The organism is Yonghaparkia sp. Root332, assembly GCF_001425665.1.
Taxonomy (GTDB): domain Bacteria; phylum Actinomycetota; class Actinomycetes; order Actinomycetales; family Microbacteriaceae; genus Microcella.
Map to the genome: position 1 here is coordinate 1 of NZ_LMCX01000001.1, position 57,551 is coordinate 57,551.

The 57,551-nt window shown below is 71.4% G+C and carries 49 protein-coding genes (1 of these 49 running past the window's edge); 11 read left to right on the plus strand and 38 right to left on the minus strand.

Going from position 1 to position 57,551, the window contains the following annotated elements:
• Positions 1-473 precede the first annotated feature (473 nt).
• Positions 474-1,976 carry an adenosylhomocysteinase gene (gene ahcY, locus ASC54_RS00005; RefSeq protein WP_055895838.1) on the minus strand — a complete coding sequence of 501 codons (1,503 nt, stop codon included), beginning with the start codon at positions 1,974-1,976 and terminating at the stop codon, positions 474-476.
• A 61-nt stretch (positions 1,977-2,037) separates the two neighbouring features.
• Positions 2,038-2,715: a TetR/AcrR family transcriptional regulator gene (locus ASC54_RS00010; RefSeq protein ID WP_055895843.1), complete on the minus strand. Its 678-nt coding sequence runs from the start codon at positions 2,713-2,715 to the stop codon at positions 2,038-2,040.
• 148 nt (positions 2,716-2,863) lie between these two features.
• On the opposite strand from ASC54_RS00010, the gene ASC54_RS00015 reads away from it, so the two are divergent.
• On the plus strand, positions 2,864-3,310 hold the full coding sequence (locus tag ASC54_RS00015) for a DUF6326 family protein (protein ID WP_055895845.1): 447 nt from the start codon (positions 2,864-2,866) through the stop codon (positions 3,308-3,310).
• Positions 3,311-3,370: 60 nt separating this feature from the next.
• On the opposite strand, the gene ASC54_RS00020 is transcribed toward ASC54_RS00015, so the two are convergent.
• Together ASC54_RS00020 and ASC54_RS00025 are read right to left on the minus strand one after the other, a co-directional pair.
• The gene (locus ASC54_RS00020; RefSeq protein WP_055895848.1) at positions 3,371-4,786 is read right to left on the minus strand and encodes a phosphomannomutase/phosphoglucomutase; all 1,416 of its coding nucleotides are present in this window, start codon (positions 4,784-4,786) and stop codon (positions 3,371-3,373) included.
• Between the two features lie 61 nt (positions 4,787-4,847).
• On the minus strand, positions 4,848-5,060 hold the full coding sequence (locus ASC54_RS00025) for a DUF3499 family protein (protein ID WP_055858883.1): 213 nt from the start codon (positions 5,058-5,060) through the stop codon (positions 4,848-4,850).
• Between the two features lie 34 nt (positions 5,061-5,094).
• On the opposite strand from ASC54_RS00025, the gene ASC54_RS00030 reads away from it, so the two are divergent.
• Positions 5,095-5,553, plus strand: a complete 459-nt coding sequence (locus tag ASC54_RS00030) for a metallopeptidase family protein (RefSeq protein ID WP_055858880.1) — start codon at positions 5,095-5,097, stop codon at positions 5,551-5,553.
• A 21-nt stretch (positions 5,554-5,574) separates the two neighbouring features.
• Here the strand turns inward: ASC54_RS00030 and ASC54_RS00035 are convergent, their stop codons facing one another.
• The 9 genes from ASC54_RS00035 to ASC54_RS00075 form a co-directional block, all read right to left on the minus strand.
• Positions 5,575-6,963 (minus strand): DUF5719 family protein, encoded by a 1,389-nt coding sequence (locus tag ASC54_RS00035; RefSeq protein WP_055895851.1) that lies wholly within the window; start codon positions 6,961-6,963, stop codon positions 5,575-5,577.
• Complete coding sequence (locus ASC54_RS00040) at positions 6,956-9,817, minus strand: glycosyltransferase (RefSeq protein ID WP_082514746.1); 2,862 nt, start codon at positions 9,815-9,817, stop codon at positions 6,956-6,958. Before ASC54_RS00040 ends, ASC54_RS00035 begins: the two co-directional genes overlap by 8 nt.
• A gap of 66 nt (positions 9,818-9,883) precedes the next feature.
• Positions 9,884-10,201, minus strand: a complete 318-nt coding sequence (locus ASC54_RS00045) for a WhiB family transcriptional regulator (RefSeq protein WP_082514747.1) — start codon at positions 10,199-10,201, stop codon at positions 9,884-9,886.
• A 251-nt stretch (positions 10,202-10,452) separates the two neighbouring features.
• Positions 10,453-11,418, minus strand: a complete 966-nt coding sequence (galE, locus tag ASC54_RS00050) for a UDP-glucose 4-epimerase GalE (RefSeq protein ID WP_055895857.1) — start codon at positions 11,416-11,418, stop codon at positions 10,453-10,455.
• Positions 11,419-11,452: 34 nt separating this feature from the next.
• Positions 11,453-13,654 carry a cell wall-binding repeat-containing protein gene (locus ASC54_RS00055; protein WP_055895860.1) on the minus strand — a complete coding sequence of 734 codons (2,202 nt, stop codon included), beginning with the start codon at positions 13,652-13,654 and terminating at the stop codon, positions 11,453-11,455.
• A gap of 52 nt (positions 13,655-13,706) precedes the next feature.
• Complete coding sequence (gene manA, locus ASC54_RS00060; RefSeq protein WP_235451341.1) at positions 13,707-14,852, minus strand: mannose-6-phosphate isomerase, class I; 1,146 nt, start codon at positions 14,850-14,852, stop codon at positions 13,707-13,709.
• A 70-nt stretch (positions 14,853-14,922) separates the two neighbouring features.
• Positions 14,923-15,906: a hypothetical protein gene (locus ASC54_RS12705; RefSeq protein WP_156376676.1), complete on the minus strand. Its 984-nt coding sequence runs from the start codon at positions 15,904-15,906 to the stop codon at positions 14,923-14,925.
• A 155-nt stretch (positions 15,907-16,061) separates the two neighbouring features.
• The gene (locus tag ASC54_RS00070) at positions 16,062-17,243 is read right to left on the minus strand and encodes a hypothetical protein (protein WP_055858870.1); all 1,182 of its coding nucleotides are present in this window, start codon (positions 17,241-17,243) and stop codon (positions 16,062-16,064) included.
• On the minus strand, positions 17,236-18,261 hold the full coding sequence (locus tag ASC54_RS00075) for a hypothetical protein (RefSeq protein ID WP_055895866.1): 1,026 nt from the start codon (positions 18,259-18,261) through the stop codon (positions 17,236-17,238). Before ASC54_RS00075 ends, ASC54_RS00070 begins: the two co-directional genes overlap by 8 nt.
• Positions 18,262-18,492: 231 nt before the next feature.
• On the opposite strand from ASC54_RS00075, the gene ASC54_RS00080 reads away from it, so the two are divergent.
• The 4 genes from ASC54_RS00080 to ASC54_RS00095 all read left to right on the plus strand — a co-directional run bounded on the left by ASC54_RS00080 (position 18,493) and on the right by ASC54_RS00095 (position 22,805).
• Positions 18,493-19,671: an acyl-CoA dehydrogenase family protein gene (locus tag ASC54_RS00080; protein WP_055895870.1), complete on the plus strand. Its 1,179-nt coding sequence runs from the start codon at positions 18,493-18,495 to the stop codon at positions 19,669-19,671.
• Between the two features lie 65 nt (positions 19,672-19,736).
• Positions 19,737-21,029 (plus strand): O-antigen ligase, encoded by a 1,293-nt coding sequence (locus ASC54_RS00085; RefSeq protein WP_055895875.1) that lies wholly within the window; start codon positions 19,737-19,739, stop codon positions 21,027-21,029.
• The gene (locus tag ASC54_RS00090; protein ID WP_055895878.1) at positions 21,026-22,297 is read left to right on the plus strand and encodes an O-antigen ligase family protein; all 1,272 of its coding nucleotides are present in this window, start codon (positions 21,026-21,028) and stop codon (positions 22,295-22,297) included. The genes ASC54_RS00085 and ASC54_RS00090 overlap by 4 nt, the downstream gene beginning before the upstream one ends.
• A 148-nt stretch (positions 22,298-22,445) precedes the next feature.
• Complete coding sequence (locus ASC54_RS00095) at positions 22,446-22,805, plus strand: hypothetical protein (protein WP_055895880.1); 360 nt, start codon at positions 22,446-22,448, stop codon at positions 22,803-22,805.
• Between the two features lie 38 nt (positions 22,806-22,843).
• On the opposite strand, the gene ASC54_RS00100 is transcribed toward ASC54_RS00095, so the two are convergent.
• Genes ASC54_RS00100 through ASC54_RS00110 form a run of 3 tightly spaced genes read right to left on the minus strand, consistent with a single transcriptional unit; the run spans position 22,844 to position 25,979 of the window.
• Positions 22,844-23,644 carry a glycosyltransferase family 2 protein gene (locus ASC54_RS00100; RefSeq protein ID WP_162242475.1) on the minus strand — a complete coding sequence of 267 codons (801 nt, stop codon included), beginning with the start codon at positions 23,642-23,644 and terminating at the stop codon, positions 22,844-22,846.
• A 41-nt stretch (positions 23,645-23,685) separates the two neighbouring features.
• Complete coding sequence (locus ASC54_RS00105) at positions 23,686-24,762, minus strand: polysaccharide pyruvyl transferase family protein (protein ID WP_055895887.1); 1,077 nt, start codon at positions 24,760-24,762, stop codon at positions 23,686-23,688.
• Positions 24,759-25,979 (minus strand): lipopolysaccharide biosynthesis protein, encoded by a 1,221-nt coding sequence (locus tag ASC54_RS00110; RefSeq protein ID WP_156376677.1) that lies wholly within the window; start codon positions 25,977-25,979, stop codon positions 24,759-24,761. Before ASC54_RS00110 ends, ASC54_RS00105 begins: the two co-directional genes overlap by 4 nt.
• 144 nt (positions 25,980-26,123) lie before the next feature.
• Here ASC54_RS00110 and ASC54_RS00115 point away from each other — a divergent pair, with 144 nt between their 5' ends.
• A complete protein-coding gene (locus tag ASC54_RS00115) occupies positions 26,124-27,551 on the plus strand; it encodes an O-antigen ligase (protein ID WP_055895892.1) in 1,428 nt (475 codons plus the stop codon).
• Here the strand turns inward: ASC54_RS00115 and ASC54_RS00120 are convergent.
• From ASC54_RS00120 to galE (ASC54_RS00165), 10 genes are all read right to left on the minus strand, one after another.
• Positions 27,540-28,667, minus strand: coding sequence for a glycosyltransferase family 4 protein (locus ASC54_RS00120; RefSeq protein ID WP_055895895.1), 1,128 nt, complete (start codon positions 28,665-28,667; stop codon positions 27,540-27,542). The genes ASC54_RS00115 and ASC54_RS00120 overlap by 12 nt on opposite strands.
• Before the next feature lie 46 nt (positions 28,668-28,713).
• Positions 28,714-29,367 carry an acetyltransferase gene (locus ASC54_RS00125; protein ID WP_055895898.1) on the minus strand — a complete coding sequence of 218 codons (654 nt, stop codon included), beginning with the start codon at positions 29,365-29,367 and terminating at the stop codon, positions 28,714-28,716.
• Positions 29,364-29,990 carry a sugar transferase gene (locus ASC54_RS00130; protein WP_055895901.1) on the minus strand — a complete coding sequence of 209 codons (627 nt, stop codon included), beginning with the start codon at positions 29,988-29,990 and terminating at the stop codon, positions 29,364-29,366. The genes ASC54_RS00125 and ASC54_RS00130 overlap by 4 nt, the downstream gene beginning before the upstream one ends.
• Positions 29,987-31,123, minus strand: a complete 1,137-nt coding sequence (locus ASC54_RS00135) for a DegT/DnrJ/EryC1/StrS aminotransferase family protein (RefSeq protein ID WP_055895903.1) — start codon at positions 31,121-31,123, stop codon at positions 29,987-29,989. Before ASC54_RS00135 ends, ASC54_RS00130 begins: the two co-directional genes overlap by 4 nt.
• Positions 31,120-32,955: a nucleoside-diphosphate sugar epimerase/dehydratase gene (locus ASC54_RS00140; protein ID WP_235451342.1), complete on the minus strand. Its 1,836-nt coding sequence runs from the start codon at positions 32,953-32,955 to the stop codon at positions 31,120-31,122. The genes ASC54_RS00135 and ASC54_RS00140 overlap by 4 nt, the downstream gene beginning before the upstream one ends.
• A complete protein-coding gene (locus tag ASC54_RS00145; RefSeq protein WP_156376678.1) occupies positions 32,946-33,878 on the minus strand; it encodes a hypothetical protein in 933 nt (310 codons plus the stop codon). Before ASC54_RS00145 ends, ASC54_RS00140 begins: the two co-directional genes overlap by 10 nt.
• 53 nt (positions 33,879-33,931) lie before the next feature.
• Positions 33,932-34,540: a low molecular weight phosphatase family protein gene (locus ASC54_RS00150; protein WP_055895909.1), complete on the minus strand. Its 609-nt coding sequence runs from the start codon at positions 34,538-34,540 to the stop codon at positions 33,932-33,934.
• The gene (locus ASC54_RS00155) at positions 34,537-35,967 is read right to left on the minus strand and encodes a polysaccharide biosynthesis tyrosine autokinase (protein WP_055895913.1); all 1,431 of its coding nucleotides are present in this window, start codon (positions 35,965-35,967) and stop codon (positions 34,537-34,539) included. Before ASC54_RS00155 ends, ASC54_RS00150 begins: the two co-directional genes overlap by 4 nt.
• A gap of 102 nt (positions 35,968-36,069) precedes the next feature.
• On the minus strand, positions 36,070-37,107 hold the full coding sequence (locus ASC54_RS00160; RefSeq protein WP_055895917.1) for an LCP family protein: 1,038 nt from the start codon (positions 37,105-37,107) through the stop codon (positions 36,070-36,072).
• On the minus strand, positions 37,104-38,114 hold the full coding sequence (galE, locus tag ASC54_RS00165; RefSeq protein ID WP_055895920.1) for a UDP-glucose 4-epimerase GalE: 1,011 nt from the start codon (positions 38,112-38,114) through the stop codon (positions 37,104-37,106). The genes ASC54_RS00160 and galE (ASC54_RS00165) overlap by 4 nt, the downstream gene beginning before the upstream one ends.
• Positions 38,115-38,235: 121 nt before the next feature.
• On the opposite strand from galE (ASC54_RS00165), the gene ASC54_RS00170 reads away from it, so the two are divergent.
• Positions 38,236-40,089 (plus strand): hypothetical protein, encoded by a 1,854-nt coding sequence (locus tag ASC54_RS00170; RefSeq protein ID WP_156376679.1) that lies wholly within the window; start codon positions 38,236-38,238, stop codon positions 40,087-40,089.
• On the opposite strand, the gene ASC54_RS00175 is transcribed toward ASC54_RS00170, so the two are convergent.
• Complete coding sequence (locus tag ASC54_RS00175) at positions 40,058-41,092, minus strand: glycosyltransferase (protein ID WP_055895928.1); 1,035 nt, start codon at positions 41,090-41,092, stop codon at positions 40,058-40,060. The two genes, ASC54_RS00170 and ASC54_RS00175, sit on opposite strands and share 32 nt — an antisense overlap.
• 54 nt (positions 41,093-41,146) lie before the next feature.
• Here ASC54_RS00175 and ASC54_RS00180 point away from each other — a divergent pair, with 54 nt between their 5' ends.
• Positions 41,147-41,578, plus strand: coding sequence for a GtrA family protein (locus ASC54_RS00180; RefSeq protein WP_235451343.1), 432 nt, complete (start codon positions 41,147-41,149; stop codon positions 41,576-41,578).
• Positions 41,579-41,587: 9 nt separating this feature from the next.
• Here ASC54_RS00180 and ASC54_RS00185 read toward each other — a convergent pair whose 3' ends face one another.
• Positions 41,588-43,318 carry a cell wall-binding repeat-containing protein gene (locus ASC54_RS00185; RefSeq protein ID WP_055895931.1) on the minus strand — a complete coding sequence of 577 codons (1,731 nt, stop codon included), beginning with the start codon at positions 43,316-43,318 and terminating at the stop codon, positions 41,588-41,590.
• Positions 43,319-43,414: 96 nt separating this feature from the next.
• Positions 43,415-44,524 carry a glycosyltransferase family A protein gene (locus ASC54_RS00190; RefSeq protein WP_055895933.1) on the minus strand — a complete coding sequence of 370 codons (1,110 nt, stop codon included), beginning with the start codon at positions 44,522-44,524 and terminating at the stop codon, positions 43,415-43,417.
• Between the two features lie 27 nt (positions 44,525-44,551).
• Between ASC54_RS00190 and wecB the strand changes: the two genes are divergently transcribed.
• Positions 44,552-45,628: a non-hydrolyzing UDP-N-acetylglucosamine 2-epimerase gene (gene wecB / locus ASC54_RS00195; RefSeq protein WP_055895935.1), complete on the plus strand. Its 1,077-nt coding sequence runs from the start codon at positions 44,552-44,554 to the stop codon at positions 45,626-45,628.
• Here the strand turns inward: wecB and ASC54_RS00200 are convergent.
• Genes ASC54_RS00200 through ASC54_RS00225 form a run of 6 tightly spaced genes read right to left on the minus strand, consistent with a single transcriptional unit; the run spans position 45,612 to position 53,388 of the window.
• Entirely contained in the window at positions 45,612-46,748 is a 1,137-nt protein-coding gene (locus ASC54_RS00200; RefSeq protein WP_055895937.1) for a hypothetical protein, read from the minus strand. The genes wecB and ASC54_RS00200 overlap by 17 nt on opposite strands.
• Entirely contained in the window at positions 46,745-47,881 is a 1,137-nt protein-coding gene (locus tag ASC54_RS00205; RefSeq protein WP_055895939.1) for a hypothetical protein, read from the minus strand. The genes ASC54_RS00200 and ASC54_RS00205 overlap by 4 nt, the downstream gene beginning before the upstream one ends.
• Before the next feature lie 23 nt (positions 47,882-47,904).
• Positions 47,905-49,083 (minus strand): hypothetical protein, encoded by a 1,179-nt coding sequence (locus ASC54_RS00210; RefSeq protein WP_055895941.1) that lies wholly within the window; start codon positions 49,081-49,083, stop codon positions 47,905-47,907.
• The gene (locus ASC54_RS00215) at positions 49,080-50,186 is read right to left on the minus strand and encodes a glycosyltransferase (protein ID WP_055895944.1); all 1,107 of its coding nucleotides are present in this window, start codon (positions 50,184-50,186) and stop codon (positions 49,080-49,082) included. Before ASC54_RS00215 ends, ASC54_RS00210 begins: the two co-directional genes overlap by 4 nt.
• Positions 50,183-51,967 (minus strand): ABC transporter ATP-binding protein, encoded by a 1,785-nt coding sequence (locus ASC54_RS00220; RefSeq protein WP_055895946.1) that lies wholly within the window; start codon positions 51,965-51,967, stop codon positions 50,183-50,185. The genes ASC54_RS00215 and ASC54_RS00220 overlap by 4 nt, the downstream gene beginning before the upstream one ends.
• Positions 51,964-53,388 (minus strand): glycosyltransferase, encoded by a 1,425-nt coding sequence (locus ASC54_RS00225; protein ID WP_162242476.1) that lies wholly within the window; start codon positions 53,386-53,388, stop codon positions 51,964-51,966. Before ASC54_RS00225 ends, ASC54_RS00220 begins: the two co-directional genes overlap by 4 nt.
• A 115-nt stretch (positions 53,389-53,503) precedes the next feature.
• On the opposite strand from ASC54_RS00225, the gene ASC54_RS00230 reads away from it, so the two are divergent.
• Positions 53,504-54,667: an acyltransferase gene (locus tag ASC54_RS00230; protein ID WP_055897823.1), complete on the plus strand. Its 1,164-nt coding sequence runs from the start codon at positions 53,504-53,506 to the stop codon at positions 54,665-54,667.
• A 26-nt stretch (positions 54,668-54,693) separates the two neighbouring features.
• Here the strand turns inward: ASC54_RS00230 and ASC54_RS00235 are convergent, their stop codons facing one another.
• The 3 genes in view from ASC54_RS00235 to ASC54_RS00245 are tightly spaced (at most 2 nt apart) and all read right to left on the minus strand, a layout consistent with a single transcriptional unit that may run on beyond the window.
• Positions 54,694-55,833 carry a glycosyltransferase family 4 protein gene (locus tag ASC54_RS00235; RefSeq protein WP_055895950.1) on the minus strand — a complete coding sequence of 380 codons (1,140 nt, stop codon included), beginning with the start codon at positions 55,831-55,833 and terminating at the stop codon, positions 54,694-54,696.
• A gap of 2 nt (positions 55,834-55,835) precedes the next feature.
• Positions 55,836-56,822 (minus strand): Gfo/Idh/MocA family protein, encoded by a 987-nt coding sequence (locus ASC54_RS00240; RefSeq protein ID WP_055858778.1) that lies wholly within the window; start codon positions 56,820-56,822, stop codon positions 55,836-55,838.
• Positions 56,822-57,551 carry the 3' portion of a DegT/DnrJ/EryC1/StrS aminotransferase family protein gene (locus ASC54_RS00245; protein ID WP_055895951.1) on the minus strand. 371 nt of this gene lie beyond the right edge of the window, so the window shows 730 of its 1,101 coding nt (coding positions 372-1,101); the start codon falls outside the window, past its right edge — the gene reads right to left on this strand; the stop codon is at positions 56,822-56,824. Before ASC54_RS00245 ends, ASC54_RS00240 begins: the two co-directional genes overlap by 1 nt.

Sequence of the window (57,551 nt, forward strand, 5' to 3'; positions counted from 1 at the left end):
AAAGGAATCTCAACCGGCCGACGATGTCGACCGACGAGGATAATTTGGCATTGACTTAGTGCACGCTGTTGAGTTCTCAAGGATCGGGCGCACCTGACCTCGCGCTTCGCAGCGCTCGCAACAGGGCTCTTCCTTCCGAACCCCCGCGACTGCTCGGCTCTCGGAAGAGCCGCTGTCATCGGAGGGGATCCGCTTCCCGCTCCTCCCCGCATCGGAACGGCGAGCCGTTCTGGCTGAGAAGGAGGGGGTTCGTTTCCGCTTGGGGTCCGGGAGGCTTTTCGCTCTCCCGCCCGCTTGGGGCAACAGGTAGATACATTACGGCTGCGCGGGGCATCGGGCAAATCGCGGCAGGCTCGGGCGTGTCGCGCTCGCGCGGCGCCCGTGCGAGGGGCCGGCTCCCCCGCCCGCGAGGCCGTCGCCGGGGTACGGGAACGGGCCCGGTGCATCGCACCGGGCCCGCATCCGTCGCCTGATCAGTACCGGTAGTGGTCGACTTTGTAGGGCCCATCAACGCCGACGCCGATGTACGCCGCCTGGCGCGGGGTGAGCTCGGTGAGCCTCACGCCGAGCGCCGCGAGGTGCAGGCGCGCGACCTTCTCGTCGAGGGCCTTCGGCAGCACGTGGACTCCGAGCGGGTAGGCGTCGCGGTTCGTGTGCAGCTCGAGCTGCGCGAGCACCTGGTTCGTGAACGACGCGCTCATCACGAAGCTCGGGTGCCCGGTGGCGTTGCCGAGGTTCATGAGGCGCCCCTCGCTCAGCACGAGGATCGACCGGCCGTTCGGCAGGCGCCACTCGTGCACCTGCGGCTTGATCTCGATGCGCTCGGCGCCCGGGAGGCTCTCGAGCCCCGCCATGTCGATCTCGTTGTCGAAGTGGCCGACGTTCGCGACGATCGCGAGGTGCTTGAGGCCCTGCAGGTGCTCGAGCGTCACGACCGACTCGTTGCCCGTCGCGGTGACGAGGATGTCGATGTCGCCGATCACGTCATCGAGGCGCGCGACCTGGTAGCCGTCCATGGCCGCCTGAAGCGCGTTGATGGGGTCGATCTCGGAGACGATCACGCGCGCGCCCTGGCCGCGGAGGGCATCCGCGCTGCCCTTGCCCACGTCGCCGTAGCCGCACACGAACACGGTCTTGCCGCCCATGAGCACGTCGGTCGCGCGGTTGAGGCCGTCGGGCAGGGAGTGGCGGATGCCGTACTTGTTGTCGAACTTGCTCTTCGTCACGGAGTCGTTGACGTTGATCGCCGGGAAGAGCAGCTGGGCGTCGCGGTGCAGCTCGTACAGGCGGTGGACGCCCGTCGTGGTCTCCTCCGTGACGCCGAGGATGCCCTGGCCGACGCGCGTCCAGCGCTGCGGGTCGCTCGCGAGGGAGTCGCGGAGCACCTGCAGCACGACCCGCCACTCGGTGCTGTCGCCCTCGGCCGCATCGGGGACCGCTCCCGCCGCCTCGAACGCGGTGCCCTTGTGCACGAGCATCGTGGCGTCCCCGCCGTCGTCGAGGATGAGCGTCGGGCCGTGGGCGCCGCCGTGCTCGTCGGAGCCGAAGTCGAAGATCTGCTGGGTCGCCCACCAGTACTCCTCGAGCGTCTCGCCCTTCCAGGCGAAGACGGGAGCGCCCTCGGGCCGCTCGGGGGTTCCGGTCGCGCCGACGACGACGGCGGCGGCCGCCTCGTCCTGCGTGGAGAAGATGTTGCAGCTCGCCCAGCGCACCTCGGCGCCGAGCGCGACGAGCGTCTCGATGAGCACGGCCGTCTGCACGGTCATGTGCAGCGAGCCGGCGATGCGCGCGCCGGCGAGCGGCTGGTGGGGCCCGAACTCCTCGCGCAGGGCCATGAGGCCCGGCATCTCGTGCTCGGCGAGGCGGATCTGGTGCCGGCCCGCCTCGGCGAGGCTCAGGTCGGCGACCCGGAAGGAGAGGCCGTTGCGGGTCTCGACGGCGAGTGCCGCGGAGCGGGCGGGAATGACGATGCTCATGGAGACATCCTCGCAGGACGGGCGCTGAACTTCTGCCGGGCGATCACCTCGCGCTCAGCGATCAGTCGGCGGCGGCCCTGAGCGGTTCGAGCGCGGCGAGGATGACGTCCAGACCGAACGCGAACTCGGTGCCCGGGTCGTACTGGTCGGCGGCGAGCACCGCCGCGGACTCGGCCAGGTACGGGTACTGCTCGGGCGGAAGCTGGGGCAGGTACACGGCCTCGGTCATCTCGGCGAACTCCTCGGCGGAGTCGAACGGGAGGGTCGCCTCTTGCAGCGCGTGGCCGTAGACGTAGCTGTTGATCAGCCAGTTGGCGTGCGTCGCCATGCTCACCGAGAAGCCCGCCCGGCGCAGGCATGCCGTGAAGGCCTCGCGGTGACGCATGCTCGCCGGCCCCGGGGTCACGCGCGATTCCATGAGCGAGATCGCCCACGGGTGGCGGGCGAGCGCCTGGCGGGTCGACAGCGCCTGCTCACGGAGCGCTGTTCGCCACTCGACCCCCTCGGGCAGCAGTTCGATCTCGTCGAACACGACATCCACCATGGCGTCGAGCAGCTCGTCGCGACTGGCCACGTAGTGATAGAGCGACATCGCCCCCGCGCCGAGCTCGCTCGCCAGGCGCCGCATGCTGAGCCCGTGCACGCCCTCGCGATCGGCGATCCGAATGGCCTCGTGGACGAGGCGCTGCCTGCTCAGGCCGGCGACGGACTCGCTCTGGCGCCGCCTTCTCTCCGCCATGGGCCTCCTCGCGCCGGTGAACGTCTTGACAACCGTACAGCGTACGGTTCATAGTACAGCGTACGACGTACGGTGTACGAAACCGCACGGCCGCCTCCGCATCCGCGCACGAGCGATCCGCATCCGCGCACGACAGAAAGTAGAACCGATGAGCACCCGAACGAACCCCGCCGCGCCGCGCGCCGCCTCGCTCGCCACGCCGGCGATGCCCGTGCAGGCCCGACTCGCCGCGGCCTGGACGAGCCTCATCTTCCTCGTCCTCTACATCGACTACTTCCACCTCTACCAGCCGGGCGAGATCGACTCGATCCGCGGCGGCGTCATCTTCGAGTTCGAGATCAGCGGGATGCTGATGTCGATCTTCTTCGTGATCATCGCCATCCCCGGCCTCATGGTCCTGCTCTCCGCGACTCTGCCCGCGCGGGCGAACCGCATCACGAACATCGTCGTGACGGCGCTCTACATCCCGATCATGATCGTCAACGCGGCGGGCGCGACGCCCGACTACGCCGTCTACTACGCGATCACGATCGGCGTCGAGCTCGCGATCATGGCCTACATCCTGCGCGCCGCCGCCACCTGGCCCCGCGCGTAACTGCCGGCGCCGCGCCCGGCCCCGCGCGCGACCGCGGGCGCCGAGCGCGGCGCCACCGGATCAGGCCCGGATGAGCCCCAGGACCTCGTCGCGGATCGCCGCCATGACCTCGGGCGTCTGCGCCTCGGCGTTGAGCCGCAGCAGCGGCTCCGTGTTCGAGGGCCGGACGTTGAACCAGTACCAGCCGGCGTCCGCGCTGCCGGTGAAGGTGAGCCCGTCGAGCTCGTCGATCTCGGCGCGGCCCGCGAAGGCCTCGACGATGCGCGTGTAGGCCGCCGGCACGTCGGTCACGGTCGAGTTGATCTCGCCGCTCGCCGAGTACGGCGTGTACTGCGCCGACAGCTGCGAGAGCGGCCCCTCGAACGCGCCGAACTGCGACAGCAGGTGCATGGCGGCGAGCATGCCGTTGTCGGCGCCCCAGAAGTCGCGGAAGTAGTAGTGCGCCGAGTGCTCGCCGCCGAAGATCGCGCCGGTCTCGCGCATCCTGTCCTTGATGAGCGAGTGGCCGACGTGGGTCCGCACGGGGATGGCGCCCGCCTCCTCGATCGTCTCGGCGACGATGCGCGAGGTGATGAGGTTGTGGATGACGTGGATGTCGCCGGTCTCGCCGGCGGCGCGTACGCGCTCGATCTCGCGCTGCGCCACGATCGCGGCCACGGCGCTCGGCGTGACCGGCTGCCCGAGCTCGTCGACGACGAAGCAGCGGTCGGCGTCGCCGTCGAAGGCGAGGCCGAGGTCGGCGCCGTGCTCGAGAACGGCCTTCTGCAGGTCGACGAGGTTCGCCGGCTCGAGCGGGTTGGCTTCGTGGTTGGGGAAGGTGCCGTCGAGCTCGAAGTAGAGCGGGATGATCTCGAGCGGCAGCGGCGCGAGGCCCGCGGCCGTTCCCAGGACGGCGGGCACGGTCATCCCCCCCATGCCGTTGCCCGCGTCGACGACGATGCGAAGGGGGCGGATGCCCGCCAGATCGACCAGGGAGCGCAAGTACGCGGCGTAGTCGGCCAGCACGTCCCGCTCGGAGTAGCCCCCGGGCTCGGCGACGGCCGGCACGGCCCCCGCCTCCAGAGAGGCCTGGGCCCGATCGCGGATGCCGGCGAGGCCGGTCGCGAGGCTGATGCCCTGCGCTCCCGCCCGCGAGAACTTGATGCCGTTGTACGTCGCCGGGTTGTGGCTCGCGGTGAACATCGCCGCCGGGGCGTCGTAGCGGCCGGAGGCGAAGTACGACTCGTCGGTCGAGCACAGCCCCAGGTTGACGACGTGGGCCCCGCGAGCGCGAGCTCCGCGCGCGAACGCGGCGACGAAGCCCGGCGAGGAGTCGCGCATGTCGTGCCCGACCATGATCTCGAGCCCGGCCGCGCCGATCTCGTCGACGAAGGCCGCGCCGAGGGCCTCGACGACCTCGTCGGTCAGCTGGGAGCCGACGAGCCCTCGGACGTCGTAGGCCTTGATGAACTGGCTGAGGTCGGGTGCGGTGCTCACCGCTCCACCGTAGCGGGGCGCAGGCGGCAGGCAGGGCGGGCGACCCCGCCGGCGGACCCGCTCAGCCGACCTCGCCGAGCGCCGAGTAGCGCACGACCTGCCAGCCCTGCGGGGCGGAGAGCGACTGCGAGTGGCGCGAGCACAGGTCGTAGCTGTGCGGCTCGGGACGGGCGCTCAGGGGCCCGAGGACGGCCATCGAGTCGGCGTACACGTAGGTGAGCGTGCTCACCGCCGTCTCGCCGCACGCGACCTTGCTGCACCCTCGCCCGCTCATCCCCCTCAGCATACGGCGGCGATACGCTGGAGCCATGCCGTTCGCCTCGCGTCGCCCGCGCTCGTACGCGAGCCCGCGCGCGCTGCCGAGCGCCCGTGCTCGCGCCCGCCACGGCCGCAACGGCCGCTCGCCCGTGACCGGCCCCGACCTGCCGCTCGCCCACACCCGCCTCGACACCTTCGAGGCGACCGTGCAGGCGACGGCGGACTACCTGCAGGATCTCTGGCCCGACGAGCTCGTCGACCTCCGCATCGAGGTGCTGCCGATGCCCGACCAGCCTCCCGGCATCGCGGGCGTCGCCCGGTGGCGGGTGATCCCCCAGCATCAGCTGGTCGTGCTCTACCGGATCCCGATCGAGCGCATGAGCCGCCTGCACAGGGAGGACGACTGGCATCGTCGCCTCATGGTCGAGTCGTGCGTGTTCCGCGCCGTGGGCGAGCTCATCGGCAAGGACCCCTGGGATCTCGCGCCCGACCGCTTCCGGCACTGGTAGCGGCGCCCGCCGCACCCCGCGCTACGGGAAGACGGTGATCGGTCGCGGGGCGGCGACCGGGGCGAGGATGCGCGCGGACGCGAGCCCCGCATCCGTCAGATACGAGACGGAGGCCCGCACCTCTCCGCTCACGATCATCACGGGCGCCGTGTTCCCGGCGAGCTCGAGGCTCGTGCGCGAGCGCGGGCCGAGCTCGACGAGCTCGCCGTCGACGGTGACGGTCGCCGCGCCGTCGGGGGCCACGAGATGCAGTCGCGCCCCGGAGCCGGGGGCGATGGCGAGGAGGATGTCGCCGTCGTCGTCGTCGAGCGCGGGCGCCGCCGTGAACCAGGCCGAGTCGAGGCCGGCGTCGCTCGCCGCCGAGGCGCGCGCGGCGGCCACGATCGGCTCGGTCGCGTCGATGAGGACGCTGTAGTCGCCGTCGGCGAGCTCGCCGAGCGCGAGATCGATGACGGCCCCGGCCTCCACGCGCGCGGTGAGCGCCGTGCCCTCCCCTCCCGCGTCGGGCAGGAGGCTGACCGTGACGTCGGCGGGCTCGTCGCCGGGCACGAGCACGCGCAGGACGGTCGAGACGTCGACGGCGCCGAGCGCGGTCGCCGCGACCGCGAGCCCCTCGCTGTCGACGACGGGCAGGGCGGGGATGACGACCCGCTCGGCGGGCGCCGCGACCGGGGTGACCACGTCGACCCCCGCCGGCTCGAGACCGATGATCGTCGACTGCTGGAGGGTCGCGGCGACGGCTCCGCCGCGGCTCGAGACGCCGACGACGGGCGAGGCCTCGTCGGGGGCGATGCCGGAGAGCGGGATCACCCGCTGAGCGCCGGGCGGCACGATGAGCCCCGAGGTGCCCGTCGTGTCGAGCGGCCCGTCGGCGCCCCAGACGGCGAGGTCGACGGTCGCCGCGACCTCGCCGGGGTTGCTGAGCACGATCGTGCTCGAGCGGCCGGTCGTGGTGCTGCCGCCGACGAGCCACGAGGTGGGCGAGGGGGGAAGGCACTCGGCGACGGCGAGACCGCGCAGCTCGGGCTCGTCGAGCTCCTGCCGCTCGGTCGCCGAGACGTCGTCGGCGGGCGCCTCGGCGGGGAGCTCGACGATCGCGGCGCCGCCGTCGACCGCGTCGCTCGTGGTGATCGCGCGCTCGACGAGGCCCTCGCCTGCGCTGCGCCGCGCGGGCTCCCCGACGGCGATGACCTGCGGGTCGGGCCCGCGCGAGAGCCCGAGGATCGGTCCGCCGCACACGAGCGACTGCGTGGCGCGCACGGGCGTGACCTCGACCGATCGGGGCTCGGCGCGAAGGGTCGGCCCGGGCACGACGAGCACGCCGACGACGAGCGTCGCGGCGGCACCCGCGCCGAGCAGAGCGACGCCGACGCGACGCCCGCGGAGGAGGAGCTGCGCGCGGTCAGTCATCGTCGTCCTCCGGGGCGAACGTCGTCGCGGGGTCGTCGATCGTGCCGTCCTCCGCGCGCACCCGGCGCGGGCGCGGCCCGGTGGGCACGGCGAGCAGCAGCGTCAGGGCGAGGATGCCGAGCTGGCCGGCGAGGATCGGCGTCGCGGTCGCGGGGCGCGCCGCGATCGCGGCCGGGGCCTCGTCGTCGGCGACGACGCGCCACAGTCGCCCGGCATCCGTGTCGCCGACGGCGACGAGGAGGACGTCGGCGTCGAGCGCGGCGGAGATCGATGCGGGTGCGAGCGACGCGGAGGAGTCGCGCGGGGCGTCGGCGCCGGTCGTCCGCGAGCGCTCCGCGAGCAGGGCGAAGCGCACGTCCTCCGCCTCGAGAAGGGGCGCGAGCTCGCGGCCGCTGCGCACGGCGAGATTCGCCGCGAGCTCGGCGAGACGCTGCGAGCGCTCGGCGGCGGCGCCCTCCGGTCCCGCCGTCGCCGAGAAGGTCCGGTAGCCGATGAGCGGGTCGCCGGCGCCTCGCTCGAGGCGCGCGGCGAGCCCGCCGTCGACGGGGGTGAGCACGAGCGTCGCGATGCTCTCGTCGGCGACGGCATCGGCCGCGACGATCGCCGGCAGGGTGCGGTCGACGCCGGGGCCGACGACCGAGGTGCCGAGCACCAGCGTCGCGAGCGCGGGGCTCGCGGCGAGCGCGGAGGCGAGGACGAGAACGAGCGCGGGCACGGCGCCGGCGCGGCGGAGGCCGTCGAGAGCGACCCCGGCGGCGAGCGCGAGACCGAGCCAGTAGAGCCCGAGCGCGGGGGCGGCGTCGAGGCGCACGGCCGCGCCCTCCGCGGTCACGACGGCGACGCCCGAGACGAGCACCGCGAGCACGAGACCGGCGGCCGCGGCGACGAGCGGGATGATCGCCCGATGGCCCGAGCGCTGCGCGAGCGCGAGGAGCGCCAGGACCGCGAGCGGGGCGGCGAGGGCCGCGAGCACGACCGCGACGACGAGCGGCGGCGCGTCGTCGGGGAGGAGCTCGGCGATCGGCCCGAGCGCGATCGAGAGATCCGGCCAGCCGAGCAGCAGCCCGGTGGGGGCGACCTCGGCGGGCTGCGCCGGGAGCCCGGGGTCGGCGAGCAGCCCGAGCGGCGTGCCGCGCAGCACGTGCGCGACCGCGAGCGGCGCGAACAGCGCGGCGGTCGGCACGACGAGGGTCAGCAGCCGGACGATGCGGCGCGGATTTCCAGCCATCCAGGCGACCCAGACGACGACGAGCGCGAGGCCGAGCGAGGGGGCGGATGCGATGGTCACCGCCGCGAGGAGCCCCGCGACCGCGGTCGCGCTCCACGATCGCGGCGCGCGCGCGGCCGCGACGACGAGCCACGGCAGGGCGAGCAGCGCGACGAGCGCGGGGAGCCGCCCGTCGACGAGCGACACGACCACGGCCGGCGCGAGCGCGTAGACGGAGGCGACCGCGGCGGCGGGGCCGCGCCGCTCGACGAGGTTCGCCGCCGCCCACCAGGCGCCGAGCGCCGCGAGCGCGGGAGCCGCGACCCACAGGGCGACGAGCGCGAGCGAGGGCTGCCAGAAGGTGAGCGACCCGAGGGCGGCCAGGACGAAGGCGAAGGGGTCGGAGGGGGCGCCCGCGGTCGCGAGGGTCCCCGCCCACAGCGTCGGGGCATCCGGTGCCAGCGGGCCGAGGGCGCCGCCCGCGAGGGCCGGCGCCGTCAGGAGCGACGACATGAGCAGACCGCCGGCCAGGGCGAAGCCCGCGACGACGAGGCCGCCGCCGGGGAAGAAGTCGGGGCGCGGGCGCGCGTGCGCCTCGCCCGCTCCCAGTGCGGCGTCGCGCGTGATGGCCCGGCGGCGGCGCACCTCGTCCGGCGGCATGCGCAGCGCGTCGATCGCGGCCCAGCCGACCGTGCGCGAGCGCGCGATACGCCGCCGAGCGGCGGGGACGGCGGTGCCGGAGAAGGCGACCGCGAACGCCGCGCCGAACTCGCCGAGCACGCGCGTCGGGCGCTTCCCGAGGAGGTGCCCGAGCGAGCGGAGCACGGCGAGCGGCACGAGCCCCAGCCAGTGGAGGGGGACGAGGGGCGCGGGCGCGTAGGCGAGGCGCCGGTGCAGCTGGGCGGCGCGGCGCCACCGGGCGACCGTGCGCGCGGGGACCCCGGGGCGCTGGAACTCGGCGGCGGAGCCGTGCACGAACACGCGGGCGAGCGGCACCCCGACGACGCGGTGCCCGGCGAGGCGCGCCCGCACGCACAGGTCGAGCGCGGCGTCGACGGTCGGCAGGGCCGGATCCATGCCGCCGAGCGCCTCCCAGACGGAGCGGCGGACCAGCAGGCCCGCCTCGCCCATCGCGAGGACGTCCTGCAGGCGGTCGTGCTGGGCCTGGTCGAGCTCGCGCTCGGCGATCGCGATCGATGCTCCGGTGCGGGTCAGGGTCTCGCCGTACTCGGCGATGACGGTCGGATGCGCGGCGTCCATCTGCTTCGCGCCCGCGATCGCGACCGAGGGCGCGATCTCGACCGCGCCGAGGAGCCGCTCGAGGGCGCGAGCGTCGGGGGTGGTGTCGTTGCGGAAGAGCCAGAGCCACTCCTCGACGCCGCCGTAGGGCGAGCTCGTCTCCTCCGGGTCCGGGAGGGCGGCGACCGCGCGGGCGACTCCGTCGCCGAAGGTCGTCGACCGCGGGGCGGTGACGGCGTGCGTCGGAGCGAGGTCCATGAGTGCGGCGGTGGTCGCGGCATCCCCCGCGGCGTCGACGACGACGAAGCGGTCGGGCCGACGCGACTGCTCGGCGAGCGCCTCCAGCGTCTGATGCAGCGCCTCGCCGCCACGACGGGCGACGAGCACCGCGGTCACTCGGGCTTGCATCGGGCCGAGCCTACGTGTCGGTCGAGCGGTCTCGCGCAGACACGCGCGGCGGAAGCCAGGGCCGGATCAGGCGCGGCGGCGGAGCTTGCGGCGCTCGCGCTCGGAGAGCCCGCCCCAGATGCCGAAGCGCTCGTCGTTCTGCAGCGCGTAGTCGAGGCACTCGCCGCGGACCTCGCACGTCGTGCAGATCTTCTTGGCGTCGCGCGTCGATCCGCCCTTCTCGGGGAAGAACGCCTCGGGGTCGGTCTGCGCGCACAGCGCGTCGGCCTGCCAGGCGAGCGTGTCATCGTCATCGGTCGCGCGCACGCGGCGGACGCCGGGGACTCCGAGTCGGACGGGGTCGACGAACCAGTTCTCCGGGACCGTGTTGCGGTACTCGCTCATTCGTGACTCTCCTTCCCCCGGGTGGCTGCTCCCCTGCACCCGCCGGGATGCCCCTAATTACACTCGTGTGATTCCCTCGCGTCAAGTCGCGAATGGTAAAAGGGTCGACCCGTGGTTCAGGGTTGCGACGCGCCGCCGAAACCGTTACACAGCGAGCTCCGGAATCGGCTCGGATGCCAGCCCCCCTTCGGGGGTAAGCGGTTGCAGGGCCGTCTGCGCGCCGGTGGCCTCCGTCCGCGCATCGCGAGCGCTCAGAGGGCGGATGCCCGGCGCGCCTCCCACGCCGAGCGCACCATCTCGGCGAGCGAGTGACGCATGCGCCACTCGAGGTCGCGCGCCGCGAGCTCGCCGCTCGCCACGATGCGCGGCGGGTCGCCGGGGCGGCGGGGCCCGATCTCGGGGTCGAAGGCGATGCCGGTCTCGGCGGCCATCGCATCCATGATCTGACGCACCGAGACGCCGTCGCCCGAGCCCAGGTTGTACGCGCGCTCGAGGGGCTCGCCCGCGTCGAGGCGGCGCGCTGCGGCGACGTGAGCGAGAGCGAGGTCGGCGACGTGGATGTAGTCGCGCACGCACGTGCCGTCGGGCGTCGGGTAGTCGGTGCCGTTGATGCGCGGGGCGCGGCCCTCGATGAGGGCCTCGAACACGAGCGGGAAGAGGTTGTGCGGGCTCGTGTCGAACACGGCCGGGTCGCCGGAGCCGACGACGTTGAAGTAGCGCAGGCTCGTGTGCCGCAGCCCCGCGGCGACCTCCTGGTCGGCGAGCAGCCACTCGCCGATGAGCTTCGACTCGCCGTAGGGGCTCGCGGGTGCCTTGGGAGTGCCCTCCGTGACGACGTCGACGTCGACCGTGCCGTAGACCGCCGCCGAGCTCGAGAACACGCAGCGATCGACCCCGTGGCGCTCCATCGCCTCCAGCAGCGTGATCATTCCCGTGACGTTCTGCTCGTACGTGTGCAGGGGCCGCTGCACGCTCACGCCCGCGTACTTGAATCCCGCGACGTGGATGACGCCCGTGACGCCGTGGTCGACGATCGCGCGATCGACCGCGTCGGCGTCGAGGATGCTCGCGCGCACGAACGGGACCCCCTCGGGCACGAATCGCTCGTGCCCGCTCGAGAGGTCGTCGAGGACGACGGCCGTCATGTCCGCCTCGAGGAGGGCGCGCACCACGTGCGCGCCGATGTATCCGGCGCCGCCGGTCACCAGCCAGGTCATGCGTTCAGGCTAGCGGCCGACGACGGCCGGGCCGTCAGTACTGCGTTCTGACGGCCGAGTGATGCACCCAGAACCAGTTGCCGTTGATGCCGACGCGGTACCAGATGCGATTGCTGACGTCCGCCGCGAGGCGGGTGCCCGCCGGGATGGTTCCGAGTCGCTCACTGCCCGGCTTCCGGTAGGTGGCGGTCGAGGTGGTCGTCACGAGGTTCACGTCGCCCCATGACGCCGGCTGGATGGGCCGGTCGCCGAGGTGCTCGAAGACGGTGCGCGACAGGCGCGCGATCGCCCAGTTTGCCGCGTTGCGGTCGCCGAGCACGGCGATCGTGTAGGTGCCGCTCGGTGCGCGGACGACGCCCGCGTCGCCCTCGACGAGGCCGGTCGAGATCCAGAGCTGGCCGGTCTTGTTGCCGAAGCGCGTCCCCGCCGGCACGCCCGAGGGGATCTTCGAGCGCCACAGCTGGTCGGTCATGAGGGAGGTGAGCAGGGCGGAGGAGGAGGGCGAGAGCAGGATCCCCTTCTCGAGCTTCTCGAGCAGCACGGCGAGGTCGTCGGTCGAGGCCTTCTTCGCCGACTGGTACCGGCCCGCCCCGTCGTAGCCGACGTAGAACGTGTTGTAGAACCCCGACATCCAGAGCTGCTTGTTGATCTCCGTGTTGCCGATGAGCGCGAGCAGGTCGGCGTGGCAGTAGTTGTCGGAGATGTGGATCATCGTGCGCAGGCACGAGCGCACGCTCACTCCCGATCGCGTGAGGGTGTCGAGACTGAGTCGCCCCTGGTCGACGCGCATGAGCACGACGTAGGCGGCGAAGAGCTTGATGACGCTCGCGGGCTCCTTCTGCACGGCGCCGCCGATGCTGATCGTGCGCTTCAGGCCGCCGATCTCGCGCACGGTGATCGAGTAGCGCCCCGGAAGGCCCGCCATCTGGTCGGTGAGCTTCTTCGTCAGCTGGGCGGCCGTCGGGATGCTGCAGCCGCGCAGCTTCTCGACGGAGGGCGCCACGCTGCTGTCGCCGCCGAAGATCGTGACGCGGTCGACGGCGAGCCGGTCGAGCGCCTCGGTGACGGTGCCCGCGGTCGGGCACCCGGGCGGGACGAGGAAGAGCGGGGCTCCGAGCCGACCGGCGTAGGCGGCGCCGGCGAGCGCGTCGGGGAAGTTCATCCCCGCGGCGAAGAAGGCATGATCGGCGGTCGTGACGAATCGCTTGCTGATGGCCTCGGCGACAGCGAAACGGTCAGGACCACCGAGCCGCTCGACGCGGGGCACGAACTCGCGCAGGTCGGCCTCGATGCCCGCGCTGACCGTCGACGGCCCGCCGAGCACCGAGACGTCAGTGATGCCGAGGCGGGTGAGCAGCGCGCGAGTGTCGGCGTCGAGGTCGGCGAGGCCGCCGTTGACGAGGATGACGGGGGCGCCGAGGCTGCCCGCGACGCCCGCGCCGGACAGCGCGTCCGGGTAGTTCTGACCCGTCGCGATGAAGGCGCGCTTCGCGGTGGGGAAATAGGCGGAGGCGACGGCGCGCGACACGACGTAGCGGTCGGCCCCGCCGAGCCGCTCGACGGCGATGCCGAGATCGCGGATGCGCTGCTCGACGGCTGCGGAGACGGATGCCGTGCTGCCGAGGATGACGACCTTCGCCGGCGCGAGCCGACGGATCTCGGCATCGACGCGCGGCGGCATCGACGCGGTCGTGGTGAGGAGCAGCGGGCCGCCGTGCGCGACCGCGGCGGGCGCGGCCGAGAGCGCGTCGGGGAACTTGAGCCCGTCGGAGAGGAAGACGATGGGCGCCCCGGTGGGGAACGCGCCCTCGGAGATCCGGACGGCGACCTCGAACCGGTCGGAGCCGGTGATGCGGTCGACGGTCACGCCGTCGACCACGGTCGACCCGGGCTGCGGCGCCGCCGCGGTGGCGCCGGCCACGAATCGCGGCGACTCCGGCGAAGGTTCGTCGGCGACCGGAGCGTCGACCTCCGGCGCAGGCTCGACCGTGGGCACGGGCGACTCCGTCGGCGCGGGCTCGGGCGACTCCGTCGGCGTGGGCTCGGGCTCGGTGCCCGGGGTGGGCTGGGGCGACGCCGTAGGGGCGGGCTCGGGCCCCGTGCTCGGGGCGGGCTCGGGCGAGGCCGACGGCGGGGGCGCGACGACGGCGGCGTTCGCCGGCGATGGCAGCAGCATCCCGATCGCGGCGATGGCGGCGATGATGGCGAGCCGTCGGCTCGCAGAAGAGTTCCCCATGACGTGTTCCCCCCGGTGTGCGTCACGCGAAGGCTACCTCAGCTTCGGCCCGTCAGGAGGAGGCGATCGCGATTCGACCCGTTCCGACAATCCGAAGCGTCTGCTCCTCGGCGACGAGCGCCGCCTCGCCGCGACGCAGCTCGCCGTGCTCGCCGTGCTCGCCGAGCGTCACGGCGCCGTCCAGGCACAGGATGATCGCGGGACCGTCGAGCCGGGCATCCACCCCCTCGATCAGGGCGGCCGCCTCCATGACGGTCAGCGACAGCGGGACGCCCTCGGGCCGGTAGACGGCGATTCCGGGGCGCGGATGCTCGGGCTCGAGCAGGGGCGGGGGCAGCGGCCGCGCATCGAGCACGCGCATGAGCTCGGGCACGTCGACGTGCTTCGGGGTGAGCCCGCCGCGGAGGACGTTGTCGCTCGCCTCCATGAGCTCGAGGCCGAGCCCGTCGAGGTAGGCGTGGATGTTGCCGGCGGGCAGGTAGAGCGCCTCCCCCGGCCGCAGGATGACGGTGCGCATGAGGACGGAGACCGCGATCCCGGGGTCGCCGGGATGGTGCGCGCTCAGCCGAGCGACGGTGTCGAGCCAGTCGGGGCGGTGGGGCAGCTCGCCCTGCGCGGCGGCCTTCTCGGTGAGCGCCGCGATGATCGCGTCGACCCCCGGCGAGCGCGCGATGAGCCACGCGACGACCTGGGGAAGGACGTCGTCGGTCAGGCGCTCGAGCAGCGGAGCGAGCCGCGCGTCATCGAGCGCGGCGAGGTCGGCGCGCGCCTCGGCGACCGGCCGGAACCCGCAGAGGGCGCGGAACGGGTCGCTCAGCGCGACGAGCAGCTCGGGCTTCGCGTACGGGTCCCTGTAGTTGCGCGCGGGGTCGTCGAGGGGGACGCCCGCAGCGTTCTCCCGCTCGAAGCCGGCCCGCGCCTGCTCGGTCGTCGGGTGCGCCTGCAGAGAGAGCGGTGCGGATGCCGCGAGCACCTTGAGCAGGAACGGCAGCCGGCCGCCGGGCGCGTGCGCCGCGGCCCACTGCGCGAGATCGTCCTCGGCCGCACCCTCGACGATCCGCGCGGGCGAGCCGGGGTGCGCGCCGAGCCAGAGCTCGGCCTCCGGGCCGCCGGAGGGGTCGGTGCCGAGCAGATCGGCGATCGCCGTCGTCGAGCCCCACGCGTAGGGGCGCGGGGTGTTGGTGATGCGGATGAGCACAGCGCTGCCTTCCCGTCCTGCGACAGGTATCACGCTACCGAAATGGCGGGCACCGGGCGGCCACGTGGCGTCAGGAGGATCCGTCCCCGGATGCGACGAGGTCGGCCAGGAACGCGATCGCGGCGGACTCACGGTCTCCGGGGCCTGGTGCGGCGTCGCTCTCGAACACGTGGGCGAGCACGAGGTCGGGACCGACCGCGCCCGCCACGACGGCATGCCGCAGACGCGGGTGCTCCAGGATGCGCGCCTGGTCGACGCCGGGAACGGTCACCGCTCGCCCATCCGGTATCGCGGCAGGATCCCCGAGGGCCCAGCTGCCGCCTTGGAGGATCTCGACGCGGAGCTCGGAGAGCTCCGAACCCGTTACCGGTGACCAATCGCACGCGAGGACGATGCGATCCGGTTGCGCATTGAGCAGGCCGATGCGGAGATCCTCCGGCGCGATGAACGCCGGGTAGGCAGGCTCGGAGAGCGAGGAGAACGTGGCGGCCGACGAGGTCGAGGAGAGGTCGAGGCCTCCGCAGTCGGCGGGCCACTCGCGCTCGCTCGGAACGGCCGTGGCTGCCGCCAGAGGATCCCCCAGTGAGGCGGCCGCGTCGATGACACCGGCGACGACGACGTCATGGCGTGCGATGAGCGAGGCATCACCCCCTCCCGTTCCGTCGTACATGAAGGTCTCCAGGAAGTACGGGCCGGTGACCATCCGAGCGGTGCAGTAGTACGGGACTCCCGGCTCGAGTTCGGGGCACGCCGTGGAGAACTGGATACCGTCGACCTGCTGGACCTCCGAGCCCTGGAGCTCTTCGAGGAAGTCCGGGTCCGAGTAGAGGGACGCCGTCACCGCGAGCTGGTCCCCCGCCGCGCTCTCGAAGTAGCAGAGGGCCAGGCCCGCCTGCAGACGGGACACCCACCAGGCGCCCCAGTAGCGCTCCTCCTCCGCTCGTTGCGGGGCGAGACCCAGCTCGTCCCCGGCCGCCCCGACGAGCTCGTCGCACTCGGCGGGGATACGCGGCTGACCGGCCGCAGCCTGGGCCGGCTCGGGCGCTGCGCTCATGCTCGCTGACGGTGCCGGATCAGGCTGCGGCGAGGACTCGGGTGCCGAAGGACCGGTGGTGCACCCTGCGAGCAGCGAGGCCATCAGCCCCAGTCCGACGAGAGCGCGGGGCGCGGTCACGACCGCCGTCAGGACGGCGAGGGTGCGGGCGCGCATCACGGCTGGGTCGCGATGATCGCCGCCGCCACGAGAGGCAGCTTCTCGTCGAAGGACTGCTCGAGCATCTGATCGACCACGGCTCGGACGATGATCGCGCTGCCCCGCGCGCTCGCCACGATGGCGATCTCGGGCATGAGCCACTGCTGCGTGCTCCGGTACTCGAGGACCGATCGCTCGGTGCGGACGGCTGCGACCGCGCCGTCGACCTCCACGGCGGCGCCGTCGAGCTCGTCGGCGATCCATCCCGCACCCGGCACGACCTCGATCGTGATGCCCTGCCAGCCGAGCCACCACACGCAGCTCAGCGTGCCGACCCGGCTGTGAAGGGTGGAATCGACGTAGGTGGTGCCGGGCGCTCCGCCGTAGATGTCGGTCTCCCCGTCGGGGAAGAGCCCGAACACGGCCGACTGCGCCTCGGGCGACGGGTCGCAGTACTTCTGCTCCGCTCCCATCGAATCCGGGTGCGCAGTCGGTACCGGGCCGAGGGCCGGGCGGGTGTCGAGGTGGTCGGTCGCGGCATCGAGGATGGCCTGAGCGCTCGAGATGCCCCATCGCACATCGGAGCCGGCGGGCATCTCGTACTCGATGGCGGCGGTGCCATGCAGCGACGTCCCGGAGCCCGCGCAGCTCACCGTGTCGGACTTCCACCCGTTCGTCGCGCACGCGACCGGTGTCGTCGTCGGGGAGGCGACCTCCGCCGCGAGCAACAGGAGGGCGGTCGCGGGGCCGCCGGGGGTGCTGATCGCGAACCCGCAGGCCGTCCCGCCGCCCTGCCGAACCCCGATGGTCTGGGCGGTCGTCGGGATCGGCACCGAGGAGGCGTCCGTCGCGCCGCTGGCGGCGAGCAGCTCGTCGCACGTGATTGAGAGCCTCGGTTCCGGCGCGGCGGGCACGGCCACATCGGGCCACGGGATGCGCGGGAGGGGACTGGGCGAGTCATCGGCGGCGCCCGTCATGCCGGTGAGCTCGTCCTCGAGCTCCGCTGACGGCTCCTCCGCGACGAGGTCGCTCGGCATCGGCGTCGGCGCGCCCGCGTCGTCGCGGACGTCGGAGGCTTCCGGTGCGCTGCCCGACGCCGCGGGTTCGACCGGCGTCGCGCACGAGCTCAGGAGCATCGCGATCGCGACGACGGCGAGCGCCGCGTGCGACGAGCGCCGGTTCGGGCGCCGGCTAACCACGAGCGTCGATCGCGGTCGCGATGGCCTCGGCGATGGCTGCGGCCGCCTCGTCGATCGGAGCAGCATCGGGCGGCGTCCCCCGGTCGTTGACCGAGAGGAAGACCAGCGCGCCGTCGGCCTCGAACACCACTCGCGCGAACTCCGTGACGGCGCCGTCGCCCTCGGCCGGCCAAGTCCCGGTGAGGATGCGCGCCCCGCGGCCATCCGCGAGGTCGAGAGGCGTCGAGGCCCCTGCGATGCGCTCGTCGTCGAGCAGCTCCGCTCCTCCTCCGAGTGTGGCCATCGAGACGCCGAAGCCGGACGTCGTCGCCGTCAGGCACCCGACCATCCCCGCCATGGAGATCAGCGCGACGGCCGTGAGCTCACTGGAAGGGGAGCCGGAGTCGGTGCCGCCGAATTCGCCTACGAAGGATCCCACGCTCTCCGGCATCGAGATCGCGCTGAGGGTGACGCGCTGGCAGTCGAAGCGGCTCGCGGACGATTCATCCGCCGGAAGAGGTCGCGCGCCCTCCGCAAGTCGCTCACGGATGGCGGACGCGATCGCCTCGAGAGCGCTCGAGGTCTCGGCGGCGGCGGTGTCCCCCACGATCCGGGTCTCGACGGCAAGGCCGTCGATGAGCTCGCGCGAGGAGCATCCCAGGCTCAAGTCGTACAGCTCGCCGCACGAGGGTTCGATCGACGTCGTCTCGAGCAACTCGGCGGGAAGGATATTCACCCCGATGCTGCTGACGGCGCCGCCTTCGGCGGCAGGCTGCCAATTGCAGGAGGACCCTCCCGCCGCGAATGCCGCGAGAACAGGTGCCGAGCCGAAGGGGTCTACTTCCTCGAACCCCGCGGGCATCGCGTCGTCCAGGTCGGCGCACCCGAACTCCGCGGGCGGCTCCGGCTCAGCGCTCGGGGTCGTCGCAGAGGTCGCCGGCGCCTCGGGAGCGGCGGCGGGGGCGGGCGCGGCGCAGCCGCTGAGGAGGGCGGCGAGCGCCGCAGCGACGAGCAGAGAGGGCCCGAGAGGAGTCGACATGTGCTCACCATAGGGCTCGCGGAGTCGCCGGGATACGGCGACGCATCACGGATTCATATCGACCAGAACGGTCGGTCTGTGCCCTCTCCTCACGTATCGGCGCTGAGGGGCGCCCCAGCCCGTCGCCCGCCCACAAAATGCGCGCGGGAAACGCCCCCGCGGGCCTAGCGTGAAGCCATTGCCGCCTTTCGCAGCGCCCTCCCACCCGGCCGCCCGACGCACGGAGCTCTCATGACCTTCCCCACTCTCGCCAGCGACTTCCTCGGCTTCGAGGCCGATCTCGCCGACCACGAGCGCGAGGCGCTGGTGGCTCTCCGGCAGCACGCGGAGCAGAGCATCCGCCCCCTCGTGAACGACGCGTGGGAGAACGCGTCGTTCCCGCACGAGATCCTGCCGGGCCTGCACGCGCACCCGATCTTCGGGCAGCTGTGGGAGGAGACGCGCACGGGCGACTACTCGGCCGTCTACGGCGGCTGGACGGCGCTCGAGCTCGCCCGCATCGACGCGAGCGTCGCGACCTACGTCGGCGTGCAGAACGGCCTCGCGATGGGCTCGATCGGCGTCAACGGCTCGACCGAGCAGAAGGCCGAATGGCTGCCGAAGCTCGCGAGCGGCGAGGTCACGGGCGCCTTCGGCCTCACCGAGCCGCTCTCCGGCAGCGACGCCGCGCAGGGCCTGCGCACGACTGCGACGCCCGACGGCGACGGCTGGGTGCTCAACGGCTCCAAGCGCTGGATCGGCAACGCGACCTTCAGCGACATCACCATCATCTGGGCGAAGTCGACCGAGGACGGCCAGGTGAAGGGCTTCGTCGTGCCGAACGCGACCCCCGGGTTCACGGCGACGAAGATCGAGCGCAAGCAGTCGCTGCGGATCGTCCAGAACGCCGACATCACGCTCGAGAACGTGCGGGTGGATGCTGCGCTCAAGCTCGAGAAGGCGAACTCGTTCCGCGACACCGCGGCGGTTCTGCGGCTCACGCGCGCCGACGTCGCCTGGGCGGCCATCGGCACCGCGATCGGCGCGTACGAGGCGGCCGTCGCGTACACGACGGAGCGCGTGCAGTTCGGCAAGACCATCGCGCACCACCAGCTCGTGCAGGACCTCCTGAGCCGCAGCCTCATGAACATCACCGCGTCGATCGCGATGTGCACGCGCGTCTCGCGCATGCAGGACGCCGGCACGCAGCGCGACGAGCACGCCTCGATGGCCAAGGCGTTCTGCACGACGGCGATGCGCGAGACCGTCGCGCTGTGCCGCGAGGCGCTCGGCGGCAACGGCATCGTGCTCGACTACGACGTCGCGCGGTTCCACGCCGACGCCGAGGCGCTCTACAGCTACGAGGGCACGCGCGAGATGAACAGCCTCATCGTGGGCCGCGCGATCACGGGGGTCGGCGCGTTCGTGTGATCGGCGCTCGTGCGGCCGCCAGCGCCCTGACCGGGCGCGGCGGCCCCGCCGGTAGGCTGAGGGTCATGTCCTGGCTCCGCGAGCGCCGCGTCGCGCTCGCCGCCGTGACCCTCTTCGTCCTCCTCGCCGGCGACGGGGTGCGTTACCCGCTCACCTGGTACGGGTGGGGCGCGGTCATCGCCGTTCTCGGCGTCTGCTGGGTCGCCCTCGCCGTGCGCTCGCGCCTGCCGTGGCGCGGCGTGCCGATCGCGCTCGCGCTCTTCGTCGGCCTCGCGGTGCTGAGCATCGCCTGGTCGGCGTACCGGCTCGAGTCGGCGATCGGGGCGGGATTGCTCGTGCTCACGTCTCTCGCCGCCGTGGTCATGGCCCGCACGCTCACCCTCGAGCAGGTCGTGCGCGCGCTCGGCGTCGCCCTGCGCTGGATCATCGGCCTCTCGCTCGTCTTCGAGCTCGTCGTCGCGGCGATCATCCGTCGGCCCGTCCTGCCGTGGTGGACCGACTACGAGGGCGAGATTCCCCGCGCGTTCTACTGGTCGCGCAACGAGCTGTTCGAGGTGCTCGACGGCGGGAGGATCCAGGGCATCGTCGGCAACGCGAACCTCCTGGGCTTCGCCGCTCTCCTCGCGATCATCGTCTTCACGATCCAGCTGGTCGACCACCGGGTCGGCCAGGCCGCGGGCTACGGCTGGCTCGCCGCCGCCGCGCTGGCGTTCATCTGTGCGGGGTCGGCGAGCATGATCGTCGCTGCAGCCGTGGCCGCGATCGTGCTCGGGCTGATCGTCGTCGCACGGCGCCTCGGGGCTCGCGCGCGCATCCGTCTGCTGGCCGTCAGCGCCGTGACGGCCGTCGCCGCGCTCGCGCTCATCGTCGTCTTCCGCGATACCGTGCTTGGCCTGCTGGGCCGCTCGGGCGACCTGACGAACCGCGTCGACATCTGGGCGGCGGTGACCGAGCTCGCGCTCGAGCGCCCCTGGTTCGGCTGGGGGTGGGTGAGCTACTGGGCCCCGTGGGTCGAGCCGTTCGACGGGCTCGCCGTCATCAAGGGCGTCGAGTACCTGCAGGCCCACAACGCGTGGCTCGACGTGTGGCTGCAGCTCGGGGTCGCAGGTCTCGTCGTCTTCGCCGTCCTCGTCGTCACGATGCTGCTCCGCACCGTCTCGTGGGCGGTGGATGCTCCGCTCGGCGACGTCGCGGACTCCCCCGCCCTGCGCCTGCTGCCGGCGCTCATCGCCACGGTGCTGCTCGTGCAGAGCTTCGCCGAGTCGCGCATCCTCATCGAGGGCGGGCTGCTGCTGCTCGTCTGGCTCGCCGTCGCGAGCCGCACCCACGGCCGCGCGCTCGCCGGGATCGGGCGATGAACGACCGCGCCCGCTCGATCCTCGACGCCGGGCGCTCGGCTCTCGCGTCGCCGCGCTTCACGCAGGCCCTGACCGAGGTCGCGATCGCCGTCGCGCTGTGCATGCACGCCGTTCGCGCGTTCCTCGGCTGGCCGGGGGCGCTCGCGGTGCTCGCGGGCCTGGTCGTGCTCGCGGCCCTGTCGCTCGCGGGCCAGCCGGAGCGCGTGGAGTGGCAGGGGATCCTGCCCATCTCGCTGCTCGCTCTCGTCGGCTTCATGGTGGCGAGCATCCTCTGGAGCCAGTACCCCGCCGCGACGGCGGGCGGCATCGCCTACATGATCGCGTTCGCCTTCCTCGGCCTATACATCGCGCTCGTGCGCGACACGATCCAGATCGTGCGCGGGGTGGGCAACGCCCTGCGGTTCGTGCTCGTGGCGTCGTTCGCGCTCGAGATCCTCTCGGGCGTCATCATCGACACCCCGTTGAGCTTCCTCAGCATCGAGGGCAACCTCGCCGTCGGCGGCCCCATCGAGGGGCTCGCGGGCACGCGCAACTACTTCGCGTTCCTCGGCGGACTGGCCGCTCTGAGCTTCTGGATCGAGTTCCGCACTCGATCGGTGCCGCGCGGCCTCACGATCCTCTCGCTCGTGCTCGCCGCCGCGACCATCGTGTTCGCGCGCTCGCCCGTGACGGGGGTCGTGCTCGCGGCCGTGCTCGCCGCCGGTCTCGTGCTCGTGCTCCTGCGCCGCCTCCCCGCCGAGCGCCGGCCGGCCGTGCAGAGCGTCCTCCTTATCTCGGCGGTGGTCGCCGCGACGCTCGGCTGGTTCTTCCGGCAGCAGCTGCTCGCTCTCGCGGGCGCCACGGCCGATGTGACGATCCGCACCAGCGTGTGGGCCGACCTGGAGAAGTTCATCGGCCAGTACCCCGCGCAGGGCTGGGGATGGCTCGGCGCCTGGCGCGAGGACCGCTACCCGTTCCTCGTGGTGCGCGACGCCGTCGGCCGCCAGCCCGACTCGGCCCTCAACGCGTACGTGGATGCGACGCTGCAGCTCGGATTCATCGGTCTCGGCCTCCTGCTGGTCGCCCTGGGCCTCGCCTTCGTGCGGGCGTGGCTCGTGGCGACGGAGCGCCGCTCGACCGTGCACGTGTGGCCGTCGCTCGTGCTCGTGCTGCTCGCGACGACGAGCATGACCGAGAGCTACCTGCTCGTCGAGGGCGGCTTCATGCTGTTCGTGATCGCGGCGCTCGTCGCGGCGCGCGAGCGTTCGTGGCGCGGGCGACTGCGGTAATCAGCCGGCTCTCGGCAGGAAGTCGGCGCCGAATCCCAGGGCAGGGATGCCGCAGGCCCGGACCGATCGAATGGCAGCAGCGATGAGCGGGAGGCTCCCGGGCCCCGCGGGCCACCTCCAAGCTGAGCCGAACCCGACCATTTCCGTAATGGGCTGGTGGCGACTCCCTTTCAGCGAGCAGTTGGATGGTCTCACCTGTCCGCTCTACCTCCTGCACGCGCACATCGGGTACATGATCTTCGCCAACTTCGCCAACGAGACGAACAAGTGGCTCGTCTACGTCGTGGCCTTCTTGGCGGTCATCCTGTGCTCCTACCTCCTGGGGGAGCTGGTCGAAGTCCGTGCGAAGACCTTCTGGTACCGAGCTTTCACATGGGCCGTCGGTCGACCGATCACCGCCATGAGCGCCCGAATCAGCGCGCTGCGGCTTCGCCTCCTCGGCCATCGCTCCAGGAAACCGCGAGCGCGGGGAGGAGACCCGGATCTCGCGCACTCGACTGTCAGCTGAAGCAGCGCCAGGCGAGCAAACCTTCGTGATCCTCTCAGTCAGCGAGCATTCCGCGGTGAACGCTGCGCTCGCCCTCTGACGCGAGCAAGGGCGATTCGGCGGACGTATCTGATCCGGCCGAAGAGGACCGCCAGCCGATAGGTCGACTCGGTCACGTCCCCTCGTTCTCGACAACGACGAAGTGCGACTCGTTGACCCTCTTCCATGGCCTCCAGGTCGGCGCTCAGTCCTGCCGCCCCAAAAGCCGCCTTGTGGAGGTACCCGAGCGTCTGAGGGAGGAGCAGAATCCCGTCGTAGGAGGCCGCCAGCCGCAGCCAGAGGTCGAGATCCTCGCAGTACCGCATGTCCTCGGGAAACCTCTCGACGACCTTCGAAGTCACGATCACACTCGGCGTTGAGAATCTGCTCTTGAAGAGGAGATCCCGGGTTCGGACTCGAGTGATCGGACGCTCGGGGGCCAGATCACGCTTCCCGCCCCGTGAACCGATCACCTCGCATCGGTGCGCGGAGACCTCCGCGGATCCATCTCGCATCGCGGCGATCTGGACTTCGAGCTTCCGGCGGTCCCAGGTGTCGTCCGAGTCGAGGAATGCCACGTAATCGGTATCCAGCCGGTCCCATCCTGCATTCCTCGCTGCGCTGGGACCGCGGTTGCGGTGGAAGCGGAGCACTTGAATCCCGCCCCTCGGATCCGCCTCCAGGTCATCGAGCATCGCGTGGGATTCGCTCGTCGTGCTGGCGTCATCGACGATGACGATCCCGCTCGGTGGCAATGTCTGCCCGCGCACGGACTCGACTGCACGGAGCAGGGCCCTGGGATTGTTGTAGTGCGGGATCACCACCCCCACGCGAACGCTGCCGCTGTGCTCATCCGGCCTGCTCACGAGGAGTAGACCGCCCTCGCCCTGGAGGCGTACCGAGATGGCGAGAGACGGGGAGAGGAGTCGCCGCGAAGAAGTGCCCTCCACGCCCCCTGCAACTGCTCAGGCTCCGACTGCATCGAGGCGAGGAGCTCCGCCGGCAGCCCGATCTCATCCGCGAAGGCCTCGCACTTCTGGTGATAGCTCTGCATGACGAAAGGAACGCCGGAGAGGTAGCTCACGATCGCTCCGTGTAGGCGCACCGCCCAGGCGCCGTCAAGCTGGCCGATCTGCCTGCAGACCTCCTCGACGTCATCGTTCTCGAATCGCACGATGCGGGCTGCGAACCCCATGTCCGTCAAGGTGCTCACGGCGCGCGAAGCCACTCGCTCGTCCCCGATCTCCTCATGCGTATCGAGAGCGAACACGACGACCTCGACGTTCGAGCGGACGAGCCCGCTGTCATCGACCGCGACGCCGAGAGCGGCGCACACTCGTTCCGTTTGCCGCATGTCCGGTGTCGCCGGGGCGCACGGGAGATATCCGAGCACCCGACGATGCCCGCCGACGTCTCGGGAATCCCGGTGCGGATAGTTATAGAGGGCGGCGATATCCCCACCCAGGCGAGCACGGTCACCCGCCCCGAGCCGGCTCGCCTCCATCATCGAGTGCTCGTCCCGGACGACGAGACGGTCGAAATTCGAGAGGAACGCGCGCGCGCGGCTCTCATCATGAGCGCTGGAGAACGGCCCGATCGAGATCCCGACTGCGCCGAAGCGCGTTCGCGTCACGGGGGCCAGCATCCATTGCAGACTCCGGACTCCCCGCAGGCCCGTGAGGACCGAGCCTCCCCCGAGAATGAGGACCGATGCTCGCGCTGCGTACCAGACGGCGCAGGCTGCTCTGAGCAGCGCCCCTGCCCGCCCCCGCCGCGCGTACGCCCTGCGGAGCACTTCCGATCGGAATCGGGGCCTGGCCACGCGCACGTCGAAGCCGGGGAAGACGGAGCCCGAGTTTTGCAGCAGCGCAGCCTGGAACAGCTCGTCGCCGAAGTTGAACATCCCGTAGTAGCCGGTGATGTACAGACGTCGCTTCATGAGGTCCTTCGCGATCTGATGGTAAGCACCCACGTGCCGAGACCGACTCTGACTGCGGTGCCGGCGAAGACGACCAGCCCGGCCTCCACGAGAGTGAACCCCTCGAAGGACAGCAGAAGTCCCATCCCAGCAGCAGCGACGACGCTCGCCAGCGCGATCAGGAGCTGCGTGCGATACACGTTGAGCACGAGGAGGAGAGCACTATTCGAGGCGACGATCGGAAGCAGAAGCAGCGTGGCCGCGATGGGGAGGATCTCCATCACGCTGACGGCGTACTGCGGGCCGAACACGAGGGCGACCCCGACCGGCCCGAGCCAGACGGTCAGCAGGCTGGTGGCGAGCGTGATCGCGAAGACCGGCCCGCCGAGGCGGCGGACGGCTCGCGAGGCTGATCCGAACCCGGCCGAGCGACTCACGTCCGCGAGATCGCCGATCAGGACCTGCTGGATCGATCCGAGAGCGAGCGACGCGAAGGAGATGAGGTATGAGAGCACGGCGAAGCGCGCGATATCGGCTAGAGAGCCGTGCGCACTCAGCAGGTAGACGGGGAGGTAGGCGAGCACCGACACGCTGGCGAAGGCGAGACCTGAGGGTAGGCCTGCGCGGAGGATCCCTCTGACGGATCGCGCCGAGTTCGACCTCCCGGAGGGGCCGAGACCTCGCGTGCGCGCGGCCAGGTATGAGAGCACGCAGACGACGGCCGAGACGACCAGTGAAGCAGCCAGCGCGACCGGCAAGGAACGAGTCGCGAAGAGCAAGGCGGCGGCGACCAGGAGAGTGATCCATGCGTTCGCCCCTGTCAGCGCCGCGATGATGGCATAGCGCTTCGACTGCTGAAGAGGAGCGAGCGCCATGTCGGAGACCGAGTCGATCGCGCGCACCGCTGCGACGAGGGCCCCGATGGCGGCGAGCCTGGGATCGAACAGGAACAGCACCATCGACGCGGCGAGAGCGGTGATCGCCGCGACGGCACGGATCCCGTAGTAGGTGTTCGTGGACGCGCGGTGCTGCAGTGTCAGGTAGACGTTGCGAAGCGACATCTCCGCAACCGTGAACAGCGGCGTGGTGACCGCTACGGCCAGCGTGTAATACGCCACGTCCTCCAGCCGCCCCAGCTGCGCGAGGACCACGATGAGCAAGAACTGGGAGACCGCACGACTCAGGTTGGCGGCGAACATCGCGGCGGAGCCGGTCAGGAGTGCGCGAGGTGCTCGCATGCCCCCTTCGACCTCCCTCGACGCGCCCCGACTCACGTGCCAAGCCTGTCACACGGCGGACCGCGCTCCTGGCGGGCCGCCACGGCTCAGAGGGCGCGCGATACAGTGATTGCGCAGCGACGACGATCTCGACCCGAGGACCAGGTGAGAATTCCAGACCTTCGCTCCCGCCTGGGCGGCAGCTGGACCGACGGCGCTCTGCCGACGATCGCTTCGGTCCTGATCGTCGTAGCGCTCGGATGGTTCTGCCTGACGCTGCCTCCCGTCCTCGGATTCACGGTGGCGATCGCCACGATCGCTCTCGTCGCGATCGGCCTCTTCCGACTGGACGCTGCCGAGCTTCTGGTGATCCTTCTGCCGATCACGTTCTACGGCGAACTGCTGGGGTCCCGCGTCAACCTCGCCGCGAGCGACTTCGTTCTGCTCGCTATCATGGTCCGCGCGCTCCTGGACCGATCTGGCGAGTCACGGCGATCTCACTCGACTTTCCACACCGTCACCATCGTCCTGCTGATGGCCCTTCTCTCCATCGCGAGCATCGGCCCTCTCGTCAGCACCGCTCTCGGTCGCCCGGTCGACGCAGTGGCCTACGGAACGGACGCGGCGAAGCTGGTCATCGTGGCTCTCTACTTCTGGGTCTCCGCCGACGTCATCCACGCGCACTTCGTCAGAGGATCCGATCGGATCTTCTCGGTATGGGCATGGACGTCCTCCCTCAACGCGATCATCGGCTCCCTTGGCGCTCTGGCCTTCTCCCGGGGATCTGATATCGGCTTCTCGCTCGGCATCAGGGCCACCGGAACCTTCGAGGATCCGAACGCATTCGCCAGCTACTTGATCGCTTCCGTCGGGATCGTCATGCTGGCAGCGTTCCGACGCCGAGGCACCGTACTGTCCTGGCACCTGGTGCCTCTCATCGTCGGGCTCTACCTCTCCTACTCCCGAGCCGCGATCGTCGCCGTCGCGGTGCTGGCGATCGCCACCCTCGGCGTCTCGTACCTTGCTCCGCAGCTTCGGGCGCTCCGGCGCCTGCTGATCGTCGGCGGAGTCGCGATAATCGGTGTCGGATTCGCGGCGCTCAACACGGGTGTGATCACCTACGGTCGAGAGGCGAGCTTCGGGGAAGACGTCCGCTACGAGATCTGGTCGGCTGGACTGGAGGTGTGGCGAAGCAATCCGTTCATCGGAGTCGGTCTTGGCCAGTTCCGACTTCAGACCGATCAACTCGTGGATGGGCCGCTGTCGTTCCTGGCCCACAACACCTACATCTCGTTCCTGGCGGAGTCCGGTCTTGCTGGGCTCATCGCGTTCCTCGCGATCCCCGCGGTCTGCCTGATCTCGCTGCTCAGGGCGCGACAGGTCGAGCACCTGCTGCTCGTCCCCTCGCTGATCGGCGTGCTCGCGATGGCAGCGACGCTGAACCTCCAGAATCAGCGCTTCCTGTGGGTGTACCTGGCGATCTGCGGTGCTGTGATGCTCGCCGATGCGCTGGGCCCCGCATCCCATGATCGTGCGCTTCCCCTGCGATCTGCAACGCCGCCGCGCCGCTCGGCAGCGCGTTCAGTGATCTGAAGCACTGAGCGAAAGGGACGCGAGGAACGCCTCCTGCAGCTCGAACACCCGGCGTTGCGAGTATTCAGACTCGACTCGCGCGCGCGCATTCGCTCCCATGACCTCGCAGAGGGCAGGGTCTGAGGCCAGCCGGCAGATCGCGTCGGCGAGTGCTGACGGGTCCCCTGGAGGCACCAGCAGACCGGTGACCCCCTGCACCACGGAGTCGACGGCGCCCGTGGCTGTCGTCGTGATGGTGGGGAGTCCCATGGCGCCCGCCTCCAGCACGACGTTCGGAAACCCCTCCCGGAGGGTCGGAAGGCAGACCAGGGAGAACTGCTCGTAGACGTCGCGGGTGTCCGCGGTGTACGGGAGTCGCCGTATGGAAGCGCCGGCGTCCGCAGCACGTCGCACAGCCGCTTCGCTGGCGGTGTCCTCCGCCGGGCCGACCAACACAAACTCGATCGTCGGATCGAACTCGGCAACTTTGAGTGCAGCCTCGGCGAGAGTCGCGATTCCTTTGTCTGCAGTCAACCTCCCGACGAATCCCACGGTGAAAGCGCCTCCCCGCGCTCGAGGTTCAGTTCGGGTGAACCGATCGAGATCGACGCCGTGCGAGCTCCCGGATCCGAGGACCGTCACATCCCGGGCGATGCCCAGTTCGCGCACGCGGTCAGCGAGGCTCGGACTCACAGCGACTACGCGCGTCGACGAGGCGGCGGCGATCCGCTCGGCGACGCCCATGAGAGTTCTGCGCCAGCCGGTCGATGTCTCGAGACGGAGCCCCCAGACCTGGTAGACGCGGTTCGGGACGCGCGCAAGGCGAGCGGCCACGCTCACGAGAAGCCCCGCCTTCGGCGTCGCGGCTACGACCACATCAGGTCTGAGGCGTCGGAGCGTCCTCCACACCGAGACGAGAGCTACGAGGTCTCGCGCCGGGGACGGGTTCCGAGCGATCGGGATGGGCGCGGCATCAGCTCCGAGCCCCCTCGCGAGCGCTGCGAGACCGCCCTCATCCTGAGACATGAGAGTCACCCTCCATCCCCTCTGCACGAGGTATCCGGGGTACTCGGAATAGAACGTGCGGGCGGTGAGCTCACTCGTGACCGCGAGAACGACGTGCTTCTGGATGGCCATGAGTGACCGGGTCTCCTTTTCCTCTGGCAAGGATCTCCTGCGCTCCTCAGTCGGACCGCGCAGACCATCGTGCGGGGACTCCGATCGCGGTCACCCCCGATGGGACGTCTCGAGTGACGCACGCGGCCGCTCCGACAACAGACCCGGCTCCCACGCTCAGACCCTGCAGCACGACTGCTCCGGCGCCGAGGAGGGTCGAGGAGCCGATCGTCGTCGATCCGGACACGATCGCCCCGGGATTCACGGAGACGAAGTCCTCGAGAACCGCGTCGTGCCCAATGGTGGCGTTGGGGTTCAGGTGGACATGCGCGCCGATCCTCACATCCGCTGACACCTGGACGCCCGCGCAGATGACGACGCCCGCGCCGATATCCGAGTGCAGGCCGACAGTCGAGGACGGGTGCCTCAATGTCAGTGGGCGCAGTTCGGAGGCGCCCAGAGCGACTGCGACTCTCGCTCGATGGCTCGGGCTCCCGATCGCGATGACGTAGGCCTCGCCGCTCGGATCGCGGAGGAATTCCTCCACGGAGCCGAGGTGTGGGATTCCTGCCCACGCCATCCGCTGGACACCCTGCGAACCCGCGGCATCGTCGACGACGCCTTCCACGGTCAGCCGCTCGCCCGAGGCCTGGAGCGCCGAGATCACGTTGAGCGTCTCGCGGGCGAAGCCGCCCGCGCCGACGAGTACGACGCGCGTCATCTGAGAGGACCCTGACCCTGGAACTCGCTCATGCTGACGCCGTTCCCATCGGTGACTCCGCTGCCCCTGAGCACGACGGCCACCGTGCGGGCGAGGATGCGCGCATCCAGCGCGAGCGTACGAGTCTCCACGTAGCGAACGTCCAACTCCAGCCGCTCCTCCCACGAGATCGCGTTGCGGCCGGAAACCTGGGCGAGCCCGGTAATGCCCGGTCGGACCTCATGTCGCCGGCCCTGCCGGACGCTGTAGAGATCCAGATACCGCACGAGTAGCGGGCGCGGCCCGACGAAGCTCATGTCCCCGACGAGGACGTTGAACAGGCTGGGCAGCTCATCCAGGCTCGTTGCTCTCAGACGGGCTCCGAACGGAGTGATGCGTTCGGCGTCGGACACCCGACCGGACGCCTGATCCGGGTGCCGCATCGTTCGGAACTTGCGCAGCCGGAAGATGCGACCGTTCCGACCAGGACGCTCCTGACTGAAGAGAACGGGGCGACCATGCACCACCAGCACCGCGAGCGCCGTCACCGCCATGATCGGCATTGTCACGACGAGGAGGCTCGCAGCTCCGATCACATCGAGCCCGCGCTTGACTGCCGCGTCGAGCCGAGCGGTCGATGTCACCGGCGTCCGCCCTCGAGCGCACGCCCGAGGGCCTCGATGACGCGATCGATGGCGGCAGCGCTCAGCACGGACCCGCTCGGCAGCGCCAGTCCCGTGGCGAAGAGCCGATCGGCAACGCCGGTCAGCAGCCCGGGCGCGCCCCGGAAGACCGGTTGCTGATGCATCGGCTTCCACAGCGGCCGGGATTCGATGCCCTGCTCGTCGAGGCTGGACCGGATGGACTCCGGGGTGTGGCCCGCCGAGTCCTCCTCGACGAGGATCGCCGTCAGCCAGCAGTTGTCGCCCTCATCCTCCGAACCCTGGAAGAGGGTGACGCCGTTGAAGTCCTCGATGAGCGACCGATATCGCCGTCGAAGCGAGCGTCTCCGCTCGATCATTCCGGGGAGACGACCCAACTGGGCCCGCCCCATAGCCGCCAGCAGATTGCTGAGGCGGTAGTTATATCCGATCTCTTCGTGCTCGTAGTGAGGGACGGGCTGACGCGCCTGAGTCGCCAGGTGCCGGGCTCTCGATGCGAGCGTCTCTTCGTTGGAGAGCAGCATCCCGCCGCCGGAGGTGGTCATGATCTTGTTCCCATTGAAGGACAGGACGGAGGCACGACCGAAGCTCCCGGCCGGTCGGCCGTCGCGCTCGGCGCCGAGCGACTCCGCGGAGTCGCAGAGTACCGGCACTCCGTACTCGGCTGCGATCGGAAGGATCCGGCCGTAATCCGCGGCGCGACCGAGAAGATCGACCGGGATGATCGCCGCGGGCAGATCGGCGGTCGCCCGCATCGTCTTCAGCGACTCCTCCAGAAGGCCCGGGTCCATGTTCCCGGTCTCGTCGACATCCACGAAGAACGGCGTCGCTCCGACGTACGCGATCGCGTTCGCTGTGGCGGCGAAGGTCATGGTCGAGGTGACCACGACATCACCTCGCTTCACACCGAGGGCGAGGAGGCCGAGATGCAGAGCCGCCGTACCAGAGCTGAGTGCGACCGCATGCTCCACGTCGCAGAACCGTGCGACCTCGCGCTCGAAGGCGTCGACGTCGGGCCCGAGGGGCGCGGCCCAGCCCGACCGGATTGCTCGCACGAGTGCGGCCTCCTCCTCGGGACCGACATCGGGAGATGACAGAAAGATGCGATCGATCATGCCGTCGTCGCCTCCCGCGACTCGCGTCGCGGCTCGTGTGGAGCCGTCGATACGCGCATCCAGGAATGCTCGTCGAGAAGGTCGGGATCGAGCGATGGGATCGCGGTGTGAGCGATCTTGGGGTGGAACCGCCGATCATCGCTCTCGCCCTCGGCGACGAGCTCCTCGTGCAACTTCTCGCCCGGGCGAAGACCCGTGTAGACGATTTCGACATCGCGACCTGACATCTCGACCATCCGCTGCGCGACGTCGAGGATCCGGACGGGCTCGCCCATGTCCAGAATGAGCACTTCGCCGGGTTCACCGATGCCCCCGGCCTGCATGACGAGCTGACATGCCTCAGGGATCGTCATGAAGTAGCGCGTGACGTCCGGATGGGTGATGGTGAGCGGCCCCCCCGATTCGATCATCGATGTGAAGACGGGAAGCATGGACCCGCGGCTCCCGAGCACGTTGCCGAATCGAACGGAGAGATACGGGCGGCCGGTCTGATCGGCCGCCCATGCGGTCAGGCGCTCGGCGATCCGCTTCGAACGGCCCAGCACGCTCGTCGGGTTCGCCGCTTTATCCGTCGAGACGTTGATGAACGTGTCCACGTCGGCCTTCATCGCCGCGCGCAGCACGTTCAGAGTGCCGAGGACATTCGTCTTCCACGCCTCACCGGGGTACTGCTCGAGCATCGGAAGGTGCTTGAGAGCCGCGGCGTGGAAGACCACGTCGGGCCGACGATCGAGGAAGAGCCGCTCCAGGGACGCCGAATCGCGGATGTCGTTGAGCACCACCTCCTCGGTGTCGAGGAGACCGTGGCCGTGGATCGCGAGCTGCACCGATTGAAGGGACGTCTCGTCGCGGTCGAGCATGATCAGTTCGGCCGGATCGAAGCGGGAGATCTGATTGCACAGCTCCGCGCCGATCGAGCCTCCAGCACCCGTAACGAGAACCCGCTTGCCGGTCAGGTAGCCGGCCACCGACTCGATCTCGGTGTCGACCGGATGGCGCCCGATGATGTCCTCGATCGCGAGGTCGCGCAGGTCACTGATCTTGGAGGCGCCCGCGAGCACTTCGTTGAGCGGCGGCAGCACCATGACGTGCATGTCTGCGGCCTCTGCCGCGACGCTGGCACGCCGCAGCAGCTCGGCATCGGCACGAGCGATCGTGATGATCAGTACCGTCGCACCCGTTGACCGTGCCACCAGTGTCAGGTCATCGATGGTGCCGGCGACGGCGACGCCGTCGAGCTGCAGGAACCTCTTCGCAGGATCGTCATCGATCAGTGCCACCGGACGATACGGCGAATCCCGGTCAAGCCTCATCCGGCGCACCATCGCCTGGCCGACGTGGCCCGCTCCGTACACGACGGCGTTCTCAACGGGGCCCGAGTACTCCATCGCACGCTCGACGAGGTAGCGCTTCGTGTACCGGCCGGCGCCCATGATGATGAACGCGATCGGGAAGGCGATCAGGGGCGTGGACCGCGACAGCCCGAACAGGCCCCCGATGGTGAGAACGGCGAGCCAGACGATCACGGTCACCGTGAATGCCGTCGCGACGAGTGCTCTGACCTCGGCGAAGCTGCCGTAGGGGTGGCGCCCGCGGTAGAGGTAGAAGCCCCAGCCGATCACGAACTGCAGGGTGATGGCGAACAGGATGAGCACGGCGAGCGCGGCCCAGGGGACGCGCGCGTAGTCGAAATCGACACGGAGCATTCGCGCGGCGAAGAGCGCGATGACCCATGCGGAAGCGTCCAGCAGGAACTGGCTGCCGAACCGGGACAGCGGCCCGCGCGAATAGGCGCTCTGCATCCGGCGGGTGAGCGAATCGACTAGGACCATGACGCACCTCCGTCACTCGATCGCTGGATCAGGTCACCCGCCCATAGCCAGACCGTGCTCGCCGCCTCGGCGATCGCAACAACGCCCGCGAAGTCTGCGGGAGCGATGTCGGTCAGGAGACACCCGGTAGCGCTCGACGCAGCAGAGGCCGCGTCGATCTGCAGAACCTGGATTCCGGCGCAGCCCTCTCTGCCCACAGCGGCTGCGATGAAGCCGGCTGACGCATTGCCGATCGCCTGGACACCGGGTGCAGGAACTGCGGCCGACCACGACGCGCCACTGTCGGATGTCGTTGCAAGGCTCCCGTCGGCGCACAGCACGAGTGCCGAGGCCCCGTCGCGCGCTGCGAGGGCCACGACCGACTCGCAAGGCGCTGTTGCCGATCCTGTGGGCGACTGCACGCGCGAGCGATCCGCCGGATCGACGAACCAGGCTCCCGCGAGCTCGTCGGGATACTCCTCGTAGTTGTCACCCGCGACGAAGGTGCGGATCAGCGTGGGCGTGCAGTCCGTGCCCCGCAGTGCCACCATCGTCGCAACGTCGGGCGCCTCCACGACGATGCGCTGGAGAGAGGTCACACCGGTCGGGGCGGTCGCGTCCGTATCGCGCCAACTCGCTCCGCCGTCCGTCGTGAGCTGCGGCGTCGCTTCGGTCTGCGGGCACGGCCCGGTGAGCGCGCGCCACGCCACCTCCGCGTCGAGCGCCGACAGGATGTGGGTCGAGGGCTCAGGCGCGATCGCCGCCGACTCCGCAGGGGAGGACGCCGACGGGCTCGCAGATGCTGAGGGGGATGTGGACCCTCCGGGTTGGGGCGTCACGATCGGAACGGCGTCGGGCTCGACCTCCGTCGCCGCTCGATGAGCACCCAGCGCCCACGCCACGAGCACGGCGTCGAGCACCAGGAACGCGACGAGCGCGAGCACCGGCCACAGCCGGCGCTCGACGCGCCTCTGAGGTCGTCGCGGAGCCGCCATCGTCACTCCTGCGAAGCGCCGGACACGGCGCGGATCGCGCTCGACGTGATGCTCTGAACGGCGGGGACGAGCTGGGCTGCGGATTCCTCGTATACCTCGTCGCTGCGGCGATAGGGGTCGATGACGTCGTCGTCCTCGGGCTGCTCGGGCGGCACCGCGATACCGCGTTTGGTCGCCGCGAGCTCGACGAGAAGCCTCAAGCGCTCGCCCGGGTCCGTAGGCGATGCCGCGAGCTCGCGAAGATCCGCGTCATCGAGGACCTCCGCGAGACGAGCGAATTCGCGGATCGTGAACGTGTGCCGGGATGCGCGTGGGAGAAGCTCCACCACCGCGCGGCGGTGCTCACGCGTGGCGCCGAGGACCAGATCCGCCGACCTCAACTCGGCTTGGGACACCTGACGAGCGAGGTGGACATCGGCTCCCTCTCCGGCGAATCGTCGCGACAGGGCCCGCGCCTGCTCGGTCATCGCCTCCCCTACGAGCGCGCCGGTCCCCGCGCTGCGGACCCGGACGCCGGGGATCCGGCCGAGACCGGAGCGCAGAAGCTGCTCCGCGAGCGGCGAGCGGCAGATGTTGCCCGTGCAGACGGTGAGGATCGTGAAGTCGCTCACGGCTGCTCCATCACCGCCGCGCGCCGCGTCTTCGTCCGGCGGGTCGTGTCGGGCTCTACGGAGGAGATGTCGCCGTAGCCGTACACCCCGTAGCCGTAGGAGTCCGGGCCCTTCGACGGAAGCATGGTGACGATCACGCCGACGAGGCGGCTTCCGATGCTCTCCAGCACGGAGGACGAACCGCTGATCTCGGCCTTCTTCGTCCGGCCGGAGGCAGCGGTGAGCATCGCCCCGCCGGTGAACTTGCTAATCACCGCGGCGTCGGTCACGAGGAGGAGAGGAGGGGCGTCGATGATGACGTAGTCGAACTCGGCCGTGAGGGTCGCGAGGAGGCTGACCATCGCCGTCGACCCGAGAAGCTCGCTCGGGTTCGGAGGAATCCGACCGCTCGGCAGGACGTAGAGAGCGGCGCGCCCCCAGCGCTGGATCACGTCAGAGAGCTCCGCGCGCCCGATCAGCACATCCGTGAGGCCGACACCGCCCTCGATGCCCATGTAGTGCGCCACACGAGGCAGACGGAGGTCTCCGTCGACGAGTGCGACTCGGGCACCTGTGTCTGCCAGCGAGATCGCGAGGTTGCACGCCGTCGTGCTCTTGCCCTCGCCAGGAATGGAGCTCGTCACGACGAAGCTCCGCGGGCCACCCTCGACGTTCAGGAACTGGAGGTTGGTGCGCAACGCGCGGAACGCCTCGGCACGAGGGTTGCGGGGGTCGACGTGAACCACGAGCGGGCGCTTCTTGGCCTCCGGATCGTAGTTGATGCGACCGATGATGGGCGCATCGGTGACCTGCGCGATGTCGTGAGTCGAGTGGATGCGGGTATCCAGAACCGTGCGGAGCGCGGTGATCCCCGTTCCAACGGCGAGTCCGAGCAGCATCCCGAGGGCGATGTTCAGGGGCGCGTTCGGGCTGGAGGGGCGCGAGGCAGCCACTGCCTCCTGCACCGGACTGATGTTCACCGGGCTGAGCGACTCGCCTTCTGGTCGTTCCAACTCGTTGACGACGATGTTGGCCAGACTGCGACCCACTGCGTTCGCGATGTCCGCGGCCCTCTGCGGGTCGGTATCCGAAGCGGAGACTTCGATCAGCACGGTGTTCGCAGGGGAGCTGGCGGTGACCTGCGAGGCGAGTTGAGCCGCTGAGACGGGAAGTCCCAGCTCATCGACGACGGGTTGAAGCACTCGGGAGCTGCGCGCTATCGACACGTACGACGTGACCGCCTGTCGGGCGAAACTCGTGCCCTGCGCGAGTTCCCCCGAGCCGGCATCGGCCGTGAAACTCACGCTCACGTACAGCTGGCTCGTCGCGTCGTAGCGAGGAGTGGACGCGATTGAGAACACCGAGGCGACGCCGACTCCCGCGAGAACTGATGCGACGATCAGAATCCAGTTCTTGTGAAGAATTCGGATGTAGTCCCGCAGGTCCAACTGATGCCCCCTAGGCCAGCGCGCGCATTGAGCGGAGCCTTGAGCTCCGATCTCGAATGCTTCGAGTCTTTCACAGGTTGCCTACCGGGCGGACGCGACCCACTACTGAGCGGCAACCGCGGCGGCGAGCGTTCCTAGGTCGTCATTGCGGAAGGACTCTGCGACGAACTTGCGAGTCGGATCGTCGAGCAGAACGACAGCCTGATCGCCAACGAACGAGGAGCCGGCGTTCGGCATCGTGAAGAAAGCGACATCCGAGGCTCTGAGCTCGCGCAACTCCGACGCCATCGCGACGATCGCTGGCGGTGTCAACCCACCATCGACCGCGAGGAACGGGGACACCGAGGAGACGAGACCGTAGACGCGCGCAGGATCGGCGAGCGTCTGACCGGAGAGGGTCTTGGCGAGGACGGCGCGAAGGAATTCCTGCTGCTGCGCCTGCCTGGTGAAGTCGTTCCCCGTCTTGGCGCGCTCGCGGACGAACATGAGGGCCCTCTCCCCGTCCAGCGCGACTTGGCCCGCCGGGAAGTTCTGCTTGCCGTTGCGGAACGGGGTCGTGTTGTTGACCGTCACGCCACCGAGAGCATCGGTCATCCCCTTGAAGCCCTCGAAATCGATCGCCGCGACGTGATCGATGCGGACGTCGATGAGATTCTCGACCGTCTGCACGAGCCCCGCGGCACCGTCGCTCGCGAACGACCAGTTGATCTTGCCCATCGATCCGTTCGGCTGCTCGACCCAGCTGTCCCGAGGGATCGACATCACATGGACGTCCTCCCGATCGGCGGAGATATGAGCGACCATGATCACGTCAGCCAACGAGGGCTGAACAGCCTCGATGTCGCTCGACCCCAGCTCACCCCGCGTGTCCGAGCCGATGAGAAGGATGTTCATCGCCTCGCCTGCGGGCCCCTCGACCCGCTCAGGCCGATCGGCTTCGAGCGGGAAGACATCCGGGATCGTCGTGACGTTCTGCTGGTACGCGGAGGTGAGCATGAGCGCGTACCCGCCGACGGTCGCGCCGACGAGGGCGAGAACGACGCCGAAAGCCGTCAGCGCCTTGCGCCGACCGGACCAGCGACGACCGTCCGGTCGTCGCCGACGACTCGCTCGTCGCGGTGAGGTGGTCGAGTCAGTCACGCGTCCAGGGTACGTGAGGCCTGCGCGAGTCTCGGACCGGCGCCCCTCCACGCATCGACAGCGGAGTCGAGGATCGCGTCCAGTTCACGAGTGGCCGACCAGCCCAGCGACTCGGTCACCTGCGCGATATCGGCGACGACGGCCGCCGGGTCACCGGCGCGGCGCGGCCGGATGACCGGCTCGGGCCCTCCCCCCGTGCGGCGACGGAGACCCTCCACCACCTCGGCAACCGACGCGCCCGACCCCGTGCCGATGTTGAGCGCCCGATGCGGCTCGAGCTCCGGCCCCGCACCCACGAGCGCGTCGAGCGCGGCGAGATGCGCCTCGGCGACGTCGAGCACGTGCACGAAGTCGCGGACGCACGTGCCGTCGGGCGTCGGGTAGTCGTCGCCGAAGATCACGGGCGCCTCGCCGGCCTCGATGCGCTCGAGAACCATCGGAACGAGGTTGAGCACCGCCCGGTCGGCGAGCTCGGGCCAGCCGGCGCCGGCCACATTGAAATAGCGCAGGCTCGTCGCTTTCAGACCGTGGGCACGGGCGGCATCCGCCACGAGCCACTCCCCCGCGAGCTTGCTGCGGCCGTAGGGGTTGACCGGCTCGGTCGGCGCGTCCTCCGCGACGACGCCAGCCGCATCTCCGTAGACCGCCGCCGAGCTCGAGAACACGAGAGGCGCGACCCCCGCGGCGACCATCGCGCTCAGCACCCCGTGCAGCCCGACGAGGTTCTGCCGGGCGTACCAGAGCGGGCGGTCCACCGACTCGCCGACCTGCTTTCGGGCGGCGAAGTGGATGACGGCGTCGGCGTGCTCGACCCGGAGGATCCGCTCCAGCTCGGCGGGAGCATCCGCCGCCGCCAGATCGAGCTCGTGGAGCGGGAAGCCGGCGATGCGCTCGCGGATGCCCGTCTCCAGATCGTCGACCACGACAGGCTCGTCGCCGCGCTCTGCCAGTAGGCGGCAGACGTGCGAGCCGATGTAGCCGGAGCCGCCGGTGACGAGAACGCGCATGGCGCCCAGTGTATGAGGAGCGCCGACCACGCCGAGCGGCCCGGAGCGAGTCGGCCGTCTACGATGGCTCCGGTCGCCCGTGCGCGCGGGTCGACGGCACGGCGAGGCGGAGACGGACACCATGCAGCCCCGATGGACCCCCGCCCGGCTCGTGACCGCCGCCTACCTGGCGGGTGTCGCACTCGCGGCGATCATCGTCGTCGTCGCACTCGCCGCCATCGTCTGGGCGCTCCCGCGCGGCTTCGACGTGACCGACGAGGGCTGGCTGTACACGCTGCTCACCAACGATCGGGTGACCGCCGGTGAGGCCTGGGGGTTCCACCACCTGCTGCACCCTCTGTTCGAGGCGCTCGGGTCGTCGGTGCTCGCCTTCCGGTGGCTGCGTCTGGGCGTCTACGTGCTCCTCGGGCTCGCTCTCACCGCCACCGCTCACCGCGCGGCCGCTCTCGTCGGCTGGAGGCTGCCCCCCTCGGCCTGGGCGCTCATCGCCGTGGCGAGCCAGCTCGGCACGCTCATGGCCTTCACCTACCCGCCGCGGTACGTCAGCTACAACGAGCTCGCCGCGTGGCTCGCCCAGCTCGGCGCAGCCGCGCTCCTGCTCGTCATCGCCGGCGCCGCGGGCGGTGCGACGGCACGGCGACCCGCCGCCCTGCTCTGGGTCGGCGTCGGCCTCCTGACCGCGCTGCTCGTCGCGGCGAAGTTCTCCGCCTCGATCGCACTGCTCGTGCTCGTGGTGGTCGCGCTCATCGTCGCCCAGCGGCCGCTGGCGGCGCTCGCGCGCATCGGCTTCACCGCAGTCGGCGCCCTCACGGCTGCGGCGCTGCTCGCGGTCAGCGGATTCCCGTTCGCGGCCTACGCGAGCAACGTCGTCGGGCTCCTGACCGATCGGGAGGCGCAGGACGCCTACGCCCACCCGGCGAGCGAGCTGCTGGTCGAGTACGCGCAGGCCATCCGCGACGACGTCGTCGCGATGGGCATCCCCCTCCTCGCCGCGGCGGTGGTCCTGCTCGTGCTCCGCGTCGGCGGACGGACCTCCGACCGGGAGGGGCGGCCCACCGCGCTGACGGTCGTCGCACTGGTCGCGCCGATCGCCCTGGCCGCGGCGCTCATCCTGCGCCCCGCGGCCCGCCCCTTCGACGCCATCGGGGGCACCCTGGTCGTCCTGGGCGTCGCGGCGACCGCGTCGCTCGCGGTCGCGATCGCCGGCACGACCCGCCCCTCGAGCGCGGACGGGTCGAGCGCGGCGCGAGCGCGGTGGCAGGGAGCGGCCGCCATCTCCGTCGTCGCCCTCGCACCGTTCGCCGCCGCCGCCGGCACCAACAACGACCTCACCGGGCAGCTGCTCTACGGCGCGAGCCTGTGGGCGGTGGCGCTCGCGCTCGGGCTCGTCGTCCTGGCCGAGCGCACCGGGAGCCGCCTGCCGGCCGCCCGGCTCGTCGCCCCGCTCGTGGTCGGGGTCATGCTCGTGCAGGGGGGCCTGCACGTTCGCGGCGACATCGTCGAGCATCCGTACCGGATCGCCCCGTACGCCCAGCAGACGGAACCGGCGACGACCGCGCCGCTCGACGGCCTGCTGCTGGAGCCGGAGGCGGCCGCGTGGGCGGACTGGCTCGAGGGGTCGGGCGAGACTCTCGACGCCGAGGGCGTGCCGACGATCGCGATCTCGTCGCCGGCGGCCCTGCTGCTGTTCAACGCGAGCGACTACGCGAGCCCCTGGGTGGCGGTCAACTGGGGGGTCTCGTTCCTGTCGATCGAGCGCAGCTGCGCGAACGGCGCGCCCGACCGGCTGCTGGTGCTCGAGCCCGAGCAGCTCGCCGCAGACCCTGCGCGCGCCACCGAGACCCGCGAGCGCTTCATCGACGCCATCGCCGCCTGCGGCCTGGACTACCCCGCGGACTTCGAGGTCGTGGACGCGCGCGAGTCGGACGACCCGCGCTGGGCCATCACGGTGCGCGAGTACCGCGCCGATCGCTGAGATCGTCGCCGCCGCGGGGCGCCGCCTGCGACCGGGCGCGGCCGAGCGGGCCGTTCTCCGGGTCGGCGAGCGTCAGGTAGGCGGGGCGGCCCATCGCCATGTTCACGGCCATGCCGAGATACTCGGCGACGACGCCGAGCGACATGAGGATGAACCCGGTCGCGACGAGGAGCACGACCATGGTGGAGGTCCAGCCCTCGGGCAGATCGACGCCGATGAGGCGCTGCACGATGAACAGCAGCGCGAGGGCGAAGCCGGCGAGCGCCGTCACCGCGCCGATCACGCTGACGAGGCGCAGCCCGCGCGTGCCGCTCGACAGCACGAGCCGCCAGAAGTGGCCGATGAGCCGACCGAGCGAGTACCCCGACGGCGCACCCTCCTCCCGCATGCGGACATCCGCCGTCGCGACCCGCGGCACGACCCAGCCGAGGGCCACATCGAGATAGACGTTGGGCCCCGCGTACCCGGCGACGCTGCGGCCGATCTCGCCGGTCATCAGTCGGAAGCTCTGGAACTGCGGGGAACCGGCCCCGGGGAGCAGGCCCGCCACGACGCGCTTCGCCGCGCGCGAGGCCGAGTTGCGCAGCCAGCCGTGCGGCGGCGCGTTCGTCGGCCGCGCGTAGACGAGAGGAGCCGAGCGGGCCAGCGCCACGTCGAGCAGAGCGCCGATGAGCGCCGGGTCGTGCTGGCCGTCCTCATCGATCGTCGCGATCCACTCCGCCGTCGTCGCCGACATGCCGGCGAGCGTCGCGGAGTGCTGACCGAAGTTGCGGCTCAGCCAGACCGGGCGGACGAAGTCGTACTGCTCGGCCAGACGACGGATGACCGCATCGGAGCCGTCGCTGCCGTGGTCGAACACGAGCACCGTCTCGACCACGCGCCACCGGTGCCCGTCGGTCGAGGTCGCTCCCTCGGCGAGGACCGCGATCTCCGCCAGGAGCGGCTCGAGCGTGCGCGCGCCGCGATAGACCGGGATGACGACGGAGACCTCATGATCGCGCACCCGGTCAGGCTATCGAACCCGCGTCGCGCCGCAGCGCCGTGGGATGCTGGGGGCGTGACCAGCCTGCGAGCCCGAGCCCTCGCGCTCAGCCGCGACACGCGCATCCGTTTCCTCGCCGTCGGGGCGACCAACACCGCCATGGGCTACGGGGTGTTCGCCGGTCTGCAGCTCGTCGTCTTCCGCGACGTGCCCTTCGGCTATCTCGCGAGCCTCGTGCTCTCGTACGCGGTCGGCATCGCGGTCGCCTTCGTGCTCTACCGGCGATTCGTCTGGCAGGTGCGCGGCAACGTTCTCGTCGACCTGCTGCGCTTCATCGCCGTGTACCTGACGGCGATCGCCCTCAACGCCGCCCTGCTGCCGCTGCTCGTCGAGATCGTCGGCCTGCACCCGCTGCTCGCGCAGCTCGTGGTGCTCGTCATCACCACGCTCGTGAGCTTCTTCGGCCACAGCCGCTTCTCGTTCGCCCGCCCTCCCGGCCGGGAGTGAGGGCGGCGATCAGCAGCCCGCGTACTCCTCGATGCGCGCGGTCAGCGAGCCGACGCCGCCGACGAGGACGACGTTCTTGACGCCCTTCAGTCGGATGTCGTCGAGGATCGACGGCGGAATGCAGTCGCCCGGCGTGACGTAGAGCGGCGCCCCGTTCACGACGGCGAGCGGCGTGCCCGAGAGCGCGTCGGGGAACTTCGAGCCGAGAGCCAGGTACATGGTCGCGCTCGGGCCGAGCTCCGCGCGGTTGAGCGCGGCGGAGACGATGTAGCGGTCCTCGCCGCCGTAGCGCGTCACCTCGGTGACACCGGGCAGGGCCGACAGCGCCGCCTGGATGCCCGCGGAGACCGAGGCCTCGCCGCCGGCGATCACGATCTGGGTCGCCTTGAGGCTCGCGAGCGTCTGCGCCGTCTCGGCGTCGAGCGTCGGCTGCTTGCCGTCGACGAGGATGACCGGCGCATCCTTCGCGCCCGCGGCCGCGCCCGCGGACAGCGCGTCGGGGAAGGTGCGGCCCGTGGCGAGATAGACCCGCTTCGCTCCCGCGGCTCCGAAGGCGTCGAGCGCGAGGCCGCGCGAGACCGCGTAGCGGTTCGGCCCGTCGATGCGCGTCACGGTGGGCGAGTAGGCCTTCAGCTGAGTCAGCACGGTCTCGGAGACCGAGCTCGGACCGCCCGCGATCACGATGCGCGCCGGCTTCAGTCGAGCGAGCTCGAGGGCGACGCTCGGCGGGATCACCGTGGGCTGCACGAGCAGGAGCGGCCCGCCGAGCGATCCGGCCGCGGGGCCCGCGCTCAGCGCGTCGGGGAAGTCCATGCCGTTGGCGATGTAGACCACGGGAGCGGGCGCCGTGAACTGGGCGGCGACGCCCGCCGAGACGACGAAGCGGTCGGAGCCCTCGAAGCGGGACGTCGCGACGCCCGACGGCACCGTCGTGGTGGGGCTGCCGAACCACGTGCTGTAGATGCGCCAGAAGTTGCGGTTGCCGTAGGTCGAGCACGCGTCGCCGGTGCCGAACAGGTTGTTCAGGGCCGGCGCGTTGGGCGTGTAGGGCGTGTAGTTGTAGAGGCCGGCCGTCGCCTGGTTCGCGATCGTCACGCGCTTCGTGCCGCACGACGCGGTGGGGTGGTACTGGATGTTCTCCACGCCGACCTGGAAGTTGTAGTTCTGCGGGTTCTGCGCGTACCGCTTGAACTGGCCTGCGGCGTTGTAGACCTGGTTGAAGAAGCCCGCGTAGTCGGGGTGGCACCAGCCGGGCCGATTGGGGTCGTCCGGGCAGTAGTAGCCCATGGCCCGGTCGAGGATGTAGTCGCTCGGGCGCAGCGCCGTGACGAGGCTCTGCTCCTTCTGCAGCGTGACGAGGAGCGCCTTCGCGCTCACACCGCACGAGCGCTGGATCTTGAACAGGACGCGCGACGCCGGCTCGTTCGCCGCACCCTCGTACCCCTGGCAGCGCGTGGTCGCCGCGCGATCCGGAGTGGTGACCTTCAGGATGTCGAGGCAGTTCGTGTTCAGGCACGCGCCGCTCTGCGCGGCGAGGAACGCCTGGATCTCGGCCTCGGTCATCGCGCTGTCGTGGAAGAACGCGTAGTCGCTGATGATGTTGCCCGGGTCGAACTCCGAGCCCGAGAGCGCCGAGGCGCTCGTCGGCGGCTGGACGGCGACGACGAACGTCGCGAGCACGAGCGCGGCCGCTCCGATCGCGACGGACCGGACGAGCGCGCTGACACGGTTGACGATCACGGTGAATCCCCCCAATGGCATGGGCGACCCCCCCGGACGCCTCACTGCCAATCAACAGGGTAACCCGGGAACGCCGTTTTGACGATTGTCGTCCGGTCAGCGGCTCCGACGCGCGAACGACGCGGCCATCATGCGCAGCGGGGCCTCGCGGGCGAGCACGCGACGCGGGCTGCGCGTGAGCAGCGTCGCCGGTCGGCCGTAGGCGCGGCGAGCTCGGGCGAGGGCGAGCAGGCGCCGGGCATCCGCCCCCGAATCGGAGGGCAGGGCGTCGAGGAGGCGACGGTCGGCGATCGACATCGTCTCGATCGCCGACGGGGCGGCGGCGCGGATGCTCCGCACGAGCCGCGCGAGGGCGTCGCGCTCGCCGCTCGACCACTGGCCCGGGTCGGGGCGGTTCACGAACTCACCCAGCACATTGATGCGCAGCAGCTTCGCCCCGAGAGCGTCACGCGCGGCTTCCGGCAGCCCGCGGAACCAGCGGTCGTCGAGCACCTCGTCGATGAACGCCAGCGTCGTGGCCAGCGGTCGGGCGGTGAGGGTCACCCGGTCGCGCGCGTCGTCGTGCACGACGTAGGCCGGCCCGTCGGCGAGGGCGATGGTCGCGCCCGAGAACCAGAGCCGGGCCGAGAACAGGACGTCCTCGCCCTGCGACAGCCCCCCGCCGAAGCGCGTGGCGCCGACGAGCGCGCGGCGGAGGAGCCCGAGGGGCGCGCTGCGGTAGGAGAGCCGGTCGCGCACGCCGTCGAGCCGCGTCCGGCGGCCCGGCCGCGCGGGAGGCGTCGCGACCGTCGCATCGCGTCCGGCCGCGTCCCGACGGACGATGCGCGGCAGCACGATGTCGGCCCCCATCGCCCGGGCGCGCGCGTGCCAGGCGGCGAGCGCCCCGGCCTCGAGCTCGTCGTCGGAGCCCATGATCGCGACCCACTCCCCCGTCGCCGCGTCGAGGCCCGCGTTGAAGGGTCCGGAGGGCGAGCGGACGCCGTCGCCATGCGCGAGGAGTCGGACGCGGTCATCGTCGGCGAGGGCGCCGAGCCGAGCGGCGACGATCGCGGGGTCGAGGTCGTGGCAGACGACCGTGACACGCACCGGGGGTCCGTCGACGGGGCCGGCGAGCGCGGAGGACACCGCGCGCTCGACCGGACGCTCGGGGCTGTGCACGGCGATGACGAGGTCGATCGCGGGGTCGCCTGCGCCCGATTCAGCCATGGAGTCGACCTTATAGACTCGGCCGTCGTGCGAATCATCAGCGTCGTCGGCGCCCGCCCTCAGTTCGTGAAGCTCGCCCCGATCGCACGCGCCGCCACCGAGGCCGGGGTCGAGCACGTCATCGTGCACACCGGCCAGCACTACGACCCGATCATGAGCGACGTCTTCTTCGACGACCTCCAGATCCCCGCCCCCGACCTGCACCTCGGCGTCGGCTCGGGCAGCCACGGCCACCAGACCGGCGTCATGCTCGGCGCGCTCGAGGACGCCTTCCTGCAGCACCGCCCCGACTGGGTGCTGGTCTACGGCGACACCAACTCCACGCTCGCCGCGGCCGTCGCCGCCGTGAAGATCCACCTGCCCCTCGCTCACCTCGAGGCGGGCCTGCGCTCGTTCAACCGCCGGATGCCCGAGGAGCACAACCGCGTTCTCACCGACCACGCCGCCGACCTCTGCCTCGCCCCCACCGAGCAGGCGATGACCCACCTCGCCGCCGAGGGCCTCGCCGAGCGCTCGCTGCTCGTGGGCGACGTCATGACCGACGTGCTCCACCAGGTGCGCGACGCCGCCGCCGATCGCGGCGCCTCGCCCGTCCGGCACGCGCCCGGCACCTACTCGATCGCGACCATCCACCGCGCGGAGACGACGGACGACCGCGACCGCCTCGCCGCGGTGCTGGATGCCCTGCGCTCGCTCGACCACCCGGTCGTGCTGCTCGCCCACCCCCGGCTGGTGGCCCGCGCCGCGGAGTTCGGGCTCGAGCTCGAGGGCGGCTCGCTCGAGTCGCGGGCGCCGCTCGCCTACCCCGACCTCGTCGCCGCCGTGCAGTCCAGCCGCGGCGTCGTGACCGACTCCGGCGGCCTGCAGAAGGAGGCCTTCCTGCTGCGCGTGCCGTGCACGACCGTGCGCACCGAGACCGAGTGGGTCGAGACGGTCGCGCTCGGCTGGAACGTGCTCGCGCTCACGAGCGAGGAGATCCGCGCCGCGGCGTCGCGGCCGGCGCCCGCGCCGACCGACGAGGCACCCTACGGCGACGGGTTCGCCGCCGGACGCGTCATCGAGGCGCTCCGGCTGCGCGGCGAGGCGGTCAGCGCCCGCGGCTGAGGATCGCGCCGATCGCCGTCGCCCACTTCTCGACCTCGAGCTCGGCCGAGAGGGCGCGGGCTGACCGATGAGACGCGGCCTTCCACGCGTCGACCGTCGCGGGGGTCAGGCCGTCGAGCTCGCGCGTCAGCGCGGCGGCGGTGAAGTCGTCCGTCACCGCCCCGACGCCGTGCTCGCGCACGATCGCGGCCATGTCCGGCGTCGGACCGACGATGACGCCGAGCCGCGCCTGCACGAAATCGAACAGCTTGTTGGGCAGCGCCCAGCGGTAGTTCACGTTGACGGGCGGAAGCACGAAGACGCCCACGTCGTACCGCGCGATCGTGTCGGCGAGCTCGTCGTACGGCACGGGCGGGTGCAGCGCGCATCGCGCCGACGCCGCGCACAGCTCGGCGAGCTCGAGCATGAACCGCGGGTCGTTGCGCGTCAGGAAGAGATCGAGCGTCACGTCGGCGGTCGACCTCTCGACGGCCTCGACCATGAGCGCGATGCCGCGATTGGCCAGGCCGGCGCCGCTGTGCACCAGGCGGATGGGCGACCCCGTGCCGTGGGGGTCGCGATCGATCGACGGAGCCGCGTTCGTGACGACCGACGCCTGGATCCCGAACTCGGCGCGGTACTCGCGCGCGAGCCCCGGCGAGACCGTCGAGACGCTCGGCACGCGAGCCGCGTGGCGTCGCGTCATCCAGCGCACGAACGGGGCGACGAACACGCGCCAGCGCCAGAGCTCCTCGCGCTGACGCGGCGCGTACTCGTGGAGGTCGAGGTGCACCTGCTGCGGGGGCACGACCTCGAGCGCGATGCCGGCGGATTCGATGTCGTTGGCGAGGATCGCGTCGATCTCGCGCCCGCGCAGCGCCTCGCGCGCCGCGATGAGCGCGGCGTTGCCCCGATAGGCCCGCCGGTACTGCCGCAGGATCAGCGCCACCCGCGGCCACCGCCACAGCGCCGCCTCGTCGGGGATGGCGCAGTGCTCGGCGACGCCCTCGGGCGCCGGCCCGTAGCCGATCGTCGTCACGGCGCACTGCTCGCGGAAGCGCGCGATCTGCTTGAGCACCCGGGCGTCGGAGACCAGTCGCGAGAACGCGATGATGACCAGCCGGGGGCGCGGGTCCGTCATGACCTCGCCCGCTCGAGCATCGTGCGCAGGGCATCCCGCCAAGCGCCCATCGCGTGCTCCGACGACAGCGGCGCAGCAGCGCGGTGGGCGGCCTCCTTGAGGGACCGCACCTGCTCGAGCGTCAGCGAGTCGAGCGTCGAGGCGAGGTCGGCGGCGCTGAAGCCCGCCGTCACGAGTCCGAGCCCGTGCTCGACGGCGTAGCGGGCCATCTCGGGCGAGGGGCCCACGATGACGCCCAGTCGCGCCTGCACGTAGTCGAAGAACTTGTTCGGCAGCGCCCACTCGTTGTTGACGGTCACCGGGGGCAGGACGTGCACGCCGATGTCGTAGCCGTTGAGCGTGTCGACGAGCCGCGCGTAGGGCACCGGGTCGTGCACGGTCACGCGGTCGGAGGCGGCGGCGAGCTCGCGCAGCTCGCCGAGCAGCCCCGGGTCGTTGGGCATGAGGTAGAGGTCGAGCGTCACGGGCGTCGACGTCGACTCGACCGCCTCCACGAGCTCGAGCAGCCCGCGTCGACGCAGGCAGGCGCCGGAGTGCACGAGCCGGATGGGCTCCCCGACCTCGGTCGGCCGCCGGTCGGCGAACGGCGCCGCGTTGACGACCAGGTCGGGGGTGACGCCGCTCAGACGCGCGTACTCCTGGGCGATGCGGGCGCCGACCGTGGTGACCGCGCTCGCGCGCGGCAGCCAGCGACGTGCCGTCGACTCGAAGAGCGGCTGGAGGTAGCGGCGCCACCCCGCGCTGTCGTCGTGCAGCCGCGGGGTGTACTCGTGCAGGTCGAGAAGGTGGCCGCCCGCGGAGGGGATCGACAGCCCGACGGGCGCCGCTTCGAGCTCGTTGACGATCACCGCGTCGAAGCGGCGGCCCGCGAGGGCCGAGCGCACCCACGCGATCGCCGGAGCGCGGTGCAGGGCGAGCGTGCGCAGACGAAGCACGAGCAGCTTCGGGCGGAGAGGGAGGATCTTCCTGTCGTCCGGGATCCGCACGTGCTCGACGACCCCGGCGGGGGCGTCGCCGTAGCCGCAGGTCACGACGTCGGCCACCTCGCGTGCGAGCTCGAGCTGCTTGAGCACGCGGGCGTCCGACCCGATCGGCGAGAAGGAGAGGATGAGCACGAGAGGACGGCCGGGCATCCGCTCATTCTCCCGCATGACGCTCACGACCCGTCCAGGCCGAGCGACGAGGACAGAACCGCCGCGGCGAGGCGCCCGTCGTGCACGGCGCGCACGAAGGCCGGGCCTTGCGCCGCCCGATCGCGAGCGGCCGCCGGATCCGCGACGATCGCCCGGAGCACGCCCTCGAGGTCGGCGGCCGACGCCGAGATGATCGGCAGCTCCCTGCCGGACTGCTCGCGCACGCGCTCCCGCACGCGGTCGTCGATGTCGGCGATCACGATGCGGCCGGCCGCCATCGCCTCGACCGCCGCGACGCCGTAGCTGCCCAGACGGAACTGCTCGAGCACGACGTCGGCCCCGCGCAGCACGGCCGGCATCTCCTCATGCGGCACGCCCTCGATCCGTCGGTACTCGATGACGCCCTCGGCCGCGAGCGCCGTCAGCACCGGCTCGATGAGCGACGTGCCCTTCACCACCGCCGTGCTCGGCGCGTGCACGACCCTCAGGGGTCGGCCCGCGGTCGGAGGGATCGCGCCGGCCCAGCGGTCGGGGTCGACGACGAGCGGCAGCCATGTCGCCGCGGGGAGGTCGTCGAGCAGATCGGGGGTCGACACGAACGACGGCAGCGGGCTCGATTGCGCACGTCGGCGCTGAGCGGCCGAGCTCGAGCGCAGCGCCGGCACCGCGGCCCACATCTCATCGGAGTACGGCGAGCTCGCGCGCGCGGCCGCGTGCCGGTCGGGGTCGCGAATGTCGCTGCCGTGCCAGAGGAAGGCGACGCGGATGCCTCGCGCGAGCAGATCGCGGACATCGCGATCGACGTCGCCGCGCGCCCCGCCCGCGAGCACGGGTCGCCCGCTCTCGATGAGCACGTGCGTCGCGCGCGCGAGCACGGCACGACGGTGCGCGGCCTGCCACCGCCGCGACCAGGCGAAGACGGGCGCGGGCACGCGCGCGGTCACGGCGTGCTGGAAGCGCGAGCCGCGCTCGACCTGGAAGGCGACGGCCGAGGTCGACGGGGTGTGCGCGGCCATGGCGCGCGCCCAGGCCTCGCCCTGGCCCGCCGAGTTCTCGGGGCCGATGAGCACCCGGTGACGCGCACCCGCCGCGAACGCGACCGGCGCGGGCACCGCGTGCGGGTCGAAGCTGCGGTCGCGCGGCAGCAGGCGCGCGATGACCGCATCGGGCACGAGCCGCGACAGTCGGCCGAGAGCGCTCACGAGGGCCCCCAGCGGTCGAGGCGGTACAGGAGGAATCGCCGCAGAGTCGACTCGCGATCGAACGTCCGCAGGAGCGAGCGCGGCAGCGTGCGATCGGCCCACCCCGCGGCGTCGGCGCGCCCGACTGCCGCGAGCACCGGGTCGATTCCCGACGCGTCCGCCTCTGCGGCGTGCTCGAGGATGCTGCGCTCGGCTCGCGCGAACGGCTCGAGCGCCCGCGGCGCGAGCTCGAGCCCGCCCCGCACGACTTCCGCGAGGGCGCGCGCATCGTCGGCCGCCCAGGCATCGGCTGCCCGTCGAGCGCGCACCGCGCCGAGCACGTGGATGCGCAGGAGCTTCACGACGAGCGCATGCAGGACCGCGGCGCCGAGCGATCGCACCCACTCCCGGGCGAGCAGCCGCCGCAGGGGCTCGAGCGCGAGCGCGGCCGGGCGGGGCGCCTCGGTCACGCGGTCGGCCGCATCGGCGCCGATGACGTAGGCCGGAAGGTCGACCGGGAAGTCGATGCGGATGGGCTGCGACCACAGCCAGGTGCTCAGCTCGAGGTCGACACCGGCGGGCAGGCGGGTGACGAACGGCTCCGGCAGAGCGGCGAGCAGCGAGCGGCGGATCAGGGCGAGCGGCGAGCTCCGATAGAAGAGGCGGTCGCGGACAGGACTCAGCGCGCGTCGATGCCGCCAGCGGGCCAGCGGGTTGCGCAGGAGCTCGCCGGACTGATGCCGAAGAGGCACGATGAGGACATCCGGCCCGCTTCGCTCGACCTCGTCGAGGTACGCGTCGATGGCGCCGGGCTCGAAGAAGTCGTCGGAGCCCATCACCGCGACGTACTCGGCGGTCGCGGCGGCGACGCCCGCGTTGAGCGGGCCCGCGGGGCTGCGGACGCCGTCGGTGTGGGCGATGAGTCGCACGCGGCCCGCGGGGAGGCCGTCGAGCAGCGGTCGGATGTCGTCGACCGGCACCTCGTGGCAGACCACGGTGACCCGCACGCGCGCATCGTCGGAATCGCCCAGCACCGACTCGACTGCGCGACGGATCGGCCGGTCGACGGTGTGGACCGCGATCACCAGATCGAGGACGAGCGAGCCCGTGGGCCGAACGGTCATGCCGGGGAGAGCCCGGAGAGCGCGGCCTGCACGGCGAACTCGGGGACGGACGCCACGAGCTCGTCGAACGTGCCGCGCGCGACGATGCGGCCGTCGGCCATGAAGCACACCTGGTCGCTGTCCCTGATGGTGGAGAGCCGGTGGGCGACCGCGACGACGGTCACTTCGCCGCGGAGCTCGCGGATCGCCGCCGCGACATCCGACTCGGTCTTGGTGTCGAGCGCGCTCGTCGCCTCGTCGAGGACGAGCACGAGCGGATCGTCGAAGAGAGCGCGGGCGATGCCGAGCCGCTGGCGCTGCCCGCCCGAGAGCGACATGCCGCGGTCGCCGACGCGCCCGTGGATTCCTCCCGGTCGCGACGCGATGACATCCCAGAGCTGCGCCCGGCGCAGAGCCTGCTCCACGCGGGCCTCGTCGATATCGCCCTCCCACACGAGTGCCACGTTCTCGGCGACCGTGCCGTCGAACAGGGCGACATCCTGCGGGACGTAGCCGACCCGCGAGCGCCACGCGGCGAGCACGTCCTCCAGCCGCTGGTCGCCCACGAGGGCGGTGCCCGACGAGGGCACGAGCAGACCCAGGATGAGGTCGACGAGCGTCGACTTGCCCGCGCCGGAGGAGCCCACGAGCCCGAGGCTCGACCCCATCGGCAGCCGGAGGGAGACCCCCTGGAGCGCGGGAGCGTCCGCCCCCGGATAGGTGAAGGACACATCGGCGAGCTCGAGGGCCTCGGGCTCGCCCACGATGGGATCGTGGCCGATCGTCTCGGCATGCTCGATGTACGACTCGGCGAGAGTGATGTCGATGATGACCGCGCGGACCTGGGGGACGTTCGCGTGCGTCGAGGTGACGATCGACTGGAACCCGGTGAGCGAGGGGACGAGCCGGAACCCGGCGACTCCGAAGAGGGCGACCGCGGCGAACGCCTCGGTCAGGCCTCCCCCGATGTAGGCCACTCCCCCGACGAGGAGGAAGCCGCCGACGAGCGCGGCATCCAGCACGAACTTCGGCACGGTGCCCAGGAAGGAGATGTTCGCGCGAGCGCGCGTGGTGTGGATCCGGTTCTCGTGGACGACTCGCGCGACCTCGCCCGCCTTGTCCGCGAGCGTGATCTCCTTCAGCGCCGACACCATGTCGGTCATCAGACGCGCGACCTTGAAGGAGTAGTCGCGATTCACCCTGCCCGCCTGGATGGCGCGGCGGGAGACGACGAGGTAGAGGAGGGCCGCGATCGCGCCGAGGTACAGCACCGTCACGAGCGCGGTCACCGGCTGCGCGACGACGAGCACCACGAGCACGGCGGCGAAGGTCGTGAGCAGGCTCGGGAGGGTCGACACCGGCAGCAGGAAGCCCGCCGTGACGTTCGCGATGCCGACGTCGGCCATCCGGACGAGCTGCGAGGTGTTGCGCTTGAGCCTCTCCGTCCACGGGGCGCGGATGTAGGCGTTGAAGAGACGGTCGCCGATCTCGAGCTCGAAGCGGGCGAAGCGCCGCGTGGCGACCCACTGCAGCAGCAGCGCGAGGGACGACTTCGCGATGATGAGGCCGGAGACCACGACGAGGATCCACACGTACCCGTCGACCCCGACCGACCCGACGAGGGGCAGCTCGACCGGGCGGCCCGCCACCATCGCCCCGAGCGACAGCGCCAGCAGAGCGAGGGCGCTGATGTCGATGAGCGCGAGGGCGCTCGTGACGATGACGTACACGACGAGGAAGTTCACCGCGCGCGTCGGGAGGTAGGGCACGATGCTCGTCAGCGTCCGCCAGATGAGGATCATGCGTGCGGGCCTCCGGGTCGGTGTCGCGAGGTCATCGCGGAGTACGCCGCGACGAGCGCCTCGATGTCATCCTCCCACCGGTGCTCCTGCGCCGCGGCGAGCGCCGCCCGCGACAGTCGCTCGCGATCCACGAGCACCGACCGGACGGCGTCGGCGAGCTCGCGGGAATCGGCGCTCTCGCCGACGATGACGCCCGCGCCCGACTGGGACACGATCGCTCCCGTGTCCGGCAGGTCGTTCGCGATGATCGGGAGCCCGGCGTGCAGCGACTCGAACAGCTTGTTCGGCAGCGAGTAGCGGTAGCTGAGGCACGAGGGGTTCGTGAGCACGAACGAGACGTCGCCGTCGGCGAGCGCCGTCGTGACCTCGTGCGAGTCGACGGAGCCCACCAGGTGCAGGCGTCCTGCCGCTCCGACGCCGACCGCGCGCCGCCGCAGCTGGGCCGCGACGATCTCGGATGCCGGCCCGATCGCGACGAGGTGGTGGTCGGCGGGGAGGTGGGCGAGAGCATCCACCACCCGCTCGATGCCCCGATTGGTCGTGACGCCGCCGCAGTAGACGAGCACGCGCGCGTCGTCGGGAAGCGAGGCGAGCTCGCGGAGGCGGCCGCGGCCGCGGTCGCCCGCGGTCGGCGAGGCGGCGGGGATGTTGCGGACGAGAAGGGGTTCGCGCGTGAGCCGGTAGCGATCCTGCAGCCACCGCGCGATCGACGGGGAGACCGTCACGACGAGCTCCGCGCGGCGGATGCCGCGCCGCTCGACGATGCGCTCCCAGCGCTTCGCGAACGGCCGGTCGGCCCGGACGTTGCGCTCCGTCCAGAGCTCGTGCGAGTCGTACACGAGCGGGATGCGCAGCCGACGAGCGGCGCGCGCGGCCGGCGAGAGCGTGTTCGCGTCGTGCGCGTGGATCGCGTCGGGGCGCCACGCGAGCAGCTCGCGGCGGGCGCGGCGCCAGTAGCTCGCCATGCGCAGCGTGAGGTCGAGCCGACCCCACAGGTCGATGAGGACTCCCTTGAGCCCGCCGATGGGGGCGCGCGCGGCCGGAGCGGCGGCTGCGGGTGGGGCCGGGGCCGCCGAGGAGGACGGGCTCGGCGTCGTCGGCGTCGGCGCCGGCGTCGGCGTCGGCGCCGGAGCGACGGCCGGTGTCGACGACCGGCGGATGAGGCGTCGCACCGCGTCGCCCCAGATGGGCAGCAGGTGCTTGATCTCGACGATCGGCACGCGGAGGGTCTCGAATGCCGGGCGACTGCGGTCGAGCCCGGGGGCGTAGCGGCCGCGGGCGACCGCGAGCGCGATGACGCGGACCTCGGCGCCCGCCTCGCTCAGCGCGGTGGCCTCCTTGATGACCCGGGCATCGGAGGAGAGGTCGTTGTACACGAGCATGGCGATGCGCCGACCAGTCAGCGGTCCGTCCGTCGACACGTGGTGCCCGTCCCCTCCCCGCGCGGCCGGGCGGCTCGGCGGCGTCGCCTCGAGGCGCGACTCGGACAAGGATAGTGCGGCGGCCCCGGCGACGCGGCGCGTACCCTTGAGCCTCGTGCCGTCGGTTCCGCTCGACCCTGCCCGGCCACCGCGTCTGGACTCCCTCACGGGGCTGCGATGGTGGGCGGCGTTCGGCGTCTTCCTGCACCACATGACGAACCTCGCGCCGCTCCCTGTCCATGCCGCTCTCTCGCTCGGCAACTACGGCGTGATGTTCTTCTTCGTGCTCTCGGGCTTCGTGCTCACCTGGTCGGCGCAGGCGATCTCGACGAGCACCTTCTACTGGCGCCGGTTCGCGCGCATCTACCCCGCGCACCTCGTCGCGCTCGCGGTGGCGATCCCCGTCTTCTACAGCCTCACCCCCGCGGCGGAGGACTGGTGGGTCAAGCCGCTCGATCTCGGCGTGCTCCTGCTGTCCGTCCTGCTCGTCCAGGGCTGGTGGCGCGAGCCGACCATCCTGTTCTCGGGCAACCCTGCCGCGTGGACGCTCACGTGCGAGGCCTTCTTCTACGCCCTCCACCCGTACCTCTCCCGCGTGCTGCGCCTGCTCTCGACGCGTCGCGCCGTCGGCGCGGCCGTCGCTCTCATCGGCCTGTCGTTCGCCTGGCGGTTCGTCGAGCTCATCGGGCCCGGCCTCCTCCCGGGGGCGCTGCCGTGGCCCATCGCGCGCCTCGGCGAGTTCCTCCTCGGCATGTGCCTCGCGCACGCGATGCGCACCGGCTGGCGCCCCCGACTCCCTGCCGGCGCGACGATGATCGCCTCGCTGCTGCTCCTCGCGGTCATCGCCGTGACGGTCTCCACCCCGTGGCTCGCGCCCGTCGAGCCCGTCATCCGCCCCTTCATCAACGAGTGGATGCTCGTGACCTGCGCCGCGCTCATCACCGCGGTCGCGGCGCGCGATCTGCACGGCGGCAGGTCGCTCCTCCGCCACCCGGTGCTCGTCCGGCTCGGGGAGGCGTCGTACGCCTTCTACCTCGTGCACGCGACGATCATCTACGCCGTGCTCTCCGTCGTCGGCAGGCAGCTCGGCCCGATCGCTCTCGTCTGGTACCCGCTCATGCTCGCGGCCTGCATCGTCGCGGCCTTCGCCCTGCACCTGCTCGTCGAGAAGCCCATGGAGCGCCGCCTGCGGCGCTGGGGGGACGCGCGCGACGAGCGTCGCCGAACGGCCCGGCGCTCGACGGGCGAGGAGCCCGATCGGTCTCGCGAGCTCGTCTGAGCGGTCGTGCCCCTCCCCCCGAGCGGTCAGCGGGGCGCGAGCAGCTCCACGGCGTCGGCGGCGCGCTCAGCCGCGGCGCCGAGCGAGATCTCCACGCGCGCCCACCGGGCGAGCTCGGCGCGCGCGGCGGGCGTCGGGCGCTCGTCGCGGGCGTCGCGCAGGGCGGCGGCCACGGCATCCGCATCGTGGTCGACGGCGCGCGCGAGCGGCGCCGACTCGGCGAACGCGCGCCCCGGCCCCTCCCCCGCGTACAGGACGGGGGTGCCGGTGGAGACGGCGGCGTACATCTTCGTCGGGAAGGCGAAACCGTAGCCGCCCTCCGGCTTGACGCTGGCGACGGCGACCCGGGCGCCGCGCAGCCAGCGCGCGACCTCCGTCGCGGGTACGGTGTCGAGGAACTCGACGCGCCCGGGCGCGATCGCCTCGGCGCGGGCCCGCAGCGCGTCGCGCTCGACGCCGGCACCGAGGAACACCAGGCGCATCCCCGTCACCGACGCCATCGCCTCGACGAAGACGCCCGCCCCGTGGACCTCGCTCGCCGTGCCGGCGTAGAGGGCGTAGGGCTCGTCGCGCTCGACCGCCTCGCCCTCGGGCGAGAAGACGCCCGTGTCGATGCCGTTGCCCACCTCGGCGATGCGGTCGGCCGCCACCCCGAGCTCGCGAAGGCGCGCCGACACCGACTCGGAGACCGAGAGCACTCGTGCGGCGCCGCCCCACGAGAGTCGCTCGAGCCGGCGCACGGCCGCGACGACGGGGGCGGGGCTCCCGGCGCTGCCGGCGGCGTCGGCGAGGATGTCTCCCGCGTAGTAGAGGTAGGGGGTCCGGCGGAGCGCGCACACCAGGCGCACGACCGCGCCCGTCGTGGGCGGCGGCTCGACCACCACGGCATCGGCGCGCCGGGCCATCAGCAGGCGGGCGATGAGGGGCACGTCGAAGCTCAGATACTGCACGTAGCCGCGGACGGCACCGGAGCGATCGCGGAGCACCGGCGCCCGGCGGACCGTCACGCCGGCGGCGTCGGCGATGCGCTGCGAGGCCGGAGGGCGGCTCGTGAGCACCTCGACCTCGTGGCCGCGGGCGACGAGCGCCTTCGCGAGCGCCTCCAGCCGGAAGGCCGCGGCCGCGGGCTCCGGCGAGAAGATCCGGCTCGCGATGACGACGCGCATCGTCAGAAGTCGACCGCGACGCCCGTTCGAGCCGAGCGGAGCATCCCCTCGACGACCTCGAGAGTGCGCAGGCCCTGCTCCATCGTCACGACGTCGGTCGGCTCGCCCAGGACGGCGTCGCGGAAGTTCTCGTGCTCGACGCGCAGCGGCTCGCGCTTGGCGAACGCGTAGCGGATCACGTCGCCCTCGCTCACACCGCGGAAGCTCGAGACCGACTCCCACTCCAGCGGGATGGTGCCGTTGGCGTAGAAGGTGAGGTCGCCCGTCGCGGTGTCGGCGACGAACGCGCCGCGCTCGCCGGTGACGATCGTGATGCGCTCCTTCATCGGGCTCAGCCAGTTGACGAGGTGCGAGACGACCGTGCCGTTCGCGAGACGACCCGTCGCCGTCACCATGTCCTCGTACTCGCGGCCGCTCTTGTGCGCCGTCTGGGCGAACACCGTGCGGTAGGTGCTCTGCGCGACCCAGGCGGTGAGGTCGATGTCGTGGCTCGCGAGGTCCTTGCCGACGCCGACGTCGGCGATGCGCGACGGGAACGGGCCCTGGCGGCGCGTGGCGATCTGGTAGACGTCGCCGAGGTCGCCGGCCTCGAGGCGGCGCCGGAGCTCCTGCAGAGCGGGGTTGAACCGCTCGATGTGGCCGACCGCACCGACGAGGCCCTTCGCGGCGAACGCGTCGACCATGCGCTGGCCCGCCTCGACGGTGTCGGCGATGGGCTTCTCGACGAGCGTGTGGACCCCGGCCTCCGCGAGCCGGAGCGCGGCATCCTCATGGAATCGCGTCGGGACGGCGACGACCGCGATGTCGATGCCCGCCCCGATGAGCGCGTCGATGTCGGGGAGGATCGGCAGGCGGCCGGCGACGCCGTGCGGGTCGCCCCCGGGGTCGGCGATCGCGACGAGCTCGACGCCCGGAAGCTCGCGCAGCACGCGGGCGTGGTGGCGGCCCATCATGCCGACGCCGAGGAGGCCGGCGCGGAGATCGGCCATCAGGAGCCCGCCTTCGCGACCTTGTTCACGGCCTTCACGATCCGCGCGAGGTCCTTCTTCGTCAGCGAGGGGTGCACGGGCAGCGACACGACCTCGGCCGCGGCGCGCTCGGTCTCCGGCAGATCGAGACCGGGGGCGAACTTCGCAAGGGAGGAGAGGCGGTGGTTCGGGATCGGGTAGTAGACGCCCGAGCCGATGCCGTGCTCCTCGCGGAGCGCCGTCACGAAGCCGTCGCGGTCGTGCGGCACGCGGATCGTGTACTGGTGGTACACGTGGACCGCGCCCTGCGCGACCACCGGGATCTGCACGTTCGTCAGGTGGCGGTCGAGGTAGGCCGCGTTCTCCTGCCGGGCGGCCGTCCAGCGGTCGACCTTCGTCAGCTGCACGCGGCCGATGGCGGCGTGAATGTCGGTCATGCGCGCGTTGAAGCCGATGACCTCGTTCGCGTACTGCTTCTCCATGCCCTGGTTGCGCAGCAGCTTGACGCCGCGTACGAGCTCCGCGGAGTCGCACGCGACCATGCCGCCCTCGCCCGAGGTCATGTTCTTCGTGGGGTAGAGGCTGAACATCGCGAAGCGGCCCCAGGTGCCGACCGGGCGGCCGTCGATCGAGGCGCCGTGCGCCTGCGCGGCGTCCTCGTAGATCTCGATGCCGTACTTCTTCGCGATGGCCTCGAGCTCGCGCATGCGGGCGGGGTGGCCGTAGAGGTGCACGGGCATGATCGCCTTC

Bases quoted from the DNA above. Each gene is read 5' to 3' on its own strand.
- ahcY (WP_055895838.1), bottom strand. From the start codon at position 1,976: ATGAGCATCGTCATTCCCGCCCGCTCCGCGGCACTCGCCGTCGAGACC.
- ASC54_RS00010 (WP_055895843.1), bottom strand. From the start codon at position 2,715: ATGGCGGAGAGAAGGCGGCGCCAGAGCGAGTCCGTCGCCGGCCTGAGC.
- ASC54_RS00015 (WP_055895845.1), top strand. From the start codon at position 2,864: ATGAGCACCCGAACGAACCCCGCCGCGCCGCGCGCCGCCTCGCTCGCC.
- ASC54_RS00025 (WP_055858883.1), bottom strand. From the start codon at position 5,060: ATGAGCGGGCGAGGGTGCAGCAAGGTCGCGTGCGGCGAGACGGCGGTG.
- ASC54_RS00030 (WP_055858880.1), top strand. From the start codon at position 5,095: ATGCCGTTCGCCTCGCGTCGCCCGCGCTCGTACGCGAGCCCGCGCGCG.
- ASC54_RS00035 (WP_055895851.1), bottom strand. From the start codon at position 6,963: ATGACTGACCGCGCGCAGCTCCTCCTCCGCGGGCGTCGCGTCGGCGTC.
- ASC54_RS00040 (WP_082514746.1), bottom strand. From the start codon at position 9,817: ATGCAAGCCCGAGTGACCGCGGTGCTCGTCGCCCGTCGTGGCGGCGAG.
- ASC54_RS00045 (WP_082514747.1), bottom strand. From the start codon at position 10,201: ATGAGCGAGTACCGCAACACGGTCCCGGAGAACTGGTTCGTCGACCCC.
- galE (WP_055895857.1), bottom strand. From the start codon at position 11,418: ATGACCTGGCTGGTGACCGGCGGCGCCGGATACATCGGCGCGCACGTG.
- ASC54_RS00055 (WP_055895860.1), bottom strand. From the start codon at position 13,654: ATGGGGAACTCTTCTGCGAGCCGACGGCTCGCCATCATCGCCGCCATC.
- ASC54_RS12705 (WP_156376676.1), bottom strand. From the start codon at position 15,906: ATGAGCGCAGCGCCCGAGCCGGCCCAGGCTGCGGCCGGTCAGCCGCGT.
- ASC54_RS00075 (WP_055895866.1), bottom strand. From the start codon at position 18,261: ATGTCGACTCCTCTCGGGCCCTCTCTGCTCGTCGCTGCGGCGCTCGCC.
- ASC54_RS00080 (WP_055895870.1), top strand. From the start codon at position 18,493: ATGACCTTCCCCACTCTCGCCAGCGACTTCCTCGGCTTCGAGGCCGAT.
- ASC54_RS00085 (WP_055895875.1), top strand. From the start codon at position 19,737: ATGTCCTGGCTCCGCGAGCGCCGCGTCGCGCTCGCCGCCGTGACCCTC.
- ASC54_RS00090 (WP_055895878.1), top strand. From the start codon at position 21,026: ATGAACGACCGCGCCCGCTCGATCCTCGACGCCGGGCGCTCGGCTCTC.
- ASC54_RS00095 (WP_055895880.1), top strand. From the start codon at position 22,446: ATGGGCTGGTGGCGACTCCCTTTCAGCGAGCAGTTGGATGGTCTCACC.
- ASC54_RS00105 (WP_055895887.1), bottom strand. From the start codon at position 24,762: ATGAAGCGACGTCTGTACATCACCGGCTACTACGGGATGTTCAACTTC.
- ASC54_RS00110 (WP_156376677.1), bottom strand. From the start codon at position 25,979: ATGCGAGCACCTCGCGCACTCCTGACCGGCTCCGCCGCGATGTTCGCC.
- ASC54_RS00120 (WP_055895895.1), bottom strand. From the start codon at position 28,667: ATGGCCATCCAGAAGCACGTCGTTCTCGCGGTCACGAGTGAGCTCACC.
- ASC54_RS00125 (WP_055895898.1), bottom strand. From the start codon at position 29,367: ATGACGCGCGTCGTACTCGTCGGCGCGGGCGGCTTCGCCCGCGAGACG.
- ASC54_RS00135 (WP_055895903.1), bottom strand. From the start codon at position 31,123: ATGATCGATCGCATCTTTCTGTCATCTCCCGATGTCGGTCCCGAGGAG.
- ASC54_RS00140 (WP_235451342.1), bottom strand. From the start codon at position 32,955: ATGGTCCTAGTCGATTCGCTCACCCGCCGGATGCAGAGCGCCTATTCG.
- galE (WP_055895920.1), bottom strand. From the start codon at position 38,114: ATGCGCGTTCTCGTCACCGGCGGCTCCGGCTACATCGGCTCGCACGTC.
- ASC54_RS00170 (WP_156376679.1), top strand. From the start codon at position 38,236: ATGCAGCCCCGATGGACCCCCGCCCGGCTCGTGACCGCCGCCTACCTG.
- ASC54_RS00190 (WP_055895933.1), bottom strand. From the start codon at position 44,524: ATGGCTGAATCGGGCGCAGGCGACCCCGCGATCGACCTCGTCATCGCC.
- ASC54_RS00200 (WP_055895937.1), bottom strand. From the start codon at position 46,748: ATGACGGACCCGCGCCCCCGGCTGGTCATCATCGCGTTCTCGCGACTG.
- ASC54_RS00205 (WP_055895939.1), bottom strand. From the start codon at position 47,881: ATGCCCGGCCGTCCTCTCGTGCTCATCCTCTCCTTCTCGCCGATCGGG.
- ASC54_RS00215 (WP_055895944.1), bottom strand. From the start codon at position 50,186: ATGACCGTTCGGCCCACGGGCTCGCTCGTCCTCGATCTGGTGATCGCG.
- ASC54_RS00220 (WP_055895946.1), bottom strand. From the start codon at position 51,967: ATGATCCTCATCTGGCGGACGCTGACGAGCATCGTGCCCTACCTCCCG.
- ASC54_RS00235 (WP_055895950.1), bottom strand. From the start codon at position 55,833: ATGCGCGTCGTCATCGCGAGCCGGATCTTCTCGCCGGAGCCCGCGGCC.
- ASC54_RS00240 (WP_055858778.1), bottom strand. From the start codon at position 56,822: ATGGCCGATCTCCGCGCCGGCCTCCTCGGCGTCGGCATGATGGGCCGC.